The sequence below is a fragment of the Desulfotruncus alcoholivorax DSM 16058 genome (genome assembly GCF_000430885.1).
Classification (GTDB): Bacteria; Bacillota; Desulfotomaculia; order Desulfotomaculales; family Desulfallaceae; genus Desulfotruncus; species Desulfotruncus alcoholivorax.
The window spans coordinates 114,848-172,518 of the sequence record NZ_AUMW01000001.1; the positions used below are offsets into that span (position 1 = coordinate 114,848).

57 protein-coding genes, 1 tRNA gene, 1 pseudogene and 1 riboswitch (2 of these 60 running past the window's edge) are annotated in these 57,671 nt (G+C 48.3%); of the genes and pseudogenes, 3 read left to right on the forward strand and 56 right to left on the reverse strand.

Features of this window, described 5'->3' with window-relative positions; genetic code table 11:
* The 5 genes from H569_RS0100630 to H569_RS0100650 all read right to left on the reverse strand — a co-directional run.
* On the reverse strand, positions 1-1,786 hold the 5' portion of the coding sequence (locus H569_RS0100630; RefSeq protein ID WP_027363362.1) for a chemotaxis protein CheA. Its footprint begins 386 nt before the window's first position; 1,786 of the gene's 2,172 nt are visible here — the first part of the coding sequence; its start codon is at positions 1,784-1,786; the stop codon falls past the left edge of the window.
* 54 nt (positions 1,787-1,840) lie between these two features.
* The gene (locus tag H569_RS0100635) at positions 1,841-2,305 is read right to left on the reverse strand and encodes a chemotaxis protein CheW (RefSeq protein ID WP_027363363.1); all 465 of its coding nucleotides are present in this window, start codon (positions 2,303-2,305) and stop codon (positions 1,841-1,843) included.
* A gap of 18 nt (positions 2,306-2,323) precedes the next feature.
* Positions 2,324-3,106 carry a flagellar motor protein gene (locus H569_RS0100640; RefSeq protein WP_027363364.1) on the reverse strand — a complete coding sequence of 261 codons (783 nt, stop codon included), beginning with the start codon at positions 3,104-3,106 and terminating at the stop codon, positions 2,324-2,326.
* Positions 3,107-3,316: 210 nt separating this feature from the next.
* A complete protein-coding gene (locus tag H569_RS0100645; protein WP_027363365.1) occupies positions 3,317-4,099 on the reverse strand; it encodes a flagellar motor protein MotB in 783 nt (260 codons plus the stop codon).
* Between the two features lie 25 nt (positions 4,100-4,124).
* Positions 4,125-5,615 carry a DUF342 domain-containing protein gene (locus H569_RS0100650; protein WP_027363366.1) on the reverse strand — a complete coding sequence of 497 codons (1,491 nt, stop codon included), beginning with the start codon at positions 5,613-5,615 and terminating at the stop codon, positions 4,125-4,127.
* Positions 5,616-6,068: 453 nt separating this feature from the next.
* On the opposite strand from H569_RS0100650, the gene H569_RS0100660 reads away from it, so the two are divergent.
* Positions 6,069-6,785: a 2-phosphosulfolactate phosphatase gene (locus H569_RS0100660; protein WP_027363367.1), complete on the forward strand. Its 717-nt coding sequence runs from the start codon at positions 6,069-6,071 to the stop codon at positions 6,783-6,785.
* 218 nt (positions 6,786-7,003) lie between these two features.
* On the opposite strand, the gene H569_RS18835 is transcribed toward H569_RS0100660, so the two are convergent.
* The 3 genes and pseudogenes from H569_RS18835 to H569_RS0100670 all read right to left on the reverse strand — a co-directional run bounded on the left by H569_RS18835 (position 7,004) and on the right by H569_RS0100670 (position 7,519).
* A complete protein-coding gene (locus H569_RS18835) occupies positions 7,004-7,198 on the reverse strand; it encodes a type II toxin-antitoxin system HicB family antitoxin (protein ID WP_309294762.1) in 195 nt (64 codons plus the stop codon).
* Positions 7,182-7,283 (reverse strand): annotated as a pseudogene (locus H569_RS23530) (helix-turn-helix domain-containing protein); the annotation flags it as partial. The pseudogene H569_RS23530 and the gene H569_RS18835, both read right to left, overlap by 17 nt.
* A 161-nt stretch (positions 7,284-7,444) precedes the next feature.
* A tRNA-Val gene (locus H569_RS0100670) sits at positions 7,445-7,519 on the reverse strand.
* A gap of 225 nt (positions 7,520-7,744) precedes the next feature.
* Here H569_RS0100670 and H569_RS0100675 point away from each other — a divergent pair.
* Positions 7,745-8,842 carry a DUF362 domain-containing protein gene (locus tag H569_RS0100675; RefSeq protein ID WP_034629048.1) on the forward strand — a complete coding sequence of 366 codons (1,098 nt, stop codon included), beginning with the start codon at positions 7,745-7,747 and terminating at the stop codon, positions 8,840-8,842.
* A 208-nt stretch (positions 8,843-9,050) separates the two neighbouring features.
* Here the strand turns inward: H569_RS0100675 and H569_RS23465 are convergent, their stop codons facing one another.
* The 10 genes from H569_RS23465 to spoIVA all read right to left on the reverse strand — a co-directional run bounded on the left by H569_RS23465 (position 9,051) and on the right by spoIVA (position 18,739).
* On the reverse strand, positions 9,051-9,854 hold the full coding sequence (locus tag H569_RS23465) for a LysM peptidoglycan-binding domain-containing protein (protein ID WP_027363369.1): 804 nt from the start codon (positions 9,852-9,854) through the stop codon (positions 9,051-9,053).
* 95 nt (positions 9,855-9,949) lie between these two features.
* Positions 9,950-10,288: a hypothetical protein gene (locus tag H569_RS0100685; protein WP_027363370.1), complete on the reverse strand. Its 339-nt coding sequence runs from the start codon at positions 10,286-10,288 to the stop codon at positions 9,950-9,952.
* 43 nt (positions 10,289-10,331) lie between these two features.
* Positions 10,332-11,036 (reverse strand): SdpI family protein, encoded by a 705-nt coding sequence (locus H569_RS0100690; RefSeq protein ID WP_238492435.1) that lies wholly within the window; start codon positions 11,034-11,036, stop codon positions 10,332-10,334.
* Positions 10,987-11,283, reverse strand: coding sequence for an autorepressor SdpR family transcription factor (locus H569_RS0100695; protein WP_027363372.1), 297 nt, complete (start codon positions 11,281-11,283; stop codon positions 10,987-10,989). Before H569_RS0100695 ends, H569_RS0100690 begins: the two co-directional genes overlap by 50 nt.
* Before the next feature lie 327 nt (positions 11,284-11,610).
* Positions 11,611-12,819 (reverse strand): cofactor-independent phosphoglycerate mutase, encoded by a 1,209-nt coding sequence (locus H569_RS0100700; RefSeq protein ID WP_027363373.1) that lies wholly within the window; start codon positions 12,817-12,819, stop codon positions 11,611-11,613.
* A 31-nt stretch (positions 12,820-12,850) separates the two neighbouring features.
* The gene (locus H569_RS0100705; protein WP_027363374.1) at positions 12,851-14,080 is read right to left on the reverse strand and encodes an aspartate kinase; all 1,230 of its coding nucleotides are present in this window, start codon (positions 14,078-14,080) and stop codon (positions 12,851-12,853) included.
* Positions 14,081-14,092: 12 nt separating this feature from the next.
* Positions 14,093-14,995, reverse strand: a complete 903-nt coding sequence (gene thrB, locus H569_RS0100710; RefSeq protein WP_027363375.1) for a homoserine kinase — start codon at positions 14,993-14,995, stop codon at positions 14,093-14,095.
* 4 nt (positions 14,996-14,999) lie between these two features.
* Positions 15,000-16,292 (reverse strand): homoserine dehydrogenase, encoded by a 1,293-nt coding sequence (locus H569_RS0100715; protein ID WP_027363376.1) that lies wholly within the window; start codon positions 16,290-16,292, stop codon positions 15,000-15,002.
* A 223-nt stretch (positions 16,293-16,515) separates the two neighbouring features.
* Complete coding sequence (locus H569_RS0100720; protein WP_027363377.1) at positions 16,516-16,959, reverse strand: ACT domain-containing protein; 444 nt, start codon at positions 16,957-16,959, stop codon at positions 16,516-16,518.
* A gap of 298 nt (positions 16,960-17,257) precedes the next feature.
* Positions 17,258-18,739: a stage IV sporulation protein A gene (gene spoIVA / locus H569_RS0100725; protein ID WP_027363378.1), complete on the reverse strand. Its 1,482-nt coding sequence runs from the start codon at positions 18,737-18,739 to the stop codon at positions 17,258-17,260.
* 313 nt (positions 18,740-19,052) lie between these two features.
* Between spoIVA and H569_RS18840 the strand changes: the two genes are divergently transcribed.
* Complete coding sequence (locus tag H569_RS18840) at positions 19,053-19,577, forward strand: C40 family peptidase (RefSeq protein ID WP_051273090.1); 525 nt, start codon at positions 19,053-19,055, stop codon at positions 19,575-19,577.
* A 26-nt stretch (positions 19,578-19,603) separates the two neighbouring features.
* Here the strand turns inward: H569_RS18840 and H569_RS0100735 are convergent, their stop codons facing one another.
* From H569_RS0100735 to H569_RS0100925, 38 genes are all read right to left on the reverse strand, one after another.
* The gene (locus H569_RS0100735) at positions 19,604-20,674 is read right to left on the reverse strand and encodes an NAD(P)H-dependent glycerol-3-phosphate dehydrogenase (RefSeq protein WP_027363379.1); all 1,071 of its coding nucleotides are present in this window, start codon (positions 20,672-20,674) and stop codon (positions 19,604-19,606) included.
* On the reverse strand, positions 20,674-21,276 hold the full coding sequence (gene plsY / locus H569_RS0100740; protein ID WP_027363380.1) for a glycerol-3-phosphate 1-O-acyltransferase PlsY: 603 nt from the start codon (positions 21,274-21,276) through the stop codon (positions 20,674-20,676). Before plsY ends, H569_RS0100735 begins: the two co-directional genes overlap by 1 nt.
* A gap of 15 nt (positions 21,277-21,291) precedes the next feature.
* Positions 21,292-22,602, reverse strand: a complete 1,311-nt coding sequence (gene der, locus H569_RS0100745; RefSeq protein ID WP_027363381.1) for a ribosome biogenesis GTPase Der — start codon at positions 22,600-22,602, stop codon at positions 21,292-21,294.
* Positions 22,595-23,926 carry a DUF512 domain-containing protein gene (locus tag H569_RS0100750; RefSeq protein WP_027363382.1) on the reverse strand — a complete coding sequence of 444 codons (1,332 nt, stop codon included), beginning with the start codon at positions 23,924-23,926 and terminating at the stop codon, positions 22,595-22,597. The genes der and H569_RS0100750 overlap by 8 nt, the downstream gene beginning before the upstream one ends.
* 79 nt (positions 23,927-24,005) lie before the next feature.
* Positions 24,006-24,428: a DUF3189 family protein gene (locus H569_RS0100755; protein WP_027363383.1), complete on the reverse strand. Its 423-nt coding sequence runs from the start codon at positions 24,426-24,428 to the stop codon at positions 24,006-24,008.
* The gene (locus tag H569_RS0100760) at positions 24,428-24,886 is read right to left on the reverse strand and encodes a DUF3189 family protein (protein WP_027363384.1); all 459 of its coding nucleotides are present in this window, start codon (positions 24,884-24,886) and stop codon (positions 24,428-24,430) included. The genes H569_RS0100755 and H569_RS0100760 overlap by 1 nt, the downstream gene beginning before the upstream one ends.
* Before the next feature lie 11 nt (positions 24,887-24,897).
* Positions 24,898-25,092 (reverse strand): capping complex subunit for YIEGIA, encoded by a 195-nt coding sequence (locus tag H569_RS0100765; RefSeq protein WP_027363385.1) that lies wholly within the window; start codon positions 25,090-25,092, stop codon positions 24,898-24,900.
* 28 nt (positions 25,093-25,120) lie between these two features.
* Positions 25,121-26,011: a YIEGIA family protein gene (locus tag H569_RS0100770; protein WP_027363386.1), complete on the reverse strand. Its 891-nt coding sequence runs from the start codon at positions 26,009-26,011 to the stop codon at positions 25,121-25,123.
* A gap of 104 nt (positions 26,012-26,115) precedes the next feature.
* The gene (spoIIP, locus tag H569_RS0100775; protein WP_027363387.1) at positions 26,116-27,384 is read right to left on the reverse strand and encodes a stage II sporulation protein P; all 1,269 of its coding nucleotides are present in this window, start codon (positions 27,382-27,384) and stop codon (positions 26,116-26,118) included.
* Positions 27,381-28,136, reverse strand: coding sequence for a DUF1614 domain-containing protein (locus H569_RS18845; protein WP_051273092.1), 756 nt, complete (start codon positions 28,134-28,136; stop codon positions 27,381-27,383). The genes spoIIP and H569_RS18845 overlap by 4 nt, the downstream gene beginning before the upstream one ends.
* A gap of 145 nt (positions 28,137-28,281) precedes the next feature.
* Positions 28,282-30,375 (reverse strand): bifunctional 4-hydroxy-3-methylbut-2-enyl diphosphate reductase/30S ribosomal protein S1, encoded by a 2,094-nt coding sequence (locus H569_RS0100785; protein WP_027363388.1) that lies wholly within the window; start codon positions 30,373-30,375, stop codon positions 28,282-28,284.
* Positions 30,376-30,386: 11 nt separating this feature from the next.
* On the reverse strand, positions 30,387-30,977 hold the full coding sequence (locus H569_RS0100790) for a lysophospholipid acyltransferase family protein (protein ID WP_027363389.1): 591 nt from the start codon (positions 30,975-30,977) through the stop codon (positions 30,387-30,389).
* Positions 30,978-30,982: 5 nt separating this feature from the next.
* Positions 30,983-31,654, reverse strand: a complete 672-nt coding sequence (gene cmk / locus H569_RS0100795; RefSeq protein ID WP_027363390.1) for a (d)CMP kinase — start codon at positions 31,652-31,654, stop codon at positions 30,983-30,985.
* A gap of 199 nt (positions 31,655-31,853) precedes the next feature.
* A complete protein-coding gene (gene aroA / locus H569_RS0100800) occupies positions 31,854-33,140 on the reverse strand; it encodes a 3-phosphoshikimate 1-carboxyvinyltransferase (protein ID WP_027363391.1) in 1,287 nt (428 codons plus the stop codon).
* A gap of 8 nt (positions 33,141-33,148) precedes the next feature.
* Complete coding sequence (locus tag H569_RS0100805) at positions 33,149-34,240, reverse strand: prephenate dehydrogenase (RefSeq protein WP_027363392.1); 1,092 nt, start codon at positions 34,238-34,240, stop codon at positions 33,149-33,151.
* On the reverse strand, positions 34,237-35,262 hold the full coding sequence (gene aroF, locus H569_RS0100810; RefSeq protein WP_027363393.1) for a 3-deoxy-7-phosphoheptulonate synthase: 1,026 nt from the start codon (positions 35,260-35,262) through the stop codon (positions 34,237-34,239). Before aroF ends, H569_RS0100805 begins: the two co-directional genes overlap by 4 nt.
* Positions 35,263-35,893: 631 nt before the next feature.
* Positions 35,894-36,109, reverse strand: a complete 216-nt coding sequence (locus H569_RS0100815) for a hypothetical protein (RefSeq protein WP_027363394.1) — start codon at positions 36,107-36,109, stop codon at positions 35,894-35,896.
* A gap of 129 nt (positions 36,110-36,238) precedes the next feature.
* Positions 36,239-36,598, reverse strand: a complete 360-nt coding sequence (gene aroH, locus H569_RS0100820; RefSeq protein ID WP_027363395.1) for a chorismate mutase — start codon at positions 36,596-36,598, stop codon at positions 36,239-36,241.
* Between the two features lie 12 nt (positions 36,599-36,610).
* On the reverse strand, positions 36,611-37,030 hold the full coding sequence (locus tag H569_RS0100825) for a HutP family protein (RefSeq protein ID WP_027363396.1): 420 nt from the start codon (positions 37,028-37,030) through the stop codon (positions 36,611-36,613).
* Between the two features lie 34 nt (positions 37,031-37,064).
* A complete protein-coding gene (locus H569_RS21115; protein ID WP_027363397.1) occupies positions 37,065-37,550 on the reverse strand; it encodes a hypothetical protein in 486 nt (161 codons plus the stop codon).
* Between the two features lie 53 nt (positions 37,551-37,603).
* The gene (locus H569_RS0100835; protein ID WP_027363398.1) at positions 37,604-38,059 is read right to left on the reverse strand and encodes a hypothetical protein; all 456 of its coding nucleotides are present in this window, start codon (positions 38,057-38,059) and stop codon (positions 37,604-37,606) included.
* 65 nt (positions 38,060-38,124) lie between these two features.
* Positions 38,125-38,859: a pseudouridine synthase gene (locus H569_RS0100840; protein ID WP_027363399.1), complete on the reverse strand. Its 735-nt coding sequence runs from the start codon at positions 38,857-38,859 to the stop codon at positions 38,125-38,127.
* 93 nt (positions 38,860-38,952) lie between these two features.
* Positions 38,953-39,486 (reverse strand): spore maturation protein, encoded by a 534-nt coding sequence (locus tag H569_RS0100845; protein ID WP_027363400.1) that lies wholly within the window; start codon positions 39,484-39,486, stop codon positions 38,953-38,955.
* A 5-nt stretch (positions 39,487-39,491) separates the two neighbouring features.
* Positions 39,492-40,079, reverse strand: coding sequence for a nucleoside recognition domain-containing protein (locus H569_RS0100850; protein WP_027363401.1), 588 nt, complete (start codon positions 40,077-40,079; stop codon positions 39,492-39,494).
* Positions 40,080-40,229: 150 nt separating this feature from the next.
* Positions 40,230-41,507 carry an FAD-dependent oxidoreductase gene (locus tag H569_RS0100855; protein WP_027363402.1) on the reverse strand — a complete coding sequence of 426 codons (1,278 nt, stop codon included), beginning with the start codon at positions 41,505-41,507 and terminating at the stop codon, positions 40,230-40,232.
* A 191-nt stretch (positions 41,508-41,698) separates the two neighbouring features.
* Entirely contained in the window at positions 41,699-42,145 is a 447-nt protein-coding gene (gene ytfJ / locus H569_RS0100860) for a GerW family sporulation protein (RefSeq protein ID WP_027363403.1), read from the reverse strand.
* 83 nt (positions 42,146-42,228) lie between these two features.
* Entirely contained in the window at positions 42,229-43,308 is a 1,080-nt protein-coding gene (locus tag H569_RS0100865) for an HD-GYP domain-containing protein (RefSeq protein WP_169726435.1), read from the reverse strand.
* 102 nt (positions 43,309-43,410) lie between these two features.
* The gene (locus H569_RS0100870) at positions 43,411-44,085 is read right to left on the reverse strand and encodes a hypothetical protein (protein ID WP_027363405.1); all 675 of its coding nucleotides are present in this window, start codon (positions 44,083-44,085) and stop codon (positions 43,411-43,413) included.
* A gap of 284 nt (positions 44,086-44,369) precedes the next feature.
* The gene (gene trpS, locus H569_RS0100880; RefSeq protein ID WP_027363407.1) at positions 44,370-45,347 is read right to left on the reverse strand and encodes a tryptophan--tRNA ligase; all 978 of its coding nucleotides are present in this window, start codon (positions 45,345-45,347) and stop codon (positions 44,370-44,372) included.
* A gap of 80 nt (positions 45,348-45,427) precedes the next feature.
* Positions 45,428-46,045 (reverse strand): site-2 protease family protein, encoded by a 618-nt coding sequence (locus tag H569_RS0100885; protein ID WP_027363408.1) that lies wholly within the window; start codon positions 46,043-46,045, stop codon positions 45,428-45,430.
* The gene (locus H569_RS0100890; RefSeq protein WP_027363409.1) at positions 46,039-48,681 is read right to left on the reverse strand and encodes a CBS domain-containing protein; all 2,643 of its coding nucleotides are present in this window, start codon (positions 48,679-48,681) and stop codon (positions 46,039-46,041) included. Before H569_RS0100890 ends, H569_RS0100885 begins: the two co-directional genes overlap by 7 nt.
* Positions 48,682-48,883: 202 nt before the next feature.
* The gene (gene lysA, locus H569_RS0100895) at positions 48,884-50,233 is read right to left on the reverse strand and encodes a diaminopimelate decarboxylase (protein WP_027363410.1); all 1,350 of its coding nucleotides are present in this window, start codon (positions 50,231-50,233) and stop codon (positions 48,884-48,886) included.
* A 148-nt stretch (positions 50,234-50,381) separates the two neighbouring features.
* Positions 50,382-50,565: riboswitch (Lysine riboswitch) on the reverse strand.
* A 295-nt stretch (positions 50,566-50,860) separates the two neighbouring features.
* On the reverse strand, positions 50,861-52,216 hold the full coding sequence (locus tag H569_RS0100900) for a TrpB-like pyridoxal phosphate-dependent enzyme (RefSeq protein ID WP_027363411.1): 1,356 nt from the start codon (positions 52,214-52,216) through the stop codon (positions 50,861-50,863).
* 81 nt (positions 52,217-52,297) lie between these two features.
* On the reverse strand, positions 52,298-53,272 hold the full coding sequence (locus H569_RS0100905) for an acyl-CoA dehydratase activase (protein WP_027363412.1): 975 nt from the start codon (positions 53,270-53,272) through the stop codon (positions 52,298-52,300).
* A gap of 2 nt (positions 53,273-53,274) precedes the next feature.
* Positions 53,275-54,372: a CoA protein activase gene (locus H569_RS0100910; RefSeq protein ID WP_027363413.1), complete on the reverse strand. Its 1,098-nt coding sequence runs from the start codon at positions 54,370-54,372 to the stop codon at positions 53,275-53,277.
* 25 nt (positions 54,373-54,397) lie between these two features.
* Positions 54,398-55,387 (reverse strand): acyl-CoA dehydratase activase-related protein, encoded by a 990-nt coding sequence (locus tag H569_RS0100915; RefSeq protein ID WP_027363414.1) that lies wholly within the window; start codon positions 55,385-55,387, stop codon positions 54,398-54,400.
* Positions 55,388-55,660: 273 nt separating this feature from the next.
* On the reverse strand, positions 55,661-57,211 hold the full coding sequence (locus tag H569_RS0100920; protein ID WP_027363415.1) for a spore germination protein: 1,551 nt from the start codon (positions 57,209-57,211) through the stop codon (positions 55,661-55,663).
* Positions 57,192-57,671: the 3' portion of a stage V sporulation protein AE gene (locus H569_RS0100925; RefSeq protein ID WP_027363416.1), read on the reverse strand. Its footprint extends 105 nt past the window's final position; 480 of the gene's 585 nt are visible here — the last part of the coding sequence; the start codon falls outside the window, past its right edge — the gene reads right to left on this strand; it ends in the stop codon at positions 57,192-57,194. The genes H569_RS0100920 and H569_RS0100925 overlap by 20 nt, the downstream gene beginning before the upstream one ends.

Consider the following 57,671-nt stretch of genomic DNA (forward strand, 5'->3'; position numbering starts at 1 on the left):
GCGGGAAGGCGTAGGCCCTGCCGCCGCTTTCCACCATCAAGGCCCGGATAATCGCCAGGGTCAGCGGTAGTTTAATGGCAAAAACTGTGCCCTTACCGGGGTTGGTGCTGTATTCCACTGTGCCATTGATATTTTCGATCTGGGTGCGGACGATATCCATCCCGACGCCCCGGCCGGAAATATCACTCACCTTTTTTTCATCCACTGTGGAAAAACCGGGCATGAAAATCAGGTCCATGGCCTCACGGTCGCTCATCCTATCGTATTGCTCCCTGGTAATGATCCCGTTTTGCAGTGCTTTGGATTTAAGCTTTTCCACATTGATGCCCTGACCGTCGTCTTCCACGGTGATCACGATGTGGCTTTCCACATAGGAAGCTTTTAACTGCAGCAAACCACGCACCGGCTTACCTCTTTTCAAACGTTCAGCCGGTTCCTCTATCCCGTGGTCGATGGAATTCCTTAACAGGTGGATTAACGGGTCGCCAATAACCTCAATGACATTGCGGTCCAGTTCTGTTTCTTTACCTTCAATAATGAACTCCACTTCTTTGCCCAATTTGTGGGCGATATCGCGGACCATCCTGGGAAAACGGTTGAAAACCTGGGCCACGGGCAGCATCCTTGCTTTCATTATTTCATGCTGCAGGTCGGTGGTTACCTGCCCCAAGTGGGTGGATATGTCCGAAATGTCGTCAACCAGATCACCGGTGCCGTATTTACTTTCGAACACGTCCACGAAACGGTCCAAACGGGTGCGGTCGATGACCAGTTCTCCCACCAGGTTCATCAGTGTATCCAGCTTTTCAACGTCGACCCGGACTGTTTTAATGGTTTTCTTTTCAGCCGTTTCAGCATTACCGTTCTGCGACTTATCCGGTACGGCGGGCCGGTTGGCCGATTGCAAACCGGCTTCGCCGGTCTTCAGCGCAGACTGTTGTTCAAAATGGTCTTCCTCTTTTAGGGCAACGCCGCTTTCAATGGGTTTTAAAAATACGTCTTTTATTTCAGCAACCGAAAGGGCCATATTTTTAATCTGGTCGGGATCGGACTGGCTGATTATGATTAAGTCAATACTATTATCGAAATGCCCGTTCTGAATATCTTCGGCCGGAGGCATGGTTTTGATGATTTCCCCGGCCTGCTCCAGGGTTTCAAATAATAAAAAGGCCCGGACTTCCTTCATCTGGCAGTCGTCTTCAAAAATAACCTTCAAACCATAACCCCTGAAACCACGCAACTCGGCTTCAGCGACCACATCTTCGACCACGCTGTCTATTTCAATATCCAATTTAGCAGGTTCAACTGTTGCAACAGTTGCAATCCCTTTTGGGACATTGGTTTCAGGATCGTGATGAACGGGAACAGAAGCCGTGTTGCCCGCTGCAGTTGCCGCTATCTGGTCGTTACCGGCCAGGGTCAGTTTTAATTTTTCCAACACCGGCCCGATATCGGTATGTTTTACGTTACCGCCGACTATTTCTTCTTTTAATCCCGTTAATGTATCCATGGCCTCAAATAAAATATCAACCAACTCACCTGTTATTTTAAGACGGTCGTGGCGAATTTCATCAAAAAGGCTTTCAATGTTATGGGTCAATTCCGTCATTTTATCATAACCCATTACGGCTGATGATCCTTTGATGGTGTGAGCGGCCCGAAAGATTTCCTGAATTACCTCCGGCGTAACCTGCTGCTGCTCCAGTAACAAAATGTTGTCGTTAATAATCTGAAGTTTCTCTTCCAATTCTTCCTGGAAAATTGCAATTTCAGCATCGCTGAACATAATTTCACCTCCAGTTGTTTTTAGAGGGCTAATTTGCCGCGCCGTTCACTCCTTTCAACGACAGGCTTCCATTAAATCCTGCACGGACACCAGTTTATCAAGTTGAATAAGCACGATCAGGTCTTCTCCGTCCAAAATGATTCCCCGGATGTAATCCTGGCCGGCGCTTACTGCGGCCGGCGCCGGTTTGATGGCTTCCTGACTGATTTTGCGCACTTCATACACCGCGTCAACGATGATACCAAATTTCGACTCGCCTGTTTCGGCAATTACCACCCGGCTGTTTTCGTTCCAACCTTCGGCATTGATATTAAAAAGGCTGTGTAAATTAATCACCGGAATAACCTTGCCCCTGATATTGATTATTCCTTCGACATAATTCGGTGTATTGGGAATAGGCGTTATTTTTTCCAGCCTGATTATTTCCGACACAACGGTAATATCAATACCAAATAACTGTTTGTCTAAAGAAAATACAACTACTTGCAGGTCATTCAATTCTTTAGCAAAATTACTCAAGGAAATTCCTCCCGTTTTTTATTCTTCCTCCTCCACCTCTTCCCTGGTAGTACGATTGGCCGGGTTGAGGTAGGCAACCAGGCGTTCTCTGATCAAAACAGGGTTATAGCCGGATTGCAAAGATATAATCCCTTCCATCATTAATTGCTTTAAAAGTATTTCCTTTTGGCTGATGTTGGATAATTTTGACGCCAGGGGCAGCCAGAGTATGTTGGCGCTGCTGATGCCATAAAGGGTAGCCATAAAAGCCACCGCGATGGAAGGGCCCAGTGCCTCCGGGGTTGTAATATTACCCAGCACGTGGACAAGCCCCATAACAGTTCCGATAATGCCCATGGTGGGGGCATATCCCCCGGCAGCCTCAAATATACTGCTGCCGGTATGATGCCTTTCCTCAATGGAATAAATTTCAACCTCCAGAATATTCTTGACCAATTCCGGGTCAGTGCCGTCAATAACCAATTGAATACCTTTCCTTAGGAATTGATCCTCAATTTCCGGCAGGCGGTTTTCCAGGTATAATAAGCCTTCCCTCCTTGCTTCTTCCGCCATGCCCACAATATCTTCAATGACCTTGGCGGTGTCGTAAGGCGTATGTCGAAGCGCTTTTATAAACAATTTGGGCACCACTTTTAAGTCCTGCGGGGTATAACTGATCACAGTTGCTCCGATGGTGCCGCCAAACACAATTAACGCCGCACTGCCCACCAGCAGCGCACCGGCCTCCCCCCCCTCCCATAGGAAACCGGCCAGCAACGAGCCCAAACCTACAATAAACCCCAGTATGGTTGCAAAATCCATTTACTGATCATCCTTTATATGTATTTTTTGTTACTATTAAGGCGGTTGGAATCAGTAGTAATTCAGGAGTCAGTATTCAGCAGTCAGAATTCAGAATGTCCCCCCAATATGCTCTCAGTAATTTACCAACATCCGATAATCGCCGGCTCACTTGTTTAGACTTCTGACTACCGACTCCTGAGCAGTAGCTATATTTTTACACTTTTAAATCTATAAGTCGCCCTCGGGCGTGTTACCCATTCCTTGTTCATTGCCTTTACCGGCAGACTGAGGTTCGGCGCCGGCAAATTTGCTTCTCAAAATCACCAGATTGACCCTCCTGTTCAGATGGCGGTTTTCTTCGGTGGTATTGGGGACACGGGGCCTGTATTCACCATAGGCGGCTGCAGACAACTTTTGGGGTGAAAAGTCATGGACCGTGATCAGTTCCCGCACGACATTGGTAGCCCTGGCCGCAGACAGCTCCCAGTTGGAAGGGAACTTGGCCGTCCTGATGGGCAAATTATCCGTATGGCCCTCAACGCGAATATAATTGGGCGTACTCATTAAAATCGGAGCCACTTTATCCAGTAATGTCCTTGCCTGAGGGGTGAGTTGATCGGAGCCCAGTTCAAACAGCACGTCATCTTGAAAACTCAGTACTATGCCCCTCTCCTCCGTGGTAACTGAAACTTTGGCATTGAGCCCGTTTTCATTAATGTAATTTTCCAGTTTATTCTTCAATTGATCAAGTTGCGTTTTTTCTATTTCGTCCTGAACTTGATTCGCCGGGCTGCCCGGTATAACAGACGGGCCGGGGCTTTCCAACACCATGCCGCCGGCGCCGAAAACCGCAGCCAGGGATTCAGCCAGAGTTTTAAACCTGGCCACGTCAACTTTGCTCAAAGAATACATTACAACAAAAAAAATCATCAATAAGGTAATCATGTCCGAATAAGTAATCAGCCAGCGTTCATGATTAGCCTTGCTTTGCCTGCCCCTCCGCCTCTGCATATATGCTTCCTCCGGTGTGTGCTAATTAATATAAAGATATTTCACCATTTTCATCAAGCCGCGCAACGACCATGCTGTAATCTTCCCTGGCGGTAAAAACTCTTTTTCCTATTTGCAGCACCGAACCGTTGTATACCAGCTTGGCCTTGATAATACTTGCTTTATCAGTCTTGACCAGGGTTCTCGCGCCCATCGGCGCGCCAATTTCATCAACGATCACATCGCCCCCGGCGATGATTTCCCCACCCCTGGCCACTCCTTTTATCTCCACCGTATTTAAAGCTATCAGCCTTGAATTGAACATTCCCTGCCCTAATAATCTAATGCTTCCCGTCGCGGCCACTTCGGAATTCCATACACTGTTGCCGATAATGTCACAAGGAGTATCGTTCTTGGTATCTAAAAATTGAACAGCAGTTTCCAGGCTTTCTTTGATCTGATCCAGGCTGGTTACTTCAAGCGCTTTAATCCCGCATAATTGGGAGAGAGCGTTGACGGCGTCCTCAATTACTTCCGGTAACATTTGCTTGTGTTTATTCTTTTTAACCAGCTCCAGCAAACCATTCAACTGATTTTTAATGTACGAAAACTTTTTATCTATCAGTGTCATGATAATATTGCCATATTGAGCAGTTTTATTATTTGCTCTTAACGCGGTTAAAACCTGCCTGGCTGTGTTTTCAAGTTTAAGTATGGTGTCTTTTATTTCGCCCAGCCTCTTGTGCACTTCATTTAAAAAAGCTGAAATTCCGCCGACATTTACTTTACTGGCCGTGATGATTTTCATTACTTCCAACTTGCCGCCAACATTAATGCTTGATCTGGATACAAACCCCCAAATTTTCAGATTGCCGGATACATCCACAATCATATTATCATTGACATTTCCGTTAATAATAACATCACCGTTAAAACGTATATTTCCGGATTTGAGATCAACGTCCCCTTCGTGCTGGTAAACTGCTTCAACACCCACAGTGACGTTCCTGCCCGCCTTTTTTACCCAGGGCCTCCCGCTGGCTGTGCTGATAACAGAATTTCCATCACCGGAGATTTTGGCATTTTTACCGGCTCTCAACGTCAAATCAAAAACTTTGCGGGCAGGTATGGCCTGACCCGTTACGGTTATTCCATCTTCACCCTTGACCATTGGATGATATACGGCCAGCTCTGTTTCCGGTTTTACCGACGGCACATTGAAAATTTCTCTGAAATCAATGTTTTTTTCGTCTGACAAGGAGGCTTTTGGTTCCTTGGACACCCCGGTATTAAAAAGGTACTCCACGTAGCCGTCCCGGCCTTCCCTGGGAGGGGTGCCGCTGGCAATTAAATATGAACCGGGCTGGGGATCAATAGTGATTTTTTTTAACATATCCTGGTCAATACCGTATTTAATCCCTTTTTCATTAAGCAACTGTTTAATTGCTCTCTGATCCAAGTCTTCCTTTTCCCTTATTGTCATCAAGGCTTTTAGCTTGTCTTCTGTAATTACCAGGGTTATATTATTATTTTCCAATTTACCACCCCGTAATATTTACCCAAACACATAAAATACTATTTTTTTCTACATATAGTTTTAATATCCTTCAGTCCGGTTAAAGTTTGGACATAATACTTAAAAAATCGCCCTATATCTAGATTCGGTTATTTTTTTCTTTCCTTTAGCTTGTACCACATCCATCTCAATTTATTACATTATTAAGGTGCTGGAATGAGGCACCGGCCTGAATTGTTCGCAGATTGCTTTTTCCGCGCTGTCCCTGTTACAGCCCAGTTTCATTGATACCTTCGGCGCATTGCATTTCATGTTATAATTAAACCGGCATTCTTCCATAAAACAGTTTATTTTATTCATTATTCATCACCACGCTTAATGGTTTATGTGCTGCAATTGCCGGATATTCAACAGGTATTATTTAATATTATCTTTATTTAAAATTTTATACAGCAACGAAAGGATTGATTGATTTTGTTCGTTAAACTGATACCCGTAGCCGAAAAGGCTTCACCCCCGGAAATACAAGGCTATGCCGCCATTGTGTTCGATGTTTTAAGAGCTACCAGCACCATTACAACAGCGCTGGCAGCAGGTTATCAAAAGGTACATCCGGTTGTTGAAGCGGAAGAGGCAAAAGATCTTGCCCGGCGCATTGGCGCTGCTCTGGCGGGGGAACGCGGCGGGGAAAAGATCCCCGGTTTTCCGCACGGCAATTCACCGCTGGAATTTTGGTCCGGTAATAACAATGGCAATGATAGCCTTGTTTTGACTACCTCAAATGGCACCAAAGCGATTCGTATCGCCTCGATGTATGCTGACAAAACCTTGATCGGATCGCTGCTGAATGCCCGCGCTGTTGCCCTGGCGGCACTGCAAACCGGTCTGGATATTTGTTTGGTTTGTGCCGGTACGGAGGGTAGTTTTTCATTGGAAGACGTTTTAGGGGCAGGTTTTGTCCTATTGGAGTTGACCAATCTCACGGGCGGCCGGCTGCAGATGGATGACCTTCCAGTTGCCGCGTGCAACCTGGCCCGCCATTATGTAAACGACCCGCTGAAGGGGTTGGATGAGGGCAGGCACGGTAAAAAACTGATCAACCTGGGCAGGAAAGCTGACTTGGAGTGGTGCGCCCGGCTAAACAGATTTGAGATTGCACCTGCAGTTAACAACGGATATGTAAGTCTTTAAACAATGTATGGTTACCCGCCGCTTAATTGTGTTAATATTTTTCGAAAACGATTTCATCATCTGCCGAGAAAAGCAAAAGCCCGGCGCTGTGGCCGGGTGGAGCGGAGCTTAGAGCAAGTCAATTAATTCCTCAACGGTGAGGCCCGCCTGTTTACAACCTTCTTACCGGTGACCCTGGGCATCCTTGTCATGAAACGCTTACCTGCACTTCAGCGAATTTAAAGTCCCCCTGCGGTACCGGCTCGCCAATTATCTTTAAGGCCAATATGGCCGGTAATGGCTTCCTGAACCCGCTCCAGGGCTTCTTCCCTGTCCTTTCCCTGGGTAACACAGCCCGGCAGGGCAGGAACAGTAACAACACAGACCTGCGTCTCATTATCCCACGTCAGGACAACCTTAAACCTGCGTCGCATTTGCAGATTCCTCCTTCTTGTCGGGGATATATTCAAACAAGTCCCCAGGCTGGCAGTTCAGGGCAGCGCAAATCTTTTCCAATACCTCAAAAGTTTACTATTAAAGCATGGACAGCGAGTAAACAAGCCAGGGGTGGCGGCCCCCTGGTTTACTCTTTAAAATTGTATAACAATTCTACTGGCATAAAAATTGGCATAAACCTATATTGGCATATAATTAAAAAGCCCCGCAGGGCTTTATTTTCCTGGTGGGGCTAACTGGTTTCGAACCAGTGGCCTCTTGAATGTGAGTCAAGCGCTCTCCCGCTGAGCTATAGCCCCTTATTTTTAACACTTATAAATTTTATCACATTACTCATATATAATCAACATAATTATTGGATTTTTATTATTCCCCGTTGCTTTCAATAATTCAACTTGATCAACCATGGTCTCGTTAACGACCGGTATTGGTATTCAGTAGCTCATCGTAGCTGTTCTGTTTTAAGCGCGTGGCAAACCCACAGTATCTATGGTAAAATATACAGAGATAGGAGGTTTTGAACTATGTCTGAAGTATTTTTTGCCGACTTGCGTACTAACAGTAAGGAAAATTTATTGGACAAGCTGGGCAGGCTTTGTGATCGTCTACAATTGAAAAATATCATCGCCCCCAAAGACCTGGTGGCCCTAAAAATTCACTTTGGAGAAACAGGCAATCTTGCTTATGTCAGGCCGCAGTTTGCACGCCTGATAGTGGATAAAGTTCGGGCTGCCGGCGGCAAGCCGTTTCTAACAGATTCCAATACCCTTTATGTGGGATCCCGGGCCAATGCCGTGGATCACCTGGAGACAGCGATACGCAACGGGTTTGATTTCTCCGTTGTCAATGCGCCCCTGGTCATAGCGGACGGACTCACTGGCAAAGAATATATAAGTGTACCCGTCAACGGTAAACATTTTAAAGATGTCAAAATTGGGAGTGCCGCTTATCATGCCAACGCCATCATATCCATAACTCATTTCAAGGGCCACGAGCTGACCGGTTTTGGCGGCGTGCTTAAAAATCTTGGTATGGGCCTGGGATCACGAAGCGGAAAGCAGATGATGCACTCTGATGTTCTCCCAAAGGTTAACGCAGATAAATGTATCGCCTGCGGCTTGTGTTCGGAATGGTGCCCGGCCACGGCCATCAACATAGAAGAACACGCTTCAATCGATGAAAATGTTTGCTGGGGCTGTGGTGAATGCACCGTAACGTGCCCCGAAGGGGCGATAAAGATAAATTGGAAGAGCACACCAAACATTGTCCAGGAAAAAATAGTTGAATATACCCTGGGTGTGCTAAAGCACAAGCAGAATAAGTCTGCCCATATTTCCTTTATTATGAACGTTTCTCCTGAATGCGACTGCTGTACGTATAATGATGCTCCTGTGGTTGGGGATATTGGTATTGCAGCTTCCCTCGACCCGGTGGCATTGGATCAGGCCTGTGTGGATTTGGTTAACAACGAGAAGGTTTTGAGCGGCTCACGATTGGGAGATAACCCGGATATTAAAGATAAGTTTGCTGCTTTGCACAAAAATATAGACTGGTCGGTACAGCTGGCCTACGCCGAAGAGGTGGGTCTCGGCAGCAGAAAGTACAACCTGGTTAGAATATAGTTTCATTCAAAGTAACCTCGAACACAAAGGCGGGCGGACAGAGTTGTCCGCCCTTATAATTACCCATCTTCACCGGTATTCCAAAACAAGTTTGTTGAGTAGCCTTCAACCTATGGCTAAATAGTTGCTGATAAACTGCTCAGGAGTCAGTAATTCTGACTCCTGAATTCTTACTCCTGAATTCCTAAGTAGTAACTATTTTATCTAACTAATAGGTGAATGTAAACGAATCCATAATTTTGCTTACCGGGCGGGATTTTAAAAATGTATTGGTTACCCAGGATTCAAAGAAATACAGTGCACCATTTGAAGGATCAGATCCGTTTAAGGCTTCTATCGCGGCCCTTTTGGCAGTTTCACTGGGCGGGTTGTTGATCCAGCCGTTTAACACCGGCTCAAACTGGTATCTGCCGGTTTCGTCCACCTGGTAGATTACACCCCGGATGGTATTAGGGAAATCAGGGCTGTCCACCCGGTTCAATACTACCGCGCCAACCGCCACCTGGGTCTCAAATGACTCGGAATCTGCTTCGGCCGTGATGATGCGGGCCAGGGCGTCGAAATCAGCCATGCTTACTCTGCCGCCCCGGCTGACCTGTATGCTTTCGCTGCGCTGTAGCTGCAAATATGCCGGAGTAGTGCTCCCCCCGGCCACAGGTATGTATAGTTGTTGACCCGGGTAAATCATATCGGCACTGTAAAGTTTGTTTATTTCCTTGATCTTCTTGTAATCGGTGCCGAATTTGGCTGCAATTGCCGATAGCGTATCACCCTTTTTAACGCTGTACTTAGACGGAATGACCAGCTTCTGGCCGACATAGAGATAATCGGACCACAGGCCGTTGGTGTAACGCAGCGCATACTGGTCAATACCGTAATGCCTGCTGATTAAATAAATTGTATCTCCATTACTTACGGTATGGACCTGGGCCATGGCTGCAGCCGGGTAAACAGCCGACAAAGACAATAGGATTATGAAGACCATGATTTTCTTTTTTAATTTTTTTAGCATAATTTTCTTGCCATTCCCTCCTTGACCACAAGTTGTCGGCTTTATTATACAAGCCTTCCGGTTAAGTGGCCAAGCAGTAAATTTTGGGCAAAAAATCAATGCTTTGGATTTTCCCTCTGTTTGTATGCTTTTTCATTAATATGTTCAACCAGGAACATGGTTGAAAAAACATGGAAAATCTGGATTATTACGCTTTCCAAAGAACTATCCAGCTGGCTTAGCTTGGTTTTAAAAACTGGTTGGAACCCAAAACGGGATTCCAACATTTCCAGAAATGTGTCTATAATATTCTCCCTTAGCTTTTCACTGCCCACATCATGCCAATTCATAAATGGATTATCAATTTTGGTCTGTGCCTGCCTTTCAACTTCCTCAATAAACCATACCCGAAAAGTTTCGAAACTCGGGCGTTTTCGGCTAAAGCTTTCTTCCACGTTGCTCCTCCTCCTTGCGAAGCCAGTTGGTAAACTTTTATTATTACAGTTGTTTATAGATAAGAAACGAATATACTACCGGAATCACTGTTGCCGATAGTAACGGCACGAATAAAAACCACATTGCCGCAGTTCCACCGATCATAGCCCCAACTATCCCCAAAAGTCCCGCGATAACCCAAAGCGGACCGGCAAGGCGGTGGGTTTTCCGCCATACCTCTTCACTGGCCAGGGTCCAGGGGACCTTAATACCCACAAAATAGTTGTGTTGAATTCGCCCCATGTAATTACCTATGAAAACGAATAGCAATGATATACCAAGGGGCACCAACCGGTCAACGGAAATGGGGTAACCCATTGCCGCCAGGATTATTATTACATAAAGGCCGGTGAAAAAACATACAAACACAACCCTCAGGAGACGGTATGTTCCAGCAAATTTAACGTAATTGTCCCGGCGAGGATCAATTAAAGGCAAAAACAACATCATTAAGTATATCCCGGCGTTCATCAACGGTATGCCGAACGCTCCCCAGATGCGGGAAGAGTAACCATCCACTTGGCCCCGTACGTTCCAGTGGGACGGCACCCGCTCCGGCAGTTGCGGGTAGAAATAAACCGCAGCTGCAAATGTGGCGATAATTAAGATTATAACATACCAGTCAGATTTCAGCTGTTCCAACGGTGAAAAGTTATTGTTATCTGTTTGGGACATGCCCGTCACCCTTTCTCCTGTCCACAAATTCACTGAACCAAGTTAAGACCTCCTGAAAGACTGTGGTGTTAAGTGTGTAAAAGATAAACTGCCCTTTTCTCTCATCAATAACCAGTCCCGCCTGCTTCAAAACATTAAGGTGGTGGGATACACTGGGTTTGGATATACTGAACCGGTCGGCAATGTCCCCGGCGGTCATATCACCCTTATGCAACATCCTGAGTATTTTTCGCCTGGTTGGGTCGGATAATGCCTTAAACATGGCATCAAACAAGGTCATCACCTCGTGTTCAATTTAGATATTTAGAAAAATATCTAAATACAAATTAATTATAACCTACCCTGGTAATATTTCAATACTGTTTTAGAAAATGTCTAAGGAATATAATGGGAAAAAGCACGGCAGAGTAGCAAAACATACTTGCTTTGGAAGATTTGTGAAGATAGGTAATCCGTAAGGGCGGACGACCCTGTCCGCCCGTTTTGCCTAAATAACGAACGTCAGTTGAAACCGCCGCATTTTCGCACCAGGCATTCTAAATCCTCCACTTTCATTTGCCAATAATTTTTCCGATTTAATTGGGTGCATTTGGGACGGGCTGAATAGTTACGTAATATCAATAAACATTTTCATCAACGCGGGTCCGTTTGCGACCATAATTCCGGACGCAGCCGCCGACTGCTCGTCATATTTCTTACCTGAATCTCCTTTAGCCCTGCTGTCCATTAAGGCAAAGGGAACCGGCTCTGCAGTGTGAGTTTTAATACTGAGCGGCGTCGGGTGGTCGGGAAGCAGCATAATTTTGAAATCTGCAAATTCGGGCAGGTTTTTCAGCAGCGTGGCCAGCACCAAACGGTCAATTTCTTCAATGGCTTTGACCTTGGTTTCAGTTTCACCCTGGTGCCCGGCCTCGTCAGGTGCCTCAACATGCAGGTAGATAAAATCAGCTCCATCCCGAAGGGCGGTTAATGCTGCTTTGGCTTTTCCCAGGAAATTAGTATGTATGTTCCCTGTAGCACCGGGCACTTTAATTACTTCAAGGCCCGCACAAATACCCAACCCCATGATCAAGTCCACAGCGGAAATAACTGCCCCTTGCAGACCGTATAACTCCTTAAACAAGGGCAGCACAGGCTTTTTACCCTGCCCCCAGAGCCAAACCGAATTGGCCGGGCGCAGGCCCCTTTGCACCCGGGATCGGTTTACCGGGTGGTCCTTCAATAACCAGTGGCTGGTCCGCATAATCTCCAATAATGTATCCTGTCCCTCGCCCTTTGGTAAATATTCGCTCACGGTGCGGCCCGAAATATCATGTGGAGGGGTTAGCTTAATTTCTAGCGGTCCTCCCCGCCAGACCATCAGGTGGCGATAGCTGATACCAGAATAGAATTTTCTTTCACCGCCCCCCAATTCATGATTAACCACAGCGATCAGTTCGGCGGCCTCTTCACTGGTAATCTCGCCGGCGCTGTAATCCACCATTGCTTTCTGCTCATAACCGGCATCGTCCGAAAGAGTAACCAGATTGCAGCGGAAGGCCACATCCTGCTCCGCCAGTTTCACTCCCATGCTGACCGCCTCCAGGGGGGAACGGCCGGTGTAGTATTTTTCAGGCGCGTAGCCCATTACGGAAAGGTTGGCCACATCGCTGCCAGGCGGAAAACCGTCAGGTACGGTTTTAACCATGCCTGTTTTCCCCTGCGCCGCCAGCAGGTCCATATTGGGCGTTACAGCATACTGCAGGGGTGTTTTGTTATCCAGTTCAGGACGGGGATAATCAGCCATCCCGTCTCCGACCACAACTATGTATTTCATTTTTTCCTCCAAGAGCTTAATATTGCTTTTATTAGTTTTTATTGCATCCGGCTTCTTCCAGGTTAAATTTTTTATGCAACACTTTTACTGCGGTTTCGGCTTTGCTGTTGTTTACAATGCAGGAAATTTTAATATCCGAAGTGGCAATCATGTCGATGTTGATATCTTCATCGGCCAGCGCGCCGAACATCATGGCGGCAACGCCGGGGTTGCTGGTCATGCCTGCCCCTACTAAGGAAACCATGGCAACGTGCGGGTCGTGGGTGTAACCCTTGGCGCCAACCACTTTAATAATCTCCTCAATGGTTTCCAGGGCTTTGCGCAGGTCATCCTGGGCCACGGTGAATGAAATGTCATTGATTCCTTCACGCATGGAACTTTGTACAATCATATCCACATTAATATTTTTATCACCCAGCATTTTAAATATCAGATAGGCAATGCCGGGCTGGTCGGGCACTCCGAAAATACCAAGCTTGGCCACGTTTTTGTTGTAGGTCACTCCGGTTACAAACATGCTTTTTTCCATGTCACTTTCCTCCTTCACTATTGTGCCGGGGTTATTATTAAAACTACTTCTAACGTGCAACGTTATACCATAAAGCTTAGCGCACTCAACAGCCCTGGGATGCAGCACAGCAGCCCCCAGGTGCGCCAGTTCAAGCATTTCATCATAGGTGATGGAATCAAGTTTGCCGGCTTCTGGGACCAGCCTCGGGTCCGTGGTATAGACCCCGTCAACGTCGGTGAAAATTTCACAGAGGTCCGCCTTTAAAGCTGCCGCCAGTACAACCGCGGTAGTGTCGGAGCCGCCACGCCCCAGGGTGGTAATATCATTGAACTCATTGAGTCCTTGAAATCCCGCAACGATAACTATTTTTCCGGCGTCAAGCTCGTTTAACATGCGGGAATTGTTAACATCGATTATGCGTGCTTTAGAGTATACGGGGTCAGTTTTTATGCCTGCCTGGGGTCCGGTAAGCGAAATCACGTCCACACCCAGGTTTTTAATGGCCATGGCCAGAAGCGCAATGGATACCTGTTCCCCCGTGGAAAGCAGCATATCCATCTCCCTTGGTGAAGGGTTGCTTGTAATTTGACGCGAAAGTTCAATTAAATCATCAGTGGAGTCCCCCATTGCTGAGACAACCACCACCATCCGGTTCCCTTCTTTTTGTTTATTGACTACCCGCCTGGCCACATTTTTGATTCTGTCGGCATTTCCCACCGATGTACCGCCATACTTTTGAACAATTAACATAAATTTCACTCCTTATATTACTTCCAGTGCTCTTGCCCCTACCGGGCTGGGGTCCAGGATGATCGTTCTGGCGCTGACGCCGCTTTCACGGAAAGTTTCTTTCATTACTTCCGCTATTAATTTGTAGTTGCCGTCCGCCATCGCAATTATGGTAGGCCCGGCACCGCTGATGGCTACGCCCCGGGCTCCTGCCAGTCTGGCCGCGGAAACAACTTTTTTATACCCGGGGATCAGCCCCGAACGATATGACTGGTGGATCCTATCGTCCATGGCTGTACCCAGCAGGTTAAAGTCGCCTTTTTGCAATGCCGCCACCAAAAGTGCGGCCCTGCCGATGTTAAAAACTGCATCGCGCAGTGTGACCATATGCGGCAGGTTCTCCCTGGCTTCCCTGGTATTAACCGGAAAATCGGGGACAGCTGCCACAACTTTTAGACCGGCAGGCAAGTCTATTTTCAGCCAGCTGATTTCGCCGTCAACAGAGGTGTATATAATCAGCCCGCCCAGTACCGCCGGGGCAACATTATCCGGGTGCCCTTCCATCGAGCAGGCCAGTCCCAAAATTTCTCGCTGGCTTAAAGACGCTCCGGACATCATACCTGCGGCTATAATACCTCCCACAACCGCGGAAGCGCTACTGCCGAGCCCTCTGCCGAGGGGTATATTATTGGAGAGCCTGATCCTCAGCCCGCCGGGATTGTAACCTGTCTTTTCAAATACCCGCCTGGCGGCACGGTAGACTAAATTATTTTGATCCCTGGGTAGTTCTCCGGAACCTTCACCTTCAATTTCTATAACTAAGCCATGGTTAAGCTTGCTGAATTCCACTACGTTATACAGTTCAAGAGCCATGCCCAGGCAATCAAACCCCGGTCCCAGGTTGGCAGTAGTAGCCGGAACCTGAACTCTTATCACGGAATTAATCACCCTCCACACGAATCACGTTGGATATATCCTTGACGGAAGATAAATGTTTAATAATCTCCAAAGCCTCCCGCATGTTTTTCTCTCTGACTTTATGCGTCACCAACACAATTTCTGCCGTTACAGAATCTGTTTGTTTTTGGAGCACCGTTGCCAGGCTTACTTCTTTATCGCTAAAGGCGTAGGCAATGGAAGCAAGTACCCCGGGCCTGTCGGAAACCTGTATGCGGATGTAGTACCTGCATTCAACCAGCCCCATGTCTTTAACCGGCTTTTCATCATAACAGGTACAGGAGATAATCCCGGGCACATTGCGCAGCAGATCCCGGGCCGCATCCATCACATCTCCGACAACAGCGCTGGCAGTAGGCATTTCACCCGCGCCACGGCCGTAAAACATGGTATCGCCAACCGCATCACCGGACACAAAGATAGCATTAAAGACGTCATTTACTGCTGCCAGCGGGTGATCAACAGGTATTAGTGTGGGATGGACCCTTACCTCCACACCCTCTTCAGTTTCTTTGGCAATACCTAAAAGTTTAACTGTGTAATTCAATTCACCGGCGTAAGAGATATCGGTAGCGGTAATCTTGGTAATTCCTTCTACATAGACATCATCCAGTACCACTCTGGAGTTAAAGGCAATAGAAGCAAGTATGGCGAGCTTGCGGGCGGCATCATAGCCCTCAATATCGGAAGCAGGGTTCGCCTCAGCGTACCCCATTTCCTGTGCTTCCTTGAGCACTTCCTCAAAATCTGACCCTTCTTTGGTCATTTTGGTCAGCATATAATTGGTGGTGCCATTGATAATTCCAATCACCTGATTTATGCGATTAGCGGCCAGGCATTGCTTGAGCGGCCTGATAATGGGAATACCGCCGGCCACGCTGGCCTCAAACAGAAGGTCGGCCTGGTTATCTTCAGCCAGCTCGAAAAGCTGCTTGCCGTAAACAGCAATCATATCTTTATTGGCAGTTACCACGCTTTTTCCTTTTTGTAAAGCCAGTTTTACAAAATCAAGGGCAGGCCCAATGCCCCCCATTACCTCAATTACTATTTTTATCTCCTGGTCTTCAATAATATCATTAATATCGCTGGTTAATAACCGGGGATCCACTTCCACTCCCCTGTCTTTGCTTAAATCACGTACCAGTATTTTTTTAATTTCCAGGCCGGCGCCAATTTTTCGTTTTATGTTTTCACCGTTGCCGGTAATTATCCGGTATACTCCCCGGCCCACCGTACCCAGGCCAAGCATACCGATCTTTATATTATCAGCGGACATAATTCGTCTCCTTTCACATAATCAGGTCCATGTCAAGTACCCTCTAACCAGAAAAAACTTTCACAGAATAACCCGGGTGACTAATATCTGAAACAGGGGCGTGCGGACAGAGTCGTCCGACGGCAACCCCTTTTTCATCCTGCTGATGGTGCCTCGCCAGCGCAGCCAAGCAATCTCAGCTGGGATTGCTTCGTCGATTCACTCCTCGCAATGACAGGCTCCTTTAGGAACCTAATAACCTGGCATTTTTTACGCCAGGGGTGCTGCGAAGCAGGGTCAGCATTTGTTCTACGTCGCATTCCAGGTTATTGGTCTCTATGGTTATTGTAGCGCTGGCAACCCCTTGCTGCGGCAAATTCTGGTTAATGGTTACAACATTGCCGCCTACCGCGGCTATGTTACTGAGCAATGCCGATAATACCCCCGAACGATGCTCCAGGATTAACCCCAAGGTTACTGTTTGATCCTGCTGCCAGCGGTGAAAAGGGTAAACTTTGTCCCTGTACTTATAGAAGGCGCTGCGGCTCAGGGAGACCTTTTCCACCGCCTCGGCCACGTTGGCCGCGTCACCGCGCATTAGAAGTTCTTTGGCCTGAACCGTCTTAAAAATTGCTTCGGGGAGTACATCCTCCCGAACCAAAAAGAAACGCGGTTCCCTACCAGCCACCCTTTTGCACCTCACTTTTCAGTCCACTTAACATGGATAAAATTCCATGCATGGTAGACATTATATCACCCTTCATTATGAACTGACAATACTTCATTACATTTTAGTAGTCAAAATTCAGCAGTCAGAATTCAGAATGACCCAAGAATATGGTTCTTGTAATTTACTAACCTCTTACAATCACCGGTTCTCTTGTTCTGGCTCCTGTATTCTGACTACTGACCTGAATAGTTCGTTTAGCTTTTATAAACAAAAAACCGGCTACTACCAGCCGGCGTTATATATTTCGAGGCTTTTATTATATAATAATGCAGATCAGACCGCCACTACCATCATTAACGATTCGCTGAACAGTTTCCTGTAGTTTAACCTGGGCGTTATCTGGCATTCTTTGCAGTTTATTTTGGATTCCTTCACGCACAAGGTCGCTGACTGATTTGCCGAATATTTCGGATTCCCAAATCTTCCGCGGGTTTTCTTCAAATTCGTTGAGCATATAACGAACGAGTTCTTCACATTGCTTTTCCGTGCCGATGATGGGGGTAATTTCAGTATGAATATTGGCCTTAATCATGTGCACTGTTGGAGCGCTGGCTTTAAGCTTAACACCGAAACGGCTACCCTGCCGGATCAACTCGGGCTCTTCCAACTGCATATCTTCAATGGAAGGATTAACAACCCCATAGCCGCTTTCATGCAGTTCCATAATTGCCGGGGCAAATTTATCATATTCACGCTTGGCCACGGCAAATTCCTTAAATAACCGGAACAAGTGGTGATCCCCTTCCAACTCGATCCCGGCTTCCTCTGACAAGACCTTGTAAAAAAGCTCCGGGTTCGAATTGATTTCAATGGCGGCGGTACCAGTGCCCAGATCCATGCTGCGTAAATCTACCTTCCGCACCATATCATACTGGCTTAATTTTTCCACTGCGCCGTCAATATCCCGCAGCCGTCTTACCTGCTGCACAGTCTCTTGAACAGCGGAGTCGAATTTTTCTCTCAGCCAGTGTTTTTGATCTAATTCTTCCACCCAAAGCGGCAAGGTAATTGATACTTCATTAACCGGAAACTCAAAGAGCGCTTTCTCCATAATTTGCAGTATATCCAGCTGGCTCAATTCGGCACAGTTAACCGGGATTACTGGAACATCGTATTTTTCCGACAGCTCGTCAGCCAGTTGAATTGTTTCCTCAGCTTCCGGCGTGGTGCTGTTCAATATGACCAAGAACGGTCTGTTTATCTCTTTTAGCTCTTGTACAACCCTTTCTTCGGCAGCAATGAAATTCTCCCTGGGAATATCGGAAATGGAGCCATCGGTAGTCACCACAATACCAATTGTGGAATGTTCGCTGATAACCTTTCTGGTGCCAACTTCAGCTGCCTCCTCAAAGGGAATCGGGTCATCGAACCAGGGTGTGGATACCATGCGCGGGTTTCCTTCTTCATCCTCGTAACCCAACGCCCCCTCCACCCTGTACCCGACGCAATCCACCAGGCGAACCTTAACCGTTAGGTTCGGGCTGATTTCCACTTCCACCGCCTCATTGGGTACAAATTTGGGCTCAGTGGTCATGATGGTTTTACCGTTTCCGCTCTGGGGGAGCTCATCCTTGGCCCTTTCCCGCTCGTGCACATTTTCTATATTGGGTAGAACCATTAGCTCCATAAACCGTTTAATAAATGTGGACTTACCGGTCCGGACGCCGCCGCTTACACCAAGGTAGATATCCCCTTCGGTGCGTTCCGCGATATCACGGAAAATATCAAACTTTTCCATGAACGCACTCCCTCCTTTAAAAAAATTTAAAAAGTTTTATATAAAAGTTAGCGCATTCTTTAGCATCCCCCCCACCGGCAGGAAAGGCGTTTAAACCTTCAACTCGTTGAGCCCGGCCCACGAGAATTTTTTTCCAATTGCATACAATAACAATATATATATATGAAATTAGAACTTGTTTATTACAACTAAAAGGTTAAATTTTTTATTTGTTACCATTAGGAGGGAAAAAAAATTAAGTGTCGAATACTTGGTTGAGTAGTTGTTTAACTGGTGAAGAGTTAGAAAATTGTGAAAATGGAAGGAGCAACGCATGCGTAGATTGCTTACATCTGTTTTGGTCTCTGTATCACTGGTTGTCATTTTTACCAGCCCTCCGGGAAAAAACGCACTGGCTACACCGGCTCCCAAGCCCGCCCCGGCAGCTGCCAAAGCCGCAAATCCCGTATCCCGCTCTGAAAATAGCGATGCCCGCCTGGTTGTTAATACTGCATATGACCTGCTGGGCAGCAATTATGTTTATGGCTCCGCCGGCCCAAGTAATTTCGACTGTTCAGGCTTCACCAGGTATGTCTATAAAAAAATTGGTTATGATTTGCCTCACCTGGCCTCCGGCCAGTATGACCACGGTGTTAAAGTGAGCCGCAACCAGCTTGCCCCCGGTGATTTACTTTTCTTTAGTTATTACGGCCGGCCGGGCATAGACCATGTGGGTATCTATGTTGGTAACGGCACGTTCATACATGCATCTTCTTCAAAAAAGAAAGTTGTTGCGACTTCGATGAACGATTCCTATTACGTTGAAAACTATAAAGGCGCCACAAGGTTAATCAGGTAACGGCAACCTTAATAAAGCCCTGCCATTTAAACAGGGTTTTTGTCGTCCTTTTCTATCCACCATTTAATCTTGGCCAGGGCCACTTCCTCAACTTCATGCGTTTTATCCCTGTTCATCAGGCTTACAACCGCCGCCCCCGGGCTCTTACCCTCGAATAATACCTGGTACATTTGCTCGGTAATGGGCATCTCCACACCCCAGGTCCTAGCCAGCCCGCGGGTCGCGCGGGTAGTCCGCACCCCTTCCACCACCATGTTCACACCCGCTAAAGCTTGCTCCAGAGATTTGCCCTTACCTATTTCAATACCGGCCCGGCGGTTACGGCTGTGTTTGCTGGTGCAGGTTACAATTAAATCCCCCAATCCTGCCAGCCCGGCAAAGGTCAAAGGATTGGCATGCATGGCCATACCCAGCCTTGTAATCTCAGCCAACCCCCTGGTCATTAAGGCAGCTTTGGTATTATCACTGCCGATGAGACCGTCAACAATACCGGTACCCAGTGCGATGATATTTTTAAGGGCACCCCCGAGCTCAACCCCGATAATGTCCGGATTAGTGTAAACTCGAAAGGTATCAGTCATAAACAAATCCTGCACCCGGGCCGCCGATTCGTTTGAAACCGCTGCAATTACCACAGCGGTAGGCATTTTAAGGGCTACTTCTTCAGCATGGCTGGGCCCGGATAAAACCGTATAGTTTTTAGCCCTGACAGTACCGGCTACTTCAATAAATACCTCCGACATCCTCTGCAGGCTGTTTTCTTCAATGCCTTTGGCAGTATTGATCACCAGGGCGTTTTCAGCAATATACGGCAAGGCGTCAGCCAGGACTTGCCTGAAACTATGGGAAGGAACACTAAATACAACGTATTCAACTGCTGACAGAATACGTTCGAGATTGCTGGTAACTAGAATATTTTCCGCCAGCCTGACACCGGGCAGGTACCTGCTGTTTTCCCTGCTGGCGTTCAGCTGTTCCACCTGATCGGGCCTTCTGGACCACAATCCGATCTGATACCCTTTTCCGGCAAGGTGCGCCGCCAGGGCTGTCCCCCAGCTTCCCGCCCCTAACACGGCAACTTTACCATTTCCAGCCATTAAAATTTCCGCCCGCCCTTCCCAACTTTAAATTCCGTTCCCGCAAGTATCCTTTTGATATTGGGTATGTGCTTATACACCGCAAATGTTGCCACCACTACGCCAAACAATATATATAAAATATTCATCCTCAATATAATCATTGTCACCGGCACTGATATTGCCGCCATTATTGATCCCAGGGAAACATACCTGCTGATTCCCACAGTTGTAAGCCAAATTACCAGCGCCACCAGGGTTGTCAGTGGAGAAATCGCCAGTATAACTCCGGCACCGGTAGCAATAATTTTGCCACCCTTAAACATTAAAAAGATGGGCCAGCTGTGACCGCAAAGGGCAAAAAACGACGCTATCAATTCAGTGCCCGCACCACCCAAATGCCGGCCGATTAAAACCGATACCACGCCTTTGCTCATATCCAGCAGCATCACTAAAATGCCGGGCACCGGCCCCAAAGTGCGCCATACGTTTGTTGCCCCGATATTACCGCTGCCAAACTGCCTGATATCGATTCCTTTGGTATACCTGGCCAGAATAAAACCAAAGGGTATTGAACCAATCAGGTAGCTAGCCACCGCAGCGTAAACAACATAAGTAATCATAACATATCCCTCCGGCTATCTCTTGCGCAGGTAAATCTTAATCGGGGTGCCTTCAAATCCGTAAGCCGACCGCAATTGATTTTCCAGGTAGCGCAGGTAAGAAAAATGCATCAGCTCCGGCTCATTTACAAATAAAAGAAATGTGGGTGGTTTAACACCGGCTTGCGTGCCATAGAATATTTTAAGTTTTCTGCCCTTATCCTGTGGTGTTGGGCTGTGCATGGTTGCTTCCTTAATTAAATCATTAAGGTTGCCTGTGGAAATGCGCATGTTTTGCTGTTCGGCGACATAATCAACAACTTCCAATACCCGGTGTACCCGCTGTCCGGTCAACGCGCTGATAAACATAACCGGAGCATACTGCATGAAAGCAAGTCCCGAGCGCAGCTCTTCAATGTATTGATTGGAGGTGCGGTCATCTTTTTGCACCAGGTCCCATTTATTGACAACTATTATTGATGCCCTGCCTTTTTCATGGGCGTATCCGGCAATTTTTTTATCCTGTTCGGTTAATCTTTCAACCGCGTCGATCAGCATCAATACCACGTCACTGCGGTCAATGGCACGCAGTGAGCGAATGACACTGTATTTTTCGGTGGCAATGCCGATTTTGCTCCGCCTTCTGATTCCTGCAGTGTCAATGATCAGGTATTGCCTGTCATTTCTTTCAATAAATGTATCTATGGCATCTCTGGTTGTGCCAGGGATGTCACTGACGATAACACGTTCTTCACCCAGCAAAGAGTTTACCAGCGATGATTTGCCCACATTGGGACGGCCAATAACGGCTATTTTGGTGATTTCCTGCTCTTCTTCATCATCCTCTGCCGGTGGAAGTTTACGGGCGATATCATCAAGCAATTCTCCGGTATTCATCCCCTGGGCGGCAGAAACCGGCAGCGGGTCTCCCAGGCCCAATTTATAAAATTCATAAAGCTCGTTGGGCTTATGAAATTCTTCCACTTTATTTGCGACCAGAATCACCGGCTTGTCGGTGCGGCGCAGTATTGCCGCCACATCATCATCTGTGCCGGTAGGACCTTCCCGGGCGTCCACCAAAAAAAGCACCACATCCGCCTCGGATATGGCAAGTTCGGCCTGTTTTCTGACGTTGCTGATGATTTGCCCGTCTTCCCGGTAATCCAACCCGCCTGTATCCACCAGGGTAAACTTTCTCCCGTTCCAGTCGGCGTCTTGATACAGCCTGTCCCTGGTCACGCCGGGGACCCCCTCAACGATAGCAACCCTGTCGCCGACAATCCGGTTGAATAAAGTAGATTTACCTACATTAGGTCTTCCAACAATGGCCACTATGGGTCTAGCCATTTTTCCACCATCTCTCCACTGTTTTAATGTATTGGACCAAATCTGCCGGACCTGTTACCGCAACCACAGCCACTCCCAGGCCGGCTGCCAAATCTGCAACCGTCATATCGTCAAGAAAAACATCGTCATCCCGGCGCAGCATCACTTTTGGCACAAACAGCACCTCGCCGAGATCCCTGCCGGATAAGCTGCTTTGTAAATCCCGGCCGGTTAACAAACCAGCCACATTAACAGTTTTACCGAAAAATTGGTTTTCCAGAATATAAAGTTTCAGTTGCACGCCTTTGACCCCGTTTATTGCTTCTATAACCGGCTGCAATACCGGACCGGCAAGTGTTCCGGTTGCCACCGAACCACGCAGCGGCATTTTTACCTGAACGGGCAGGTTTCGGGCCGCCGCTTCCCATTCATCCATAAACAGGCGTACCAGGCCCACCCCGTTTTCCGTCTGGGGAAAGCCCCCGTACTGGCCGGCATCCGGTATTAACCGGCCGGAAATTAAGTAAAATTCATCTGAGGCAAAAACAAAAGGGTACTCAATTTGGCTGTTAAAAGCTTCCTGCCAGCCTCGAACCTGATCTATTACTGTTCTGGCTTCGTCCCGGCTGTACGGGCGAAGTTCGTACAGCCCCTCCCTCCAGGCTGTAAGGCCAACCGGAACAACCGCCAGTGACCGCACCGCCGGCCACAGCCCACCCAAATCCTTGATGGTCCGGTCCAGCTGCTCGCCGTCATTGATTCCAGGGCATAAAACCGCCTGGGTATGCATCTTGATACCCTTATCCGCTAAATATGTAAGCTGGCTCATAATTTCACCGGCCCGGGGGTGCATCATCATTTCCCTGCGCAGTTCGGGGTTGGTGGTATGTACCGAAATATACAGGGGACTCAACCTTAACCGCGCTATTCTTTCCAGCTCCTGCGGGCCGGTATTGGTCAGGGTAATGAAATTACCCTGGGCAAAGGACAGGCGATAGTCATCATCTTTGACATACAGGCTGGGGCGCATTTGGCTTGGCATTTGATCTACAAAGCAAAAAATACAATTGTTGCCGCAACTTCTGGTCTTCCCCCAACCGCCTTCGACAAAGGTGATCCCCAGCGGCTCGTCCAAATCTTTTTCAATATCCAGCAGCCATTGCTCGCCGTTTTCTTTCTGCAATAATACTTCCAGGTTCTCTTCAGCCGTTAAATAGCGGTAATCCAGTATATCTAAAACTGCCTTGCCGTTAACCTGCAATAAACTGTCACCGGGCTCCACTCCCAGTTCACCGGCAATGCTGTCCGGCTCCACATCTTGTACTACCAGCCCGTGGTCCCGCATCGGGAGCAACACCTCCAATACTCTCGTTACATTATCCGTCAGCTGGCAGATTTAGTCAAGGCGCAACTGCCTGAGCCCTTTAAATACTCTTCTCAGAAGCCGTTTCCAGCAGCTTGCGGTAAACTGAATTAACGGCCCGGTGTATCAATTGATGGCCCAACACCCTTAGCCCTGGAAACTTGCTCAGTAGAACACCGGCACCCAATAAAAAGGTCTTTCTGTATTCCAACTTGACCAGGCGGTAATCATTGATTCGGAACAGGCCCAGAAAACTCTTTACTATTTTGCCGGTCATATCACCGTCACCCCGTGACCACATTGCCAGGCAGTTACCCAGGTTAAATACGGTTGCGTCTCCTTTACCTATACCACAACGTTTCAAAACACCCAGCAGCTCATGTTTCTCCGGCAGGCGGTCCTTTGGCAGCAACCCGCTCCTGATGGCGGCAGCAATTACGGAATACGGGAAACCGGTATCGTTATAGAAGATAATTTTGGACATTACCGAAGCTCCCTTGCTTTAACGAAATTAACCAGTTTTAAAATCTGACCATATGCTTTGGCAGTACCCCAGGCAACTAACGGCCTGCCGGAATTGATCCATCTAAACCGCCTTGAGAAGGTTCCTCCCACTTTCATGCTTAAATTAACCTTGTACATAACATTTACCAGTTTGAATTGGTCCCCTGGTATTGCAAAATGTTCGGCCAGGCTGTTAACTATGTTCTCTAATAAGTGAGGTTTGCCACGCTGGCCGACAAAACATATTTCATTACCATATTGGTCAATACCCATGATGGTAATATCCCCGTGGTCGTTTTTTTCTTTTGTATCAAAAAAGGGCACCGCCAATAATTCCTCTGTTTGGGGAGGACGGTCGTCCGGTAATAGCCCCAGGTGAGCTGCTGCCGCTGTTACTGACGAATGGGTCCCGCCATAACAATGGTAAATGATTTTCAAAAGTATCCCCCTTATTGACTTACAATAAAATAACAACCATTTTCCAGGTCATGAACCATAGCGTCCAGACACCTGGCCAGGAACCTGGCGGTTTTCTCTTTCTCCGCCTCGTCGGCTGCAATAAATATCGGCACTGCTCCCGTTACCTTGTCTTTATCTGTTGTTATAACAGCAAGAATTGTTTTTTTATCTGCATCCTTTCCCACCCCGGCCCCTCCTTCTTTATACCAAGTTTCAGTCGGAAGCAATTCGCCCTGCCTGAGTTCTCAGCGGCTTAATACGCGCGCTTTCGAGCACCGGTGTGCGCTTTACCGCCAGCAGCAGAGACTCCATGTCTTTTTCCATGGGAACAATATATAGCGCAGCGGCCCCGGTTTCCGGATTTTTTCGCACCAGCGGAGTATATTCGGGAATATCAACATCTTTTCTGCTCCCCAGAACCACAGCTGCGGTATGTGCTATAGCCATGCGCTGGCCTAAATCGTGAAGTGTCGCCCTGGCATTGTCGTCCTTGGGTTTAATCATTACCGCCAGGGCATAGGTTTTTATTTTTTCGCGCATCACGGGCAAACCGACGGACATAATATCTATTCCTTCAATTTCGACCAGTGAGCCCTTAAAGGTAATTTCCGCCGGCACAACCTCACAAATATCTCCAATGGTCTTACCTGTCATTAAAGTCACGCTTAGAAAAATGAGGATGGCAGCAATTATGGCGGCGGCCGGAATGCCGCCCAGTACAGCAGCTATACTGGTGGTAAAAGCAGTGGCCATCGCCAAATAGTTGCGAGCCTCAAAGGTTCTGGCGATTCCTTCAATATAGTCCTGTCCTCTTTTTTCCAATCTGGTTCTCTCGAGGTTTTCCAGGGTTTCACGTTCAATATTCCTGATGTCTCTGAACTGCTGAGCTGCCAGGGCTAAAAAAGTAAATGCCGTAAAATCCTTTTCCATTAACGCAGGTACTGCCACTGCGCCCAAACCTGAAGCAATTGCTCCCAGCGAGAGATGGGAGATATAACCATGCGGGTATCCCGGATACTGGCGGTAATCTATCCTGATTAACAAGACCCGGGCCAGTATCCCGGCTATACTTCCGGCCAGTATGATATCCAAATAATCCTTCAACCAAACCACACCCCACGGTTTAGCATAAATTAGGCGTATCACTCTTTTAAAGGAAATTGATACGCCCTTTGGTTCTTCTTATAAATTAGCTGTTACAGCAAAAACTAATCGTTTTTAACTTTTTCCCTATTCTCCCGGGCGGCGTTGTTTGCTTCTTCACTATAGTCTGTTTCAACATCTCCCTTGGAAGTAGGGATTTTTTTCTTTAACGGGCCCATAAAACCCGCGAATTCCTTACCCCAGTATCCGCCTAAACGTTTTTTGACATTTTTCCAACTTCCGGAATTTACCAGCAAAAAAGCAGCGCCACCAATTGCAGTTATACCGATAATCCAGGTCAGGGTCTTCCACCCGGCCGGTGATTTCGCAGCAGGCCCGTAGTTGCCCGTTGTGGAAGGGGGCCTTCCAACGGTTCCCCCGATACCTAGAAGACCAGGCAATGCATCGGCAAATAAAGCCGCACCCTTTTGAGCCGCAATACGGGAGTTGGTATGCGTGCCAACCTCTATCAGCGTTGCTGAAGACATCAGATCCTGATTGTAATTACCATGTGCGATAAATATTTCTTTTACTATCCCCGGGTGGACTTTATTGGCGTAAGCCATCATCTTTTTTGCAAATTCCATGTTTGACTGCATTTTAGGGTTTTGCCGGCCAACTACCAAACGTATTTGTGTAACACCTTCGCCTGCTATCTTTTTTTTGTAATAATCCGGGTCCGGAATTCCGTCCCGGTGGACATCGATAATAGCAACCGGGTTATTTTTCATCAGCTCTGAAGCGGTGCGCCTGGAACGGTAATAAGCATTTTTATCGCGTGGTTCATGGGGCGTCTTGCTATGGATTACCTTAGCCCCCCGCTTTTGCAATTCAGCGGTTAAAGCGTCTCCCACTTCAAAAATGCCGCCATGGTAAGGCTTGCTCTCTGTTCCATCCGTAGGGACATATGATTCAGCGCTATGAGTGTGGTAAATAGCAATAGGCTTGTTTTTCCAATCAGCCTGCCCTGCAACAGGCACGGCCATATGCTCAAATTGGTCTTGATAAGCAAGCAGTTCCCGGTCCAAGCCGGTAAATTCAGCCCTGGCATGATAATCTTGCACCTCTTTAATTTTATAACGCCTGCCGCTGCTGGCAATCAATTCATCACCTGCAACCACTTGACGGGACATCATGCTTAAAAGTTGGTTATCCCGGTCCATTATTTTATAAACTTTTCCGTCTTCATGCTCGGATTCCATTACACTGTTCCAAAGCCCGCTCGGCGACCAGGCCGGGTGTATGGAGCGCGTCAGGGTATAATAAGCCAGCAGAGAAATCCCCACCGCCAGTAATCCTGCCCCCAACGCAATTCTAATGCGATTTTTATTCACTGCCGGTCCTCCTCCCCAATTTCATTATTTTCATGTGCGCCGGCACCGGCACCGGAATCAGCCGGCACGGGTTTGCGCAAACCTTCCATCAATTCCTTGGGGCGTCCTTTTGAAGCCGGTCCCCCTTGCATCCTTTCGCGGGTTTCACCAATAATTTCCGCCAGTAAAACGGCAAATATTCCTGCTATTACTATACCGTCGAAAGCGCCCGCACCGCCGATTGCCACGGTACCGGCCGGAGCCCCTGTTGCAACATACCAGATCAGGTAAGCAATATCCACCAGCACCAGCCCCAACGTTGCAGCAATAAAAGCTGACCGTCGGGACCTCCCGGTAATATAAGCAATCAGGCCGCCAATAATGGGATATACCCAAAGGGAATCAAGGTAACCGAAAAATCTTCCGCCCGGCTCCACGTCACCGCGCCCCAGGTAGCCGGCCCCAAAGATAACCGCGCCGGTTATTACAGCTGAGATTAGCGCTCTGGCCCACTCCTTGGTGGTTCCAGCCTTTGTCAACAGGTAAACTGCAACTCCTATGGGCACAATGCCGCCGCCTACATTAATCGAAACGTCATAACGCCCGGTTGACAGTGGGATATTGATAAAACTCCCTACGATTAAAAGCACTATAATTGCGAGGGCAGATTTATCCGACAAGCGCATCCGGTCGAGAACACGCTGCGCCAAGCCCAAAAAGATTAAAACGGATACCACGATTAGAATAATGATGCCAATGGGTAAGCCCGTCATACTGTGTCCTCCTTATAAGAATAATTATGAATATGCTTCCCCATAGCGGTTTAAATATGTAATAAAAAAGAGGCTTTATCAGCCTCTTTGTTTTCTTTTAATTTAAACAGTGCGGGCGGACATGGTCGTCCGCCCCTACATTTATTTACTTATTTTCATCGAAGATGTCGCCAACCATTTCGCCAATGGTTACCGTTCCACCGTCACTAACAACCGGCGCCGGGCTCTCTTGCTGTTTCTTGGGAGCCTGTTCCCTGGGTTTGCTCTTATGCTTTTCCCGGTCAACTTCCCTGATGGATAACCGGATTCTTTTCTCATCCTTATCCACACTAAGTACTTTGACCTTTATTTCTTCGCCTTCCTTAACGACTTCATCAGGAGTTTCCACGTGACGGTCAGCTAAATGGGAAATATGGACAAGTCCTTCCACACCTGGCTCAAGCTGCACAAACGCGCCAAACGGAGCCAGGCGAACAACCTTGGCGTCTACAATGGCGCCTTCGGGATATTTCTGCTCAACATTATCCCAGGGGTTGGGCAGCACTTGTTTTAGACCCAGCGAAATCTTTTCGTTTTCGCGGTCTACCCTGAGTACCTTTACTTCCAGCTCGTCACCAACCTGAACTACTTCAGAGGGATGATTAATACGATACCAGGCCATCTCCGAAATATGCAGCAAGCCGTCAACCCCACCGATATCAACAAAAGCGCCAAAGTTGGTGAGCCTTCTTACCACACCGTTAACCACCCGGCCTTCAGCAAGATTTTCAAGCAGCTCTTCACGCTTGCGTGCATACTCCTCTTCCAATACCGCCTTGCGGGACAAAATAACTTTTCTCCGGGGGCGATTTAGTTCAATAATCCGGGCTTCAATTTCATTATTGAGATATTTGCTGAGGTCCTCAACGTAGCCCAATTCCACCAGTGAGGCCGGCAAGAAAGCCCTTACGCCAAGGTCGACCAACAGTCCGCCCTTGACTACCTCGCGCACAACGCCCTTAACCAGGTCTCCTTGCTCCATCTTATCTTCAAGACTGGACCATGCCTTTTCTGCATCGGCTTTTTCCTTTGAAAGTACCACTTTACCTTCGCTGTCTTCTGATTTTAAAACATAAACATCTATTTCATCGCCCACATTGACCACCTCAGTGGGGGATTGCACATTATAACAGGAAAGTTCTCTAATGGGAATAACACCTTCGGATTTAGCCCCAACGTCAACTAAAACCTCATCCTGGTTAACCTGAACCACGACGCCTTTTACAATTTCGCCGTGCCTGAGGTTTTTTACATCCATGGCGTCTTCCATATTCTGCTGCTCTTCCTTTTGCTGTTCGGTTGCAGTGGAGTTTGCCTCTTCGACCTGCTCCTCAGCTGCTGTTCCTTCATTAGTGTTCTTTTCTTCAAAATCCATCATTCGACAACAAACCTCCTCTATAATCCAGCCGGGTGTTGATGCGCCCGCCGTAATCCCTATCTTTTGTAAACCTTTCAGCCAGTCAAATTTTATTTCACCGGCTGATTCAACTTGATATACCGGAACTTTGGCGGAATTGCAAATTTGGGTCAGCTTGGCCGTATTAGCGCTGTTCCTTCCTCCAATAACCAGCATTACGTCAACGCTTTTTGACAACTCCAAAGCTTCTTTTTGCCTTTCCGATGTGGCCAGGCAAATTGTGTTAAACACCTGCACCCTGCATCCGGTATCCTCCAAGGCTTTGACCACCTCCTCCAGGTTGTCCTGGCGCTGGGTGGTCTGGGCCACTACGCCCACCTCTTCATATTTATCCAGCTTTGCTGCCTGGCCGGCATCCCTGACAACAATCCCCCGGTTTCCGGTCCATCCGACGATACCCTTTACTTCCGGATGTTCCGGGTCACCGACGATAATCACGGGTATGTTCTTACCAGCCAGTTCCCAGGCAGTTTGTTGCACTTTTCGCACAAAAGGGCAGGTTGCATCTACAACCGCCAGTCCCTTTCGCTCCGCTTCGGTTATTATTTCCGGAGCCACTCCATGCGACCTGATGATTACTGTTCCAGGCTCGTTTATTTCACTAAGCTCATTGACGGTGGTGATACCTTCCCTGGCCAGCTCACGCGTAACTCTATCATTGTGGATCAGCGGGCCCAGTGTGTAGACCGGTCCATCCCTGTTATGGCGTGTTTTCCTGGCTATCTCCACTGCCCTTTTGACTCCAAAGCAGAAACCTGCCGAGGATGCAACTTTTAATTCCATTACTTTCACCGCTACTTTTCGATAACAGCCAGTAGACGTTTAATTTCCACCATTACATCCTGGCTTAAATCAACTAATTCTGTTCTTGAAACCTTACGACGGTTAGATGCGGAAGTGTTTATTGGTTGTCCGATATTGACCCGGACCTTTCCCCAAAAACCCCTGGTGCCGCTGACCGCCACCGGCAATAATGGCACCCCCCCCTTTATGGCTAACATGGCAGCGCCCATGTGGGGGTTTAATAATTCACCGGTTTTACTTCGGGTGCCTTCCGGGAAAATCCCTACTACTTTACCGGCATCCAACAATTCCAACGCCCGCCTGATTGATGAACGGTCGGCACCGTCTCTTTGCACTGGAAAGGCGCCAAGTTTGGCAATTAGAGTACCGAGCACGGGAATATCGAATAATTCTGCCTTAGCCATAAAGTATATTCTTCTATTAAGAGCACAGCCCACAACAATAGGATCCCAGTAACTGACATGATTTGCAACAACGATCATGCCCTGACCGGGGGGCAGTTGCCCGTTTCCGAAAACTTTCCACCTGCGGAGCAGCAGCAGTGCTGCCCTGCAGACAAATTTTGCAAACCTGTAAAACACTAATATTAGCCTCCTGAAACCATTGACAGTAGCATATTAACCACCTGTTTCGCCGTCAGCCCGGAACAGTCGACTATGACTGCGTCGGGAGCAGGTTTCAGGGGCGCCAAAGCTCTATTGGAATCGATTTCATCGCGCAAAATAATGTCACGTATAACCTGATCATATTCTACCGGATAACCGTTTTGCTGCAATTCCAGGCAACGGCGGCGCGCCCTTTCCTCCACTGAGGCGGTTAAGAAAAATTTCTTTTCCGCATCAGGCAGGACCTGGGTTCCTATGTCCCTGCCTTCCATCACCACACCGCCTTGCGCGGCCAGCTCCCTTTGCAGCCTGGTCAATATAATTCTGACACCTGGAATACGTGAAACCAGTGAAACATTTTTCGAAACTTCCGGACGCCGTATTTCTTGCGTCACATCTTTATCATTGATAAAGATTCTGGTGTTTCCCCCGGCGTCTACCTTTAACGAAAGGTCAATGGCTTCTGCGACTTGGGTAATCGCCACAGTGTCATCCATGTTTATTTTATCCGTTAGGGCCTGATAAGTTACAGCCCTGTACATGGCGCCGGTATCTATATAAACGTAGCCCAGTTTACTGGCCAGCATTTTCGCCACAGTGCTTTTGCCCGCACCTGCCGGGCCGTCAATAGCAATACAAACGGAGCTGTTCATAAAGTTCTCTCCAAAAGCAATCAATACCAGTAATTATTCAGGAGTCAGAATGAAACAACCGGGTCGGAGCATTGATGAATTCTGAATACCTGAATAGTAATGAATACCAATAGAATACTGGGAAATATATTCGACACATAAGGTGAATATCCTTTATTTTTAAAAAAATAACCTGAAAAGGCTTGCGCCTTTCAGGTTATTATTGCACGGCAATCTTTTTTAATGTGTCAAAAAAACCGGGATAAGAAATATGGACGCATTCCGCCCCCATGACAACAGTTTCCCCATCAGCCGCCAGCCCGGCCACTGCTGCGGACATGGCGAGCCGGTGATCCCCAAAGGTTTCACAGACCGCCCCGCGTATTTTTTTAACCCCGTGCACAACCAAACCGTCGGTAAATTCTTCAACACCTGCACCAAAGTTCCTGAGCAATTTCACTACTGTGGCAATTCGATCCGATTCTTTGTGGCGCAGTTCGCCCGCATCCGAAATAACTGTTTTCCCTTCCGCAAGTGCTGCGGCAACGGCCAGAACCGGTATCTCATCAATAAGGTAAGGAATAATTGCCCCGCCAATTTCAGTGCCTTTTAATTTACTGCTGCGCACTGTGATATCCCCGATGGGCTCGCCGTTTACTTCCCGCGGGTTATTAATCGTAATATCGCCGCCCATTGCCTTTAATACCTGCAACGCACCTGTACGCGTGGGGTTGATGCCCACATTGGGTAACACAATTTCCGAACCCTTGACGATTAAACCAGCTACTATTAAAAACATGGCTGAGGATATATCGCCGGGTACCGTTATTTTTTTTCCTGTCAGGCAGGGTTTACCCCATACTGTTATCTTCGTGCCGTCAACTTCCACCCTGGCCCCGAAATGCCTGAGCATCCTTTCCGTGTGGTCACGAGACTTGGTTGGCTCCGTAACCGTAGTGCAGCCCGGCGCAAACAACCCTGCTAAAAGAACGGCCGACTTTACCTGGGCGCTGGCCACCGGCGACTCGTAGTTTATTGATTTCAAATTTCCGCCCTTAATTGATATGGGGGCCAGTAAATTATTATTTCTGGCCATTATCTCAGCCCCCATTGCAACCAGGGGCCTGATTACCCGCCCCATGGGGCGGCTTCGCAGCGAATCGTCACCGGTAATTACTGAATAAAACGGGCTGCCGGCCAGAATCCCGGACATTAGCCGCATAGTAGTGCCTGAATTTCCTGCATCCAGCACATCCCCGGGCTCCCTGAGCGTTTCCAGCCCGTCACTGCGTATAACCACCCGGCTGTTCTCAACCTGTACGTCCACGCCCAGTGCCCGGATGATCCGTATGGTTGATAAACAGTCTTCCCCCATTAAAAAATTTTTCACTTCAGTTTCTCCGCAGGCCAGGGCGCCAATCATTACCGAACGGTGTGAAACTGATTTGTCACCCGGCACATTAACGACACCCCGTAGACTTTTAGCCGGAGTAATATTTACATTCATTCATTTCCCTACCCTTTCCGGCGGCACCTGATATTTTTTTCCTGCAGCAATTCTATCGCCCGCTGCTGTTCTTCCGGTGTGGCGAAACCAATCCTGATGGTCCCTCCGTAACCTTCCCGGGCCCTTAATATTTCAATTTCACAAATATTGACCCCGGCGTCCCCCAGCAGGCCGGCAAGCATGGCGATGATACCCGGCCTGTCCGGTACGGTAACCACCACCTCATAAATGTTTGGCAGGTACCCCTTGGATTTGACCGGCAATCCTTTTCTTAAGTTGCCGGCATGGGATAATAATTCGTATATTCTTCTGCCATCCCGGTTTTTTATCGCCAGCTCCATTTCATCAATGGCCCGGCGGTAAAAACCAAGTGCATCCAAAATCCTTATGTGATTGGATAAAAATATATCTCTCCACATTTCCGGACTGCCCGCGGCGATTCTGGTGGTATCACGAAAGCCGCCGGCCGCAAAAGCCAGCGCGCTTTCGCCGTCCGGCATCACCGCCACGGCATCCACCAAAGCGGCGGCGACAAGGTGCGGCAAATGGCTGATCGTTGCCGCGATCAAGTCGTGCCGGGACGGGGACATTTCCACCACCAGTGCCCCGATCGCGCCGGCCAGTTTGCGGACGATATTTAGGGCGGCAGGGTTTGTAGCGTGAGTCGGCGTAAGCAGATAGTAGGCATTCTCAAATAAATACGGATCAGCCCCGTTGAAACCTGAGGTTTCGGCGCCGGCCATCGGATGCCCGCCTACAAACCAGCCACCCGGGATAATTTCTTCAGCCTGTTCTACCACAGCTTGTTTGGTGCTGCCCAGATCGGTAACCACGGTACCCGGGTTAAGGCAATCTTTTATTTCACGGAGTATCGCTGTGGTTGTTCCAACCGGTGTCGCCAGAATGACCAAACCGGCATTGCGGACTGCGGTTTCCGGCCTGGCGGACTCATGGATGGCACCGGCGGCAAGGGCCATTTTGATATTATCCTGGTTGATATCACAGCCGACTATTGTTTGAGCCAGTTTTCGTTCATTGATGGCCAGGGCCATTGAGCCCCCCATCAGCCCTACTCCGATAATGGCACAGCGGTTGATCATTGTATTCTGCCCATATTACGGCCGGTAACTTCAGCTATGGCACCAATGTTTTGCATAAGGGCCTTAAAGTTTTCCGGAGTAAGGGACTGCGGCCCGTCGCAGAGAGCCTCGGCGGGATTGGGATGCACCTCTATCAGCAGCCCGTCCGCCCCTGCCGCAATTGCCGCCCGGGCCATGGGCTCAACAAATCGCCATTTGCCTATGGCGTGGCTCGGGTCAACAATTACCGGGAGGTGGCTTAAATATTTAACCACCGGCACCGCTGTTAAGTCAAGGGTATTGCGGGTGTAATTTTCAAAGGTGCGCACTCCCCGCTCACACAAAATGACGTTGCGATTGCCCTCGGCTAAAATATATTCTGCCGCCAACAGCCATTCTTCGATGGTTGATGAAGAGCCCCTTTTCAATAATACCGGCTTTCCGGTGCGGGCCACTTGACGCAGCAGGAAAAAGTTTTGCATATTGCGGGTGCCGATTTGTAGTACATCTGCGTATTTGGCTACCAGTTCAATGGTGCTGGCATCCATCACTTCGGTAACAATACGCAAACCGGTAAGTTCCCGCGCCTCGGCCAGCAGTTCCAATCCCTTTTCCTCCAGACCCTGGAATGAGTAGGGCGACGTGCGCGGCTTGTAAGCGCCGCCCCTCAGCATGGTGGCACCGGCCTCCCGAACCAGCATCGCCGATTTTAGCAGCTGGTCCCTGCTCTCCACCGCACACGGGCCGGCCATAACCTGGATGCTGTCGCCACCAATTTCCAGGTCGCCCACTTTAACCACAGTGGAAGAGTTCATATATGCCCTGCTGGCCAGCTTGTAAGGCTGCAGGATGGGAACGACTTTTTCCACACCGGGCATCGCCTCCAAAGAAAGGTCACCCAGCCTGGTTTTATCTCCGATAGCCCCGATGATAGTCTTTTCAACCCCCCGGGACAGGTGAATCTGAAAACCAGCGTCTGTTAATTTTTGTAGAATGCGATCTATATCAGCTTTATCAGCATTATGATTCATTACCACAATCATTTATAATTACCTCCATTGTCTATCTTAAAATATACCCATATTTATTTTAATTTTACTGTAACCATTCAAAATTCCTTCAAGTAGGGGCGGACAGGTTCGTCCGCCCCTACGATTACCTATCTTCACAAATTTTCCAAAGCAAACATGTTTACTGAGTGACCTTCGACCTTTGATTTTCGACTTACTTAACAAAAGCTGCTATTACGCCACTAGGTCTATACTGAAATATTTTAACGTTACTTGTGTCTGGCGCTCCGGTGCTGTCGGCTGCATTTAATGACCTTATTTTTTCCTAATCATCACTTGTATAAGCCTTTGTTACTCTAAAAAGCAAAAAACTCCCCCCGGGAGTGATTATGTAAACATATGTATCGCCCCCTACCGTTCTACCATACTATGAAACTACACCGGGGACATTCTTTTAACTCCAACTTTCATGGGGAACATTCCTCCGACCCCAAAGAAGAGGTGTGTCCTCTTTCCTATACTCCCTAAAGAGGAGATATGTCCCTTTACCTTTTTGCCGGTGCGAAATGGATTAGCACCAGCAACCGTTCTACCAACCAACCATACTATTAACTAACCATTCTACAAGTTAATATTAACACTCTTTACCTGTGCGCGCAATATCTTATTGGGGACCTTCTCCCGACCTTACGCCGCCCCGCAGCATATCCACACCCATATCCTTGAGCGAGCTGGCCAGCTCATAGGTCATTTTTTCTTCTTCAACCGCGCACGGCCCGGCTATAATAAATAGATTATTTCCACCAATTAAGCAGTTTTTGAACTTAATAACGGTTTGTTCAGGTTGATTATCCCTGCTGGCAAGCCTGTAATCAGTCAATTGCTGCTCCCCCTGGATGTATAGTTACTATTCAGGCATTCAAAATTCAGTAGCCGGAATTCAGAATACGTCAAGACAATAAACCGTTCTCTCATTCCGACTCCTGTCTTCTGACTCCTGACTCCTTGATTAATCTTTCAGGTCCGGCCTTAATTTTTCGGCTTTATCCAGATAAATGTGTTTAACTTCACGCTGCCCGGCTTTGATATCGGCAAGCACCAGCACCCGCAAAACCCTGTTCAGGCTGCCGGGAACATCAACTTCCACAGCGCAAAGCATAGGTATATAATTCCACCCCGGCATTTCCCTGGCGCAGGCCGCAGGAAACGCCGCATTCAGATCTTTGGTGAGGGTAAAGGTTACACTGATTATATCTTCAGTTTTAAGCCGGTTTTCATCCATCACTGCCCGCAGGAGCCTTTTTGTGGCCGCACCTATGGCTTCCTGCGTATTATTTTCAACCGATATCGCCCCTCTGATACCACGCATAGATTTCCTCCGTTAAGATGAAACCGCCCGGTGCCCCAGTCCTATCGCAACTTCATCCAAGTGTAATAGGCCAACCCCAAAAAACACGGCTACACTGATATGGTCCTGGTACCTGGCAATCCCGATTTTTCCCCCTACATTGAGACCCAGCGCCTTCGGCATAATCTGGCTAAGAGCTTCTCTGGTAGCGCCGGCAACAGCCCCCTCGTCCGCATGGACCTCTCTGATGACGCCTTCCCGTTTGGCTGCCACCACGGCCCGTTCCGTAATTTTATTGACCGAAGCGATAAAGTCACCGCCGTGGTCAACAGCAGCGGTTTTAATAGCCATTTTCATAAATCGTGCTTTCATTTCTTTTTCCTGATCCCTGCTCTCTGTTAAGGCCATTCTTATTGCTGCCCTGGCCACATCCCTGCTACCAACGGCGGACATTTTACCCACCCCCGCACATCATAATTTTATTAAATTAATCTTTGCCCGTATCTTTTATAATTACAGTGCCAAGCTGTTTAATTGTTCCTTCCACCTTGAAGGTGTCATCGACCCCGGGCCATTTGACTCCACCATAAGTATCAAAAACTTTAAAGGATACCGGCCGCTGGTAAAACTTTGCATCAATGGCCAAAACATCACCGTTCGCTACCGGTATGGTAACAAAGCGCTCCTGGAAAGCGGCCACCTTCTGACCGTTTACAAGCACAGCTGCCATAGGTAAAGTGGAATAATCCAATAATTGAAAGGTAACCAGATGCTCTAGGTCGGCAGATGTCCTTTGTGCTGTCTCATTTGGTTCATTGGGTTCATTAATGTCAATGCCGGCCCTGCTTACGGCCTGTAAAACCGGGTCATTGGCAAACCACTGAACCGCAACCAACATTACCGCACACAGAACAATCGCCCGCAGCAACCAGCGTTCGAACCTGGCTCCCCAGAATAAAAAATCTTTTCGCACGGAAACATCATCCTTTCATTTTTAGATGATATATGCCGTGCGGGCAGTGATTATTAACGCAAGTTATATCTTCTTTCCAGCTGCCCAACGTAATTTTTTATTTCGCCGTTTATTTTAAACAATAACCTTTCCAATTCATTACGGCTTAGAACAATTCGACCTGGTTCCTGCACATCTATTTTGCGAAATTCCTCACGAACTATGAACCTTAGCAAGTCTTCAATATTTTCAGCAATAACAGTCAACACTACCGGCGCATAAGCAACTTCCGCATTGGCGAGGTCATCCCAAACGGTATAAACATCTATGCTCATGTCGATATCTTCAATGTACACGCCCTGAACCGGAACGTTTCTTAATAAAGCCACATGATGTTCCCGGGCTTCTTCAGCTGCTTTGTCCACCTGCTTTCCACCAAAAAGAAAACGGCCTGGTTTGGCCTGTCCTTTGAAGTCAAGCCGGATTTTTACCCTAAGTCCCTTATCTTCGTCATAATCGCTAATATCCATCGCTGCACGACACCTCCGGGGCGCATTTTGTCAATTTATTTCTACCCCAACCGGCTATTTCCTGCCTATTCTTTATAATCACTTACTTTAGCTAACTTTTTTAACCGGCTGACTTCCTTAAAACCAAGGGTACGGTATTCGCCCGGCTTTAATCCCCCTATTGTCAAAGGTCCGATGCTGACCCTGCGCAATGAAATAACAGGATGCCCGATATGCTCGCACATGCGTCTGACCTGCCTGTTCCTGCCTTCGTGGATGGTTATTTCAATCAGCCCGTCTTCCCCTTTTACGCCAAGCAGCCGAACCCTGGCCGGAGCCGTCGGCCCGTCGTCCAATACCACTCCCCTGGCCAGGGCCTTTAATTTGCTGTCTTCCGGGACCCCGCGAACACGGGCACGATAGGTTTTGGGAATTTCATGGCTTGGATGGGTCATAGCATAGGCCAGATCACCGTCATTGGTAAGCAAAAGCAATCCCTCGGTATCATAATCCAGGCGGCCGACGGGATAGACACGCTGCCTGACATTTTTAAGCAGGTCTGTCACCTTCCTCCGACCCCTGGGGTCTTGGACCGTTGTAACGTAACCGGGCGGTTTGTTTAAAACGATGTAAATTTTCTTTTCGGGCCTTCCAACGGGCTTGCCGTCAACTTCAATTCTGTCTTTAAAAGGATCAATCTTCAGGCCCTGCACGGTAACCGTTTTGCCGTTAACCCGAACCCTGCCCTGGGCAATAATTTCCTCGCTGTGCCTGCGGGATGCAATACCCGTCCGGGCCAGGAATTTTTGAAGGCGCTCCATGGCATCACCCAGTTTCCATTTTACCACTTTTTACGGCAAAATAAAAAAACTGTCTGCGGCACAGGCCTGAAAAAATGGTGCATTTGGGACGGGCTAACTAAAAACCTTGTGGCAAACGTAAACCGAGGCGACCAGGGTTGTAAAATCAGCGGCAAGGCCGGATATAACGGAGTACCTATAGCGTGAAATGCCGACTGAACCAAAATACAAAGTTAGAACATAAAAAGTGGTATCAGAGCTACCCTGCATGGTGGAAACCAACCGGCCGATAAAACTATCGGGACCGTGGGTTTTAACTATATCGGTGGCAATTCCCAGCGCCGCCCCGCCTGAGAGGGGGCGCATCACCGCATGGGGAAGCACCTCGGCGGGTACGCCCACCAGGTTTAAAACCGGCGAAAAAGCCTCCACTAAAATATCCAGCGCCCCTGAAGCCCTGAATACGCTAATGGCAACCAGCATGGCAACAAGATAGGGGATGGTTTTAATCGCGGTCTCAAACCCGGCCTCGGCGCCTTCCACAAAAGTTTCAAAGACATTCACCTTTCTGAAAATAGCGATCAGAGGCACCATCAAAAGCACTACAGGTATGGCCCAGCGGGAAAGATCAGAAACGATGCCGAACATGCGCCCTACCTCCTTTGCATGTAAATGGATCGCAATATCCGGTCTGCAATCACAGCTACGGTCATACCGGCAGCTGTGGCGAATATTGTAGTCCCGACGATTTCAGTTGGATTGGCTGAGCCGTAAATCAGCCTGATCCCGATGATGGTGGTGGGGATTAAAGTAATACAGGAGGTGTTCAAGGCTAAAAATGTGCACATGGCGTCGGACGCAGTTTTGGGGTCGGGATTTAATTTTTGCAGCTCCTGCATGGCAATTAAACCCATTGGGGTTGCCGCATTCCCCAAACCCAGTATATTGGCGCTTAAATTCATGATAATAGCACCCATTGCGGGGTGCTCTCTGGGCACGCTGGGGAAGAGAAAATTAGTAAGTGGCTGCACCAATCCAGCCAGAGATCTGACTAAACCAGCCTCCTCGGCCAGCTTCATGATTCCCAGCCAAAATGTTATTATCGCCACCAGGTCAATAGATGTTTGCACCGCAAATTGCGCCCCGTCCAAGGCAGCTTTGGTGACAACCTCAATGTGCCCGTTAAATGCGGCCACCAGTACGCCGATGGCAATCATTCCAAACCAGATATAATTGACCATTATTTGCTCCCCCGAAACATAATTATTACAAGAGTATGACCGGGTTGTCCAAAATATGAAAAAAATTCCGGGATCTACCCGGAATCGGTTTTATAATCTAAACTATATCTCCTACCAAATAAAAATTTGGCAGGACTCCTTTCCTTTTGCTTAAATAACTTTATTATTAATTATATCATACAGGCCAGCTTTCCGTACTCTATTGTGAATTTCTTTAATATCTGTGGTATAAAGATTTTGTTGTTTCATCCTGTCAAAGTAAACAGAACCCGAAAAGGTATATTTTTTCGCCAGCCCTTCCGGTTGTTTCATCTCCCGGTGCATAAAGCCTATGATATCCCCAACGGCGGTTGTTTCCGGCAAAACCAACAGGCTCTTTCCGGACAGCAGCAAAACCGCATTGCGGCCGGCCAGGATACCTGTCACTATGGCTTCAGTATGCCCCACCAGCGGTCCTGTCTTTTCACCTGCGCAGAATAGATTTTTAACGCCCTCCACTTGCAGCGCGTCATTGCAATAAGCCATAGCCATAAACCGAACCGAATTCCCACGCCCGCCGGAATAAGGATCAGCGTAACGGGCGTTGGCAAACCCCGGCAGAGTGCGCAATGTTTCCAGCGGGAAAAAGGGTGTCATTAGTTTGGCATGCCCGGTGTCCAGGATGATTAAGTTTCTGGCGTATTCTGTAAGCGCGTACTGCTGGCATGCTTTGCCACCCAGCAGCTCATCCTTGTACAGGCTGGGCGGTAAAGGGATAACCACAAAGCCGTTCCGTTCCAAATCCTGTACAATGGCAGGCTCCAGTGAGTTTTTTTCTAGTTTGCACGAGCCGCTCATCGCCTCAAACTGGGGAAATCCTTCCCCGGCTCTGATTTCCGGCAGGCCTGCCCTTGAGATCAAGCTAACCCTGGGGCCAAAGGTCGGGCACCTGAGTATGCACATGGCGCAGCCGGTGCCATAACGGGTACAGTACTTGGCCGGGCCGGCGGAACCCGTGGCATCTACAAATGCATCCCCGCGCAGCATCTCGTTGTTTGCGGTGACAATACCGTTAATAAACCCGTTCCTGGCGAAAACTTCCGTTAGCCTGGTTTGCAGTTTTATATTAACCCCGCAGCCAGTCAAAAAATTTCTAACAGCCGGCTCAATTTTGGTAACATCATATAGCATGGCATGCTTGTGCCCTGGAAAATCTATAGCCTGGTGTCTTGCTACTGATTCAATCACATTAATAAAATCTCCCGCGCCCATCGCCCTGGCTTCTTCCAGAGCGGTATACCGGCCATTGTTGCGCATTATTCCTCCCACCAGGCCGGTGCCCAAAAGCATGTCCGTTTTTTCCACCAACAGCACTTCCGCGCCTGCTTTTCTGGCGGCGTACGCGGCTGCGCAGCCGGCCCAGCCGCCGCCTACTATAATTATTTTCAACGTTTCATCCTCCTTCGGAGGTCAAATATCCCGTTGTTCATTATATTCCAGTGCGCGGAAAAAGTTTCTGTGAAAAAATCATGCGGGCGGACAGAGTCGTCCGCCCCTGCGACGGGTTGACACAGACATCGACCCATACATAAAATAAATGGGCCTGCTTGCGCAAACCCAACTTTGTTTAATTATAAATGTTAGATATAATCTATGGGATCTTTACCTGTATTATTTTCCTTTTTAGCAGCAGACCTCCGCTCAAAAAATCCCTGCACCTGGTTTATCAATTGCGGTGCCATTTCCAGCATCCGGTCATACAAAGCATTTCCGTCCACGGGCAACAACCGGACCTGGCCTTTGCCGGCCACCAGGAACCCAACCGGCTTTACCGACATTCCGGCCCCGCTGCCGCCGCCAAAAGCCGGCAACGGGCTTTCGCCCTCGTTGTTATCATCGCTCTGCCCGCCGCCAACCTCAAACTCCCCGCCACCGGCGCCAAAGCCGCAGGTTACTTTTGATAAGGGGATAATAATATTACCGTCAGGTGTTTCAACCGGCTCCCCCACCACCGTATTCACATCCACCATTTCCTTTATACTTTCCATGGCCGTTTTCATTAAGCCTTCGATGGGATGCTGTTCCATTAATGGCTTACCCCCAAGCTTTTTACAGTAATATTGCCGGGGTGATAGTCAAATATTCAAAAAACATGCAAAAATCATTGCTGCTAGCCAAAAACCCTGGTAATACTGAGTGTGGTGTTCTCCTGAGCAGCAAGATCAATAAGTATCTGTTTTCTCACCTTCAAGTGATGGCGGTCAAAGATCAATCTCAGCACCGGCCTGGCCGGCAGGCTGGGATTTGCCTGCACCACAACGCCGCACTCATTATTGTTCAACTGAACCACCGAGCCGATTCTAAAAATAGAAACGCTTTCCAGCAATGACTTAACGACATGTTCGTCAAATAAGATACCTGAATTGCCCATTAAAAACTCCATAATTTCCAGGGGATTATGGGCGCGCCGGTACTTCCTTTCGGTGGTCATAGCTTCATAAACATCGGCAATACCAACAATTTGTGCATAAAGATGAATTTGATCTTCTTTTATATTATGCGGGTATCCCGAACCGTTGATCCTTTCATGGTGCATCAGGGCGATACCGGCAGCTTCTTCGGTCATATCAGGGAGCCTGATGAGGATTTCAAAACCATGCACGGTATGATGTTCAATTTTGACCTTGTCCTGGTCTGATAACTTTCCTTCAGAAAACAAAACATCCTTGGGCACATTCATTTTCCCAATGTCATGGAATAGAGCGCCTATTCCCAGGTTATACAAATCCCTGCCGAGGATGCCCAGGGCTGAGCCAATTAATAGAGAGAGAACCATTACATTAATTGAGTGCCTGTATGTAAATGAATCAATTGATTTGATATCCAGCAGGCAATCCATCAGGTATTTTTTAGCAGCAATCTCATGCAGCAGGTTGTCCGCCACCTGGTGCGCCACGTGTTTTCTGGATAAAATATTGGAATAATTAAGTAAAGAATCTTTGACCAGAACTCTAAATTCTTCCTTAATCAATCGATATAATGTTTCCTCATTTTGGATAAATTCTACGCTTAGCTCGTCAGTCACCGGCGTAATGGATACCTCAACTTCTTTTATACCCATTTTTTTTAAAAACAATATATGTCTCTCTTCTAATTTAGTGCCCATGGGTATGGCCAGCGTGCCGTTTTGCAGAAAAAAGGGGGTAGCCAAATACATCCCCTTGCGAATGCCTTCAACCTTCATATTCATTGTCATATAAACACCACTTTAATTATTTTTTCTGGTATATTATTCAATTTTATCAACCAGTTTTCCTGCAAGGACCATGTTTCCCGGTTAAATAAACAGGTGTCAGGGCCGGCGTTGTTTAAGGTATAGCCATAAAGCGAGCACTCCCGCCGCCACCATCCTGCCCATTTTAATGCTAAAATTAAAATTAAATCGTACCCGCAGGGCTAATTGATCTTTAAACAGCGGCTGCACTTCCAATTCCGGCAAAGGGGCGGGTTTTTTAATCAAGCGATATATTTGAGAAGAAAGGTTGCTTTTGACAAACCATAAACCACCCACAGCCAAACCGGTTTGATCGGCTTCAAACAGGCTTATGCCTGTGCGCCAGGAAAACCTGTGCACGGTGATACCCTCCAGGAGATATTTATTGGCCGGTAAAGTGAGATGGTAAATTTTAACTGCCAGCTTGTATAGCTGGTAAGCCAGTTCGGGAGTTATGCGGTCTTTTTTACCGGACATGGTTTTTTTGCGTCCGGTAAATTTTGCGCGCAGCTTTAACACCGGTTTCAGGGTATGGTAGCCGAAACTGGCGGTAGACAGGCGAAGGTGAAATTTAATCAAGCCCCAAAGCAATTTTATTTGAACACCGGTGCCGGGATCAGACAGGTCGACTGTACCGTCCGGTGCCTCTACATTACCTTTATCTAAAACGTACCTGATATTTACCTGAACGGGCGATATTAATGTCAATACCAGAAAAATCACGGTAATTAGCAAAAAAGTCAACAGCCACATACTGAACCCCTTGCCGTATTTTGCCTGTGTATCAGGTAAAATATGCAGTGAAGATAAATGGGCTTTATGGCCGTAGGAACGTCCCACAACCGGGTGCTATAAAAAAACAGGCCTGATAAAACAGACCTGTAGTTTGTTGATCCAGTGGTTTTTTTCAGACCCAGTATATAAGCATAATAATTTCGGCCCATATCGTCCGTCCTCAATAAGAGATTGCCGCGTCGCTTCGCTCCTCGCAATGACAAAAGCAGGGCGATGAAGACATAACAACACAGCAAGTTTCTTTAGGCCGGGTTACAGTAATCCAGCCCTACGTTGCGCCTGGCTTTTTCTAAAAACGGAGCGGCTGCTTCCCTGGCCTTCCTGGCGCCTTTCTGCATCGTGGCCAACACGAATTGTTTATCTGCCACCAGTTTTTCCCGCTCTTTTCTATAGGGAGCAAAATATTCCCAGATCACGCCAAACAGCTCTTTCTTTACATCTCCATAGCGCAAACCGGGGGTAAGAAAACGTTCTTTAAGTTCCGCCCTCCCCTTTTCGTCTAAAAAGAGCGCATACAGATCAAACAACGGGTTATTTTCCACAGGTTTTGGTTCATCCACCGGCGTGGAATCGGTCTTGATACTCATAACCTTCTTGTGCAAGGTCTTCTCATCAGCAAAAATTTCGATGGTATTGCCATAGGACTTGGACATTTTCTGGCCGTCAATGCCCGGAACCAGAGCAACGTCGTCTTCTATATCAGGTTCCGGGATTACAAAGGTTTCCCCGTAAATGTTGTTAAATCTGATAGCGATATCCCTGGCCACTTCCAGGTGCTGCTTTTGATCTTTGCCCACCGGGACCTTTTCCCCGCCGAAAAGCAGGATATCCGCTGCCATCAGCACGGGGTAGGAAAACAAACCGTGGCTGGCCGGAATGCCTTTAGCTGTTTTATCTTTATAGGAGTGGCATCGTTCCAGCAGCCCCATGCTTGTAACATTGGAAAGCAGCCAGGTTAGCTCGGTAACTTCCGGCACATCCGACTGCACCCAAAATACTGATTTATCAGGATCAAGGCCAAGGGCAAGGAAATCACAGGCAGCATTAAAGGTCTGCTGCCGCAATATCCCGGCGTCAAAAACGGAAGTAAGGGCGTGGTAGTTGACCAGGAAACAAAACAGCTCGTTATTGGCCTGGTAATTGATCATTCTTTGCATCATTCCAAAATAATTACCCAGGTGCAGCGTGCCCGAGGGCTGAATACCCGATAAAATACGCATCATGTTTCTCCTTTGCTTTGTTATTGGTTGCTATTTCCTCGATAGCGGCATTCTGACTCCTGAATTCTGAATTCTGAATTCTAAAGTATTGTCGCCACAGCCATAAAGGCTTTGATGATTAAACTCACCAGCGGCCAGAGGATTCTCCCAAACACGCCGGTAAACATTAATAAAAGCAATATAATTGTACCATAGGTTTCCATACCGTAAATAAACCGGCTTTGACCGGGCAGCAATCCGGCCAGGATTTTCGAACCGTCCAGAGGCGGCACCGGTATCAGGTTAAAAATCGCCAGTACAACATTTATCTGAAGAGAATAAAGCGCAATGTAATGAAAATAAACATTATATTTTGTTAGTCCTGTACCTAATAAAATTGCCGTTAGAAAAGCAAGAAGCAAGTTTGAGGCCGGCCCGGCCAAAGCCACCAGCAGCATGCCCCGGGACGGGTCGCCCCTCAGGTTATAGGGATTGACGGGAACAGGTTTGGCCCAGCCAAATTTAAAAAGCAGCAACATTAAAAAGCCTACCGGATCTATGTGGGCCAGCGGGTTTAGCGTTAAACGCCCCTGGTATCTGGCCGTGTGATCACCCAGCCGGTCGGCCGCCAATCCGTGAGCATACTCGTGCACGGTCAGGCCAATCAATATAGCCGGCAAAAGTAATAAAATATCTTGCAGGCTGGGAAAATTTAACATTTCGCATCTCCTTCAGCAAGCCGGGCCATATATTGGCGCACAAAATCTTTTTCTTGCTCTTCATTAATTATGTTTCCGTCCAATCGCTCCTGCCAGAGCGCGTCCAGTGTTTCCTTGAAAGCCGGACCCGGGCGGTAACCCAGGCTTTTAATATATTTTCCGTTTATAGAAGGCTTGCTATCCATTATGGTATTCAGCAGCTGTCTAAAACGGTCCTTGATCCAATCTTCTTCCAAAATAGCCAGCAGCATGGGGTATGATTCTCTGGGCATGGTCATAAGCTGTTTGGCCAGTTGGCTCACCTTTACGTTTTCCGGTGATTTCCAAATCATAGCCACCGTTTCACGCCAGCCGTGCAGTGCCGCAAGAGCTTTTTCTGTTTGACGCCTGCTTAAATGATAGCGCTCGCAAATCTGCCCGGCCACTTCGGCACTGGACCAGTGTAACAGCGCAATGAAGTAGGGCAGCCATTTTTCATTGGACACCCAGAAACCCCATTTCTTTATCAGGTCTATCGAGCCGGGCAAATCCCTTAAAACCGGATCGACCTCCCAGTAATTAACTCCCGGAAAAATAAACAGCCACACTTTAAGTCCTTCAAGCCGCCTCAACATGCGGCTTGCTTCCTTTTCAACCAGAATATGCTTTAATTCCTCCCAAATTCTTTCGGGGGAAACCTTGGCCAAAACCCCTTGCCTTACCGCTTCCTTTAAAAAATTAAGTGTTTGCTGTTCAATTTCAAAATTATATCTTTGTTCGAAGCGGACTGCGCGGAGGATCCTAATAGGGTCTTCAATAAAGCTCAGGTTGTGCAAAATCCTGATTAAACCCTTGTCCAGGTCGTCACGCCCGTCAAAAAAATCAACAATGCTGCCGAATTTTTTATCATTTAAGCAAACCGCCATGGCATTGATGGTAAAATCCCGGCGGTACAGATCCTGGTGCAGTGACGAGCTTTCAACCTGCGGCAGGGCGGCCGGATAGGCATAAAACTCCACCCTGGCTGTTGCAATATCTATTGTTAAATCATCTGAAAAAATAACTTGCGCCGTGCCAAATTGCCTGTATTTCCTTACTTTTACCTGGAAGGCCTCGCCTATAGCTTGGGCCAGCTTTATTCCGTCACCTTCCACCACCAGGTCGATGTCGATACTGTTTTGGCCCAGCATGATGTCCCTGATCATGCCGCCGGCGGCGTATACTTTATAACCCAGGCCGTCTGCAATTTTTCCCGCTTCCTTCAGGAAACTCCAGACCGGGGGCGAAAGGTTGCGACGCATAATCCAACTGATGTTACGCCTGGAAACATGGTTTCCGTTTTTATATACTATCCGGTGCCGGGACTGAATCTCTCCGTGCAGCGTGCGCAGCAGATCCGTCCGGGAAACAATACCGATCGGCCTGCCATCGTCCTCAACAACAGGAACTCTGCCGATATCACGGTTGATCATCAACTCCTGGATCTCTGAAACCGGCATGTCGCTGGGAACTGATACCACCCTTACACTCATAAAGCCTTTTACCGGCGCGTGCCCCAATCCGTGATGATTGGCTTTTTCAACGTCACGGCGGGATATTACGCCGATTAGCTTTTCGTCTTTGACCACGGGCAAGCCTGTATGACCGTAACGCAGCATAATTTGACCCGCCTCGGCTATGCTCATTTCCGGGCCCACTGTTTTAACCGGTGAAGTCATTATGTCAGCCGCGCAAAGGGGCGGCCTGATATTGTTATAAATAATATCAAGCAGTTCCCAGGCCACTTCATCAAGATCGCCGTTTTTAACCGTTGCCGAAGCAGCCCCGGCATGGCCTCCCCCTTTGAAATGCTTTAGTATTTCACCAACGTTGGCCTGGGGTATACTGCTCCTGCCGACTATATGAACACGGTCTTCCATTTCAACCAGCACGAAAACAACATCCAGCCGCTCTATCTCGGAAATTGTATGGGTGACCATAGCCAGTCCAACTACGAACTCATCCGTTTTAGCACGGGATATCAACACTTTGACACCGTTAATCTGGTGTCTGTCTGCGTTAATAAGAAGGTTTTTAAGCAAGCTCTTTTGTTCCTCTGTCATGGGGCGCCCCAAGAATTCAGACACCACCGCCAGGTTTGCCCCTGACTTTAACAGATAGGCTACCGCCTCAGCGTCCCGGGTGGTGGTATTGGTAAACATAAGTGATCCTGTATCACCGTATATCCCCAGACAAAATATAGTAGCTTCCAGTGGGGTAATGGGCAGGCCTGCTTCCCTTATTTTTTCCACCAGCAGGGTTACCGTTGCTCCCACATTCTCCGTCAGTTCCACCGATCCAGACAAGTCACCGTCGGCCCTGGGATGGTGGTCGTATATATGTATGTCGACACCGTTCTTTTTTGCGATTTCCCCGATGGGACCAACCCGGCGCGGGCTTTTGGTATCCACCAGAATGACCCGGTTAACTTTGTTCAGGTCGATTTGCTTGGCACTATAAAAGATGATGGCGTCTTTATGCAAAGAAAGAAATTCTTCCACATTCCTGGCAAGTTTCCCCGGCAAAACCATAGCTGCCTCGGGATATAGCTTTTGCGCTGCCACCATGGATGCAAGCCCGTCCATATCGGTGTTGGTATGGGTTGTAATAACGTCCACAATTTACCTCCGATATTCAACAAGATGCTACATTAGTTTAATATTATACCATAATTACAAATGCCCCGACAGGTAAATTTACAACCGTCAGGGCATTAGATTCGACAAGAAACTGTCATTGCAGCAATCTCCCGGTATGAGATTGCCACGTCTTTTCAATCCTCATAATGACAGACCAATCAATCCATTTAGGTGGTGCCGGTTATGCAGTGCCGGCCTCGGCCAGCTTAACCGTTCCTTTTTTCTTTAAACGGTCGGGAACCAGGTCATTTCTAAGTAAATCATCATAGGTTTCCCTGGCCACGATTACATCTGCTTCTCCTTCCCGCACCAACACCATGGCCGGGCGCGGCAACCGGTTGTAATTCATGGACATGGAGTAGTTATACGCACCGGTGGCCGGCACAGCAAGTATGTCACCTGGCTGCAGGGTTGGCAATTCGATATCCCAGATGAGCATATCCCCTGATTCGCAGCACTTGCCGGCAATCGATACTTTTTCCACGGCTGCTTCGGCAGCCCGGTTGGCGATGATGGCCTCATACCTGGCCTGATACATGGCCGGCCTGGGGTTGTCGCCCATACCTCCGTCCACAGCCACATACTTACGCACCCCCGGGATGTCTTTAATTGCCCCCACCGTGTAAAGGGTGGTTCCGGCCGGGCCGCTGATGGACCGGCCTGGTTCCACCATAATCCTGGGCACGGGCAGGTGGTGTTTTTCAGATAATTCTTTTACTGCCCGGGCCACCGTATCGGCATATTTTTCCACTGACTGCGGCTCATCACCCGGGGCGTAATAAATGCCCAACCCGCCCCCAAGGTTCATTTCACCGGGAGCCCAACCGGTTTCATCTTTGACCTCTTTGGCAAAGGACATCATTACTTCGGCAGCGTGGGCATAGGATTCCAGTTCAAAAATCTGAGAACCAATATGACAATGGAACCCGGTCAACTTAACATTTTCCAGCCCCAGGGCTGTTTTTACAGCTTTCATGGCCTGGCCGTTTTCTATTGCCATGCCAAACTTGCTGTCTACCTGTCCTGTCCTGATATATTCGTGGGTGTGGGCCTCCACTCCCGGCGTCAGCCGCAATAACACGCGGGGTTTGGCTCCGGCTTCTCCTGCCAGGCGGTTTAACGTTGCCAGTTCGTGTAAATTGTCAGCTATGATGCGACCAACTTTAAAATCCAGAGCCATTTTTAATTCGGACTCGGTTTTATTGTTGCCGTGAAAAAACACCCGATCCATGGGAAACCTGGCTTTCCAGGCTGTATATAGCTCTCCTCCGGAAACCACGTCCAGACTCAATCCTTCATCCGCGATAATATGGCAGATAGCCAGGGTCAGCAGCGTTTTTCCAGCATAAATAACGATGCCGTCATATTTGTCGGTAAACGCCCGGTAATAATTGCGGCAATTTTGACGGAATTGCTTTTCGTCCAAAACATACAAGGGTGTGCCGAAACGCCTGGCCAGATCTACAGCATCACACCCACCGATTTCAAGGTGTCCCTGATCATTAATTTTCATCGTTCCCTGCAATTTCATCAGTTTCATGCCTCCATTCAATAACATCATTATGCAGCAGCAAATAAAAAAGCCTCCGTCCCAAATTGGGGACATCCCTCGAAGAGGTGTATCCCCTTTCTTTTAAGGAGCGAAAGGCTACCGTTCTTTAACGCATTCCTTGCTCTCCTCGGTGAATAGCTCTCCACCCGGAATAATAAGCCGGGTGACAGTCCGGCGCCTGTTTGACGCCGTCCCAGCCCGGCATCTACGGGGTTTAGCCGGACTTCGGCGGTTCGCCCTTTCATTACGGGTCATCGCATTCCCGGGCCTCACCGGTAATTACTTATGCAAACCGCACCTCTACTCTCCCCTGTTGGAGAATAGTTATTATATTTTGCACATTTTAACACAAACAATTAACACTCGTCAATTTAAAAGAGGTTGAGATTGCCACGTCGCTTACCCTCGCAATACAAAAAAAGGGCGGTATAACCACCCTGGAATGTCTGCAAGCGTATTGCTTGTCACTGCATTCACAGCTAAGCAATCTCTAGCGCCAAGTAATCTTAGTAATGATTCAGTATCTGTAACATCTTAGGAGTCAGAATGAGAGAACCGGCTCAGGGCATTGGCGAATTCTGACTCCTTAAATTCTGAATACTTTAATTAAATCTTGGGCAGGTTGCTTAAGGACTTGGCTAAAATATCTTCGGGAAGCGGGTAGTCTTCAAGTTTTCCCGCCATATAAGCATCATAAGAAGGAAGGTCGAGCAGCCCGTGCCCGCTTAAATTAAACAGGATGGTCTTTGCTTCCCCCGCCTCCCGCGCCGCCAGCGCTTCATTAATGGCACATTGAATGGCATGGGATGATTCAGGCGCAGGTACGATCCCCTCACACCTGGCAAACAAAATCGCACCTTCAAAAACAGCTGTCTGCCCCAGGGAGGTGGCTTCAATTATGCCGTCATGCAACAACTGGCTTACCAGCGGCGAGTCGCCGTGGTAACGTAAACCGCCGGAGTGAATGCCCGGAGGCATAAACTCGGATCCAAGGGTATACATGTACAAAAGTGGCGTAAGACCGGCCACATCGCCAAAGTCGTAGCCAAACTGTCCCCGGGTCAGAGTCGGGCAGGCGGACGGCTCAGCCGCGATCAACCTGATTTTGGCCCCGCGTGTAATTTTATCATAAACAAAGGGGAAGGCCATACCGCCGAAGTTGCTGCCGCCGCCGCAGCAGGCAATCACGATGTCGGGGTATTCCCCGGCCTTGGCCATTTGCTCTTTAGCTTCCAGCCCGATCACAGTTTGGTGTAGCAGCACGTGGTTTAACACGCTGCCCAGGGCGTAATTGGTGTCGTCACGCTGGGCGGCAACTTCCACCGCCTCACTGATGGCTATTCCCAGGCTGCCCGGCGAATCGGGGTCCGCAGCCAGCACCCTGCGCCCGGCTTCAGTTTCATTGCTGGGGCTGGGGACGACCGAAGAGCCAAAAATTTGCATCACCGACCGGCGATATGGTTTTTGGTTATAACTGACCTTGACCATGTAAACCTTGCATTCCATATTGAAGAAATTACAGGCCTGGCTTAAAGCCATACCCCACTGGCCCGCGCCGGTTTCGGTGGTTAACTTGGTAATACCTTCCTGCTTGTTGTAATAAGCCTGGGGCACGGCTGTGTTCAGCTTGTGACTGCCCGGAGGGCTTGCACCCTCATATTTGTAGTAAATCTTGGCCGGAGTGTCCAGTGCTTTTTCCAGGCGCCTGGCCCGGCACAGCGGCGTGGGGCGCCAAAGCCTGTAGATTTCACGCACCTCGTCGGGTATTTCAATCCAACGTTCCTGGCTTACCTCCTGCTTGATCAGCTCCATGGGGAATATTGCTGAAAGATCTTGTGGTCCCACCGGTTCCTTGGTGGCAGGGTGAAGTGGCGGTTTTGGCAAATTCGGCATGTCCGCCATAATGTTGTACCATTTTTCGGGCATTTCTTTTTCGGAGAGTAGAATTTTTATATCACTCATCTCCACTCAGACTCCTCTCTACTCAGGTTTAAAAATCATAAACCCATTGTAGACCACGTAAAATTTTTGTGCAAGAATGTCTCAACTAATTTTTTCTTTTTGCTCCAGAACATCACTCCACCGCCCGCAACGGTCACCCCAGCGGGCGATAACCCTATCAGACTCAGTTATTTCAACAACCTCACAAATATTGGGGCAGCCATCGCAGGCAAACCCGCCGGCCTTAAAATCTTTCTCCGCAACTTCAAACCCGTAAAAATCTGTTTTCTTGCGGGAGGTCGCCTCACGTGCCAGCAGCGCCGCACCTAATGCCCCCATAACATTAAAATAAGGTGGTATAATGACTTCCGTTTCCAGCGCCTTTTCAAAGGCCCGCTTCATACCGGCGTTAGCCGCCACCCCGCCCTGAAATACCACCGGCCCGAGGATTTCCTTGCCCTTACCGACATTGTTTAAATAATTGCGCACCAAGGCCTCGCACAGCCCCGCCAGAATATCCTCCACATTATAGCCCATCTGCTGCTTATGGATCATGTCACTCTCGGCAAAAACCGCACAGCGCCCGGCAATCCGCACCGGCACCCTGGCCTGCAGCGCCAGCGGGCCGAACTCCTCTATGCCGATATTCAGCCGGAAAGCCTGCTGGTCCAGAAAAGAGCCGGTCCCGGCGGCACAAACGGTATTCATGGCAAAGTCGGCAACAACACCGTTGCGCAAGATGATGATTTTTGAATCCTGGCCGCCGATTTCCAAAATGGTTTGGACGCCGGGAACCACGTTGGAAGCGGCAATGGCATGGGTTGTAATTTCATTTTTAATAATGTCCGCGCCGGTTATCACCCCGGCCAGGTGCCTGCCGCTGCCGGTTGTACCCACTCCCGCTACTTGAATTTTTGACGGCAGCGCCGATTTCATCATTTTCAGGCCTGCCTGCACGGCTTCAATGGGTTTTCCCCTGGTACGCAGGTAGATACTGTGCTTGACCGCACCGTCTTCACCCATCATCACCAAATTAGTGCTGACCGAACCCACATCGATACCAAGATATCCATACATAATCAGGCCAGTCCCTCCCTGAACCGTTTTTTTCTTGCCAGTAAATCCACAAATGCTTCCAATCTCGTTATCAATCCCGCTTCACCGGACTGCTCATCGACAATCAGGGTCATCACCGGTATACCCAGATCTTGACTAACCCTGGGCAAAATGCTTTGAGCCACAATTTCGGGCATACAAGTAAACGGAAGTACCTGCAAAACACCGTCATACCCTTTTTCAGCATACAAAATTGTATTGCCTACAGTTTCCAAGCCATGCCCGCCTACAAAATGGCCCAAGTAAGCAACGGCCTTTTTCAGGGCCTCCTTGCTGGAGCGGACGTTTCGGCCAAAGCCCATAAACAGGTGATCATTAATCCACTCGCTTAAAAAAATTGACCGGTCGACCTCCACACCCATTTCCCCAAGTTTTTTTTCGATATCCATATTGGCAAACGGCTCGAGCAAAGTATATATTTCACCTACAATACCCACCCGGACAACCTGCCTGTGTTCATCGATTTCAACGTTTTGCATTATTGCCATAGCCCGCTCTCTGGCTGCTGGAAGTTCTTCCGGCTGCCGTACGGCTACAATTTCAGCCAGCGCGGTTTTAAAAGCACGGTCGGTTGCGCCGTGGAAAAGCTCCCGCGGCCTGGTATAATGGGCCATTCTTTCCAAATCGTCCACTGCCCAGGCTTTCTTATATCCGAAATTAATTCCTTTAATGACTTGCCTCCAGGACCTGTTGCCGGTTATCTGCCTTATCTTCCCAAGCAGTTCGCCGATGTGTTTTTCCGGCGGTTCAAGCACAACTAAATCATACCGGTAACCCAAATCCTGCAAAATAGCGTGTTCCACCTGGGCGTAATAGCCAAACCTGCAGGGACCGCAGCCCCCGGCCATCACCATGGTATCGGCGCCCAATTCCGCTGCTTCCATAAAATTGCCCAGGTTCAGCTTTAACGGCATACAGGCAAACTCCGGCCCGTGTTTAACACCCAGCAGGAGCGTTTTTTTGGTGGTGGGCGGCGGAAGGGCAACCTCCACACCCAGGTATTCGAGCATAGCTTTAACACATATCCACATGTAGCCCATGTGGGGATAGGTCACGATCAAATTATTACACCTCGCATCCGACTTGTTACAAAGTGGCTGCCACATCCGCCAGGTTGCGGCGCCAGCGCACCATATCCAGGAAAGCTTCCAGGCGGGTAACAATGCCGGCCTCGCCGGTGTGCTCATCCAGGGTCAACACCAACAGGGGCTTGGTGGACCTGCTGCGGGCAAATCTTTCTATCAGTTCGCCGGTCATAGAGTCCGGCCCGCACCCGAATGAAGCCACGTGGATCAGCCCGTGTATTTCCGGATCGTTGAAATAATGATAAGCAGCACCAATCATGCGCTGGTTTAAGGTCCAAAAAAGCTGTTTGGGCAACTTACCTGCTTCCTGTCTGATAACACTATCGGCCAGGTGATCGGCAGTCACTACGTTGACACCGCTTTCAAACAGCCGTTTAATCATATCCATACTAATAAAGCGGTCGTAAATGTTATAGGGATGCCCAATTACAGCTATAGTAATATCAGCCATTCCGCCGTTTTTTCCATTGCTGTTCGCCAGTGTTTTTAACTCGCCCGGTAATGCCCCCGACTCCAACTCCTTACAATAATTGCCATGTGCCTGGCACGAAGCGCGGTAGGCCAGATAGATGCGGGCGGGATTTTTGGTAAACATTTTTCCCAGGGTTTGAAAGAAATTATAGGCATTACTTCGCTTATGGTATAAGTCCAGGTTAATATCAATTACCGGCGGCAAATGATCTATTGTATTGCGAACCATGTCCGGAAACCCCAGGAACTTGGGGCAGATGTATTCGCGCCTGGCCATGCTGACCAGGCGTGGTAAAAACAGATAATCAACCCGGTCCTTTAGATCGAGGACATGTCCCACAGCAAGCTTGACCGGCAGACAGGCTTCGTCAACGGTTGAGCGCAGCCCCTTTTCAAGCAGCCCGCGGGTGGTCCTGTGGGAAACAACCGGCTCAACGTCAAGATGCTGAAAAAAGGAGAGCCATTGGGGATAGAAATAATAGTAGAGCAGAGCCCTGGGTATGCCAACTTTTACTGTCATTTTTAACCTCCGGAAAGTCATCAATACATGTGTACAGGAGTCAGAAGTCAGGAGTCAGATCAAAATGAAAAACAGGTGAAAATTTTTTCTTGGAGTATGCTGAATTCTGAATACTGATTTCCGAATACCTGAATAGTCATTAATACATTAGATTATTATGGACTAAAAACAGGCCGGGTATACTTCCTGATGAAGAAAAATTATAACGACGGACCTCCAATAGCAAAAAAAACAGCCCGGAGGCTGTGTCAGGGCGGACGACTCCGTCCGCCCCTACGGTTTATTGTCGCTGCCGCCATTATTGCCCTTGCCTTGTTTTTTGCCGATCTTGCGGGCCGGTACGGGCACACCCTGGCGGTCTGCGTCACGCGGGTGTACTATTTTAGGTCTGATATTGCTCGTGGGGACCGGTTTGCGAATCAATATGCTTAAAAATGCTTTGGCGTTGAATGGAATCAACGGCCAGAAGTACGGAATGCCGAAAGATTTGGTAAACACCAACAGTGCCATCATTAGGATGAAGCCAATGATCATCCCGGGTATTTTGAACAAGCCCACCATTACCAGCAGGAATAATCGAAACAGCCGGTTTACCAGGCTAAGTTCATAGCTTGGGGTCAAATAATTCCCCACCACCACGGCGGCGGTATACATAATTACTTCCGTGTTAAACAACCCAACACTAACCGCCATATCCCCTATTAATAATGCGGCGATGATGCTGACTCCGGTGGCCAGCGCCGTTGGCGTGTGGATTGTCGCCATTCTCACCATATCCACGGCAATTTCCGCAATCAGGAATTGAACGAAAACCGGTACTTTACCTACTTTATTGGGTCCGATAAAGGCTAGCCAATCGGGTAATATTTGCGGTTTTAAAACTGCCAGCAGCCACAAAGGGGTCAATAGAATTGAAGCCGCCACCCCGATAAACCTGATCCACCGCAAATATATTCCTACTGAAGGGCTCTGACGGTATTCCTCCGCATGCTGTAAATGATGAAAATAAGTAACAGGCGCAATCATCACGCTGGGTGAGGTATCGACCATAACAATTACATGGCCTTCCAGCAGGTGTATGGCCGCCACATCCGGCCTTTCCGTGTAACGGACACGGGGCAAGGGGTTCCAGTAACTGCCCGGTACGATTAATTCTTCAACAGCTTTTTCGGCCATGGGAAGGCCGTCAATATTGATGCTTGATATTTTCTCTCTGATGGATTGCACCAGGTCCTCATTGGCAACATCCTCAATATAGGAAATGACAATATCCGTCTTAGAACGGTTCCCCGCCTGAATATACTCCATGCGCAATTTGGGATCACGTATACGCCTTCTGATCAGCGCAGTGTTGAAAACAAGGGTCTCTGTAAACCCGTCTCTTGAACCTCGAACCACCTTCTCCAGGTCCGGCTCGTCCGGGCTGCGTACCGGATAGGTGCGCACGTCCAGCATGATTCCCTGGTCAATACCGTCAACCAGCAGGGCCAGGGGGCCTGATAACATCTTTTCGATCAGGTCCTCCAAGTACTCAGTTTGAGCCACTTCAACGTAATTGATGTGCTGGTAAAAGAGCTTTTTAAAAGCATCAACCGACAGGTCCTGCCGGTCCAACTCCGTTAAATTGCGAAGAATTTGCACCATCAGGTCGGCGTTGGCAAAGGCATCCACGAAAACCATGAGCACCTTTTTGCCGCCAATTTCCATCTCCCGCCTGACAATATCAAAGTTTTTATCAAAAGCAAGTTTTTCGTCAAGCAGGTCCTGGTTGACTTTAAGACTTTTATTCAGCTTTGTTTTATCTTCAATTACGGCAGGCGCCATCGTATCCACTCCTTTTGAGAATTTCCCGCAGCGCTTTAGTAGTTAGCGGCGCACCAAAAGCATAGTCGTCGGCCCTGTCCATTTTGCCCACATCGCCTATGCCGACAACCACCGGCAGCTTGAGATCATCCAAAACCTCAACTGTATCGCCATTTATGGTTTGGTCGTTATAGCCATGAACCCGGCCCAGTTTATCCACAGGACCGTCAATTAAATTGCCGTTACAATCTACTGATATATCCACATGCGCCCCTTCTGTTTCCACAGTGTTGGAAGCAACTGCCAGAGCCCCTAAAATGTTAATGTCAGGATGACCTGCAATATAAGCCAGGGCCGATTCTCCACGGCCCCGGCCGTGGTATCCTTTGTCATCCAGCATTACCACAACCGGATCATGAGCCGCCTTTTTGATTAATTTAACCAGGTCCTCGCCGTTTAGTAGCGTAGGATTACCTGCGGA

Bases quoted from the DNA above. Each gene is read 5' to 3' on its own strand.
- H569_RS18840 (WP_051273090.1), top strand. From the start codon at position 19,053: ATGCGTAGATTGCTTACATCTGTTTTGGTCTCTGTATCACTGGTTGTC.
- H569_RS0100915 (WP_027363414.1), bottom strand. From the start codon at position 55,387: ATGACAGTAAAAGTTGGCATACCCAGGGCTCTGCTCTACTATTATTTC.
- H569_RS23465 (WP_027363369.1), bottom strand. From the start codon at position 9,854: ATGCTAAAAAAATTAAAAAAGAAAATCATGGTCTTCATAATCCTATTG.
- H569_RS18835 (WP_309294762.1), bottom strand. From the start codon at position 7,198: ATGCGACGCAGGTTTAAGGTTGTCCTGACGTGGGATAATGAGACGCAG.
- H569_RS0100805 (WP_027363392.1), bottom strand. From the start codon at position 34,240: ATGATCAACCGCTGTGCCATTATCGGAGTAGGGCTGATGGGGGGCTCA.
- H569_RS0100835 (WP_027363398.1), bottom strand. From the start codon at position 38,059: ATGGATATTAGCGATTATGACGAAGATAAGGGACTTAGGGTAAAAATC.
- H569_RS0100705 (WP_027363374.1), bottom strand. From the start codon at position 14,080: ATGTTAATTGTTCAAAAGTATGGCGGTACATCGGTGGGAAATGCCGAC.
- H569_RS0100735 (WP_027363379.1), bottom strand. From the start codon at position 20,674: ATGGCTGGAAATGGTAAAGTTGCCGTGTTAGGGGCGGGAAGCTGGGGG.
- spoIVA (WP_027363378.1), bottom strand. From the start codon at position 18,739: ATGGAAAAGTTTGATATTTTCCGTGATATCGCGGAACGCACCGAAGGG.
- aroF (WP_027363393.1), bottom strand. From the start codon at position 35,262: ATGATTGTGGTAATGAATCATAATGCTGATAAAGCTGATATAGATCGC.
- H569_RS0100645 (WP_027363365.1), bottom strand. From the start codon at position 4,099: ATGCAGAGGCGGAGGGGCAGGCAAAGCAAGGCTAATCATGAACGCTGG.
- H569_RS0100750 (WP_027363382.1), bottom strand. From the start codon at position 23,926: ATGCGGGACCACGGGCTGGTAGTACAAGATGTGGAGCCGGACAGCATT.
- H569_RS0100885 (WP_027363408.1), bottom strand. From the start codon at position 46,045: ATGTTAAATTTTCCCAGCCTGCAAGATATTTTATTACTTTTGCCGGCT.
- H569_RS0100845 (WP_027363400.1), bottom strand. From the start codon at position 39,486: ATGTTCGGCATCGTTTCTGATCTTTCCCGCTGGGCCATACCTGTAGTG.
- H569_RS0100920 (WP_027363415.1), bottom strand. From the start codon at position 57,211: ATGGCGCCTGCCGTAATTGAAGATAAAACAAAGCTGAATAAAAGTCTT.
- ytfJ (WP_027363403.1), bottom strand. From the start codon at position 42,145: ATGGAACAGCATCCCATCGAAGGCTTAATGAAAACGGCCATGGAAAGT.
- H569_RS0100675 (WP_034629048.1), top strand. From the start codon at position 7,745: ATGTCTGAAGTATTTTTTGCCGACTTGCGTACTAACAGTAAGGAAAAT.
- H569_RS0100715 (WP_027363376.1), bottom strand. From the start codon at position 16,292: ATGTCCGCTGATAATATAAAGATCGGTATGCTTGGCCTGGGTACGGTG.
- H569_RS0100840 (WP_027363399.1), bottom strand. From the start codon at position 38,859: ATGGAGCGCCTTCAAAAATTCCTGGCCCGGACGGGTATTGCATCCCGC.
- plsY (WP_027363380.1), bottom strand. From the start codon at position 21,276: ATGATTACTTATGTTGTTTACGCTGCGGTGGCTAGCTACCTGATTGGT.
- H569_RS0100785 (WP_027363388.1), bottom strand. From the start codon at position 30,375: ATGGAATTAAAAGTTGCATCCTCGGCAGGTTTCTGCTTTGGAGTCAAA.
- H569_RS0100640 (WP_027363364.1), bottom strand. From the start codon at position 3,106: ATGGATTTTGCAACCATACTGGGGTTTATTGTAGGTTTGGGCTCGTTG.
- aroA (WP_027363391.1), bottom strand. From the start codon at position 33,140: ATGAATGTAAATATTACTCCGGCTAAAAGTCTACGGGGTGTCGTTAAT.
- der (WP_027363381.1), bottom strand. From the start codon at position 22,602: ATGGCTAGACCCATAGTGGCCATTGTTGGAAGACCTAATGTAGGTAAA.
- H569_RS0100695 (WP_027363372.1), bottom strand. From the start codon at position 11,283: ATGACCTTGTTTGATGCCATGTTTAAGGCATTATCCGACCCAACCAGG.
- trpS (WP_027363407.1), bottom strand. From the start codon at position 45,347: ATGCGTATTTTATCGGGTATTCAGCCCTCGGGCACGCTGCACCTGGGT.
- H569_RS0100870 (WP_027363405.1), bottom strand. From the start codon at position 44,085: ATGTGGCTGTTGACTTTTTTGCTAATTACCGTGATTTTTCTGGTATTG.
- lysA (WP_027363410.1), bottom strand. From the start codon at position 50,233: ATGAAATTGCAGGGAACGATGAAAATTAATGATCAGGGACACCTTGAA.
- H569_RS0100700 (WP_027363373.1), bottom strand. From the start codon at position 12,819: ATGAAATACATAGTTGTGGTCGGAGACGGGATGGCTGATTATCCCCGT.
- H569_RS18845 (WP_051273092.1), bottom strand. From the start codon at position 28,136: ATGACGGGCTTACCCATTGGCATCATTATTCTAATCGTGGTATCCGTT.
- H569_RS0100905 (WP_027363412.1), bottom strand. From the start codon at position 53,272: ATGTATGGATATCTTGGTATCGATGTGGGTTCGGTCAGCACTAATTTG.
- H569_RS0100865 (WP_169726435.1), bottom strand. From the start codon at position 43,308: ATGAATATGAAGGTTGAAGGCATTCGCAAGGGGATGTATTTGGCTACC.
- H569_RS0100900 (WP_027363411.1), bottom strand. From the start codon at position 52,216: ATGAGTGATATAAAAATTCTACTCTCCGAAAAAGAAATGCCCGAAAAA.
- H569_RS0100825 (WP_027363396.1), bottom strand. From the start codon at position 37,030: ATGTCCGCCGTTGGTAGCAGGGATGTGGCCAGGGCAGCAATAAGAATG.
- cmk (WP_027363390.1), bottom strand. From the start codon at position 31,654: ATGAACAGCTCCGTTTGTATTGCTATTGACGGCCCGGCAGGTGCGGGC.
- H569_RS0100755 (WP_027363383.1), bottom strand. From the start codon at position 24,428: ATGTCCAAAATTATCTTCTATAACGATACCGGTTTCCCGTATTCCGTA.
- H569_RS0100850 (WP_027363401.1), bottom strand. From the start codon at position 40,079: ATGGTCAATTATATCTGGTTTGGAATGATTGCCATCGGCGTACTGGTG.
- aroH (WP_027363395.1), bottom strand. From the start codon at position 36,598: ATGCGTGGTATCAGAGGGGCGATATCGGTTGAAAATAATACGCAGGAA.